The organism is Microcoleus sp. B9-D4 (genome assembly GCF_036705105.1).
Classification (GTDB): Bacteria; Cyanobacteriota; Cyanobacteriia; order Cyanobacteriales; family Microcoleaceae; genus Microcoleus.
Window position 1 is genome coordinate 1 of sequence record NZ_JAUBTS010000061.1, and the last position, 48,364, is coordinate 48,364.

Consider the following 48,364-nt stretch of genomic DNA (forward strand, 5'->3'; position numbering starts at 1 on the left):
ATCTTAAAAGCACTGGCTTAACCCTTACACCTGTTTAACTTTTAAGTTCTAGAGCGGAAGACTAGCACGCATCCTCCGGTAGGTACTTCAACACTTACCTTAAACCTAGTGGGCGAACCACTTAGACTGGTCAACTAGGCAATTTCTGTGCCCGCGCTGTCTCGGTACTCCGAGCAGCGCCGGGTGATTGACTATCCCAGCATAAAAGTTTGACTCGTTTCTGGAACAGCAGTTGTTTCACATTTCCCGCCTGCTGGAGACTTCCTCCATCTTAGAACACTCGGAAACTCCGACCTCTTTGTTACAAAAATTTACCTTACGTAGCGACAAACTGTATCCAATGATACTTGCGACCTTGGCAACATGATTATTCCGACAGAGAATCCACTTGCCGCTCGAATTAATTAATGTTATTGATGATATGTCAAGGTATAAATTGTGTATCTGCGCCCTCGACTAGCATCTCAAAAATATTTGTCGCCATCAGCGAATGCCTGTGTTTGCAATTATAGTGAAAGGTACAACAAAATGAAATGTTTTCTACATCGGGCTACACTTGCCGTCGCCGTATCTGCGATCGCAGCTACCGTGCCCAGTTCACTGGCACCGATGCGCGCACAATCCCAGCCGCTTCTGCTGAGTCAAAATGTTAATTTCAAGCCTCCCGATGTAACAGCCCCCGCCAACCGACAAGGAGGAACACATCGCGGCAACAAGCTTTGTCCAGCGGGTTTATCTATTACTCCTTTAGTACCTCCAACTAATATCGGTTTAACCCTAACGGATTCTCCCACAATTTTTGTCTATGTTCCTCAAACCTCTGCAAAAATAGAGTTTACTGTGCTCAACGACAAGGAAGAGGAAGTGGTCTACGAAAAAACATTTAAACTAGACAAATCTGGGATTGTTGGAGTTACTATTCCTGCTACCGTGGACAACAACAAATCCCTTGAAGTTGGTAAGCGATACGTGTGGTCATTTTCGCTAGTTTGCGACCCCGAAGACCGATCGGCAGATTTAGTTGTTAAAGGGTTCGTGCAGCGAATTGAACCGCAGGCAAATCTCAAGAGCGATTTGGCAAATCCCGACCCCATGACTAGGCTCAACGTTTATGCTCAAAATGGGATTTGGTACGAAACTATCGCTACTTTAGCCCAAATGCGGCGCCAGACACCGGGGGATGTGAAGCTGACAGCCAAGTGGACGCAATTATTGCAGTCCCAAGGACTGGAATCAGTTGCAGCTCAACCACTGGTTGCGCCTCTTTAAATCTCGCTATTTCTTGAAGTTTTGTCGGTCTTCCTATTGCGATGTGAAAATTGATTGACAAATTTACTTGATCGCGCCCGGAGCTAAAACTCCGGGTTAACATTAGAGATGTACTCTATAAATATTTCTACAAGTTGGTGGAAAAATGAAACGTTTTATAAATTTTACTGCACTGGTGATGACTGTATTGACGATCGCCGTTACTCTCCCCAGTTTGCTTACACCGATGCAGGCTGTGCCCGCACCAATCCTGCTGAGTCAGAATGTTAATTTCACACCTCCCGATGTAACAGCCCCCGACAACCGGCAAGGGGGGACGCATCGAGGCTGTAAGTTACGGGATGGTTTATTCATTACTCCCTTAATACCTGAAAGCAATATTGGCTTAACGCTAACAGAGTCGCCAACATTTTTTGTATATGTTTCTCAACCAGCGGCTCAAGTAGAGTTTATTTTGCTAAACGAAGATGAATCCGAAGTAGTTTACGAAACTACTTTAAAAAATGACAAAGCCGGAATTGTTGGAGTTAGCCTTTCTGAGAAAGACAAGACAAAAAATATTGAGGTTGGTAAGCGATATGTGTGGTCGTTTGCACTAGCCTGCGATCCTCTGGAGCGTTCTGGAGATTATATTGTTAAAGGATGGATGCAGCGAATTGAACCCCAGGCAAATCTCAAGAACGATTTGGCAAATCCCGACCCTATGGCTAAGGTGATGGCTTATGCTAGAAATGGGATTTGGTACGAGACTCTTGCTACTCTAGCCGAAATGCGGCGCCTCGCACCCAATGATTCGCGGCTGACGACCGAGTGGACGCAATTGTTGCAGTCCCAAGGACTAGAATCGATTGCCGCTCAACCGCTAGTTCAGTCTTTTTAATAACGACTCTTGACCAATCATTGCTGAGTGTTTGCATAGTCAATTCTTCAATTATTCAATCCAGTGACCGAAAGCAGCCAGGGTACAAGCCCCCCCTCTTTATCCTGGTACAACCCAAAAATAGTATCCGATAACCAGTCCCCGGATTCATCAGTGATATCGCTTCGTTCAATTCTCAAATTCTTCAATTATTCAATCCAAAATCCAAAATCTAAAATCTAAAATCGATTGATGGCTAATAACTTTCCGACAATTCTAGCTCTTGATTTTGACGGTGTGATTTGTGACGGACTAATCGAATATTTCCAAACTGCTTGGCGTGCCTATTGTCAAATCTGGAAACCAGTCGAAACAGTGCCCGATCCCGATTTAGCTTTGAGTTTTTACCGAGTGCGGCCCGCCATCGAAACCGGTTGGGAAATGCCGCTGCTAATCCGCGCACTACTGACAGGAATTTCCCCAGAGCAAATTTTGCTAGAGTGGCCCAATATAGTACCGTATTTGTTGACCGAAAATAATTTAAAAGCGCAGTCTGTCGGTGCTATGTTAGACGGATTGCGGGATAATTGGATTGCTGAGGATTTATCTGGGTGGCTGTCTTTGCACCGCTTTTATCCAGGGGTTGCCGATCGCTTGCACTCGTTGCAGGAGAGTTCGGTGAAAGTGGCGATCGTCACTACGAAGGAAGGCCGTTTTGTGCGGGAACTTTTGCAACTAGCAGGCGTACCAATGCCCTCGGAGTTGATTTTTGGTAAGGAATACAACAAGCCAAAACACCAAATTTTGCGGGAATTTTTGGCCGCTTCTGGCAAAGATTCGACTATTTGGTTTGTGGAAGACAGGTTAAAAACTTTGCTGTCGGTGAAGCAGCAGCCGGATTTATCTCAGGTGAGGTTATTTTTGGCTGATTGGGGTTACAATACTTTGCCAGAACGGGAATCTGTGGCTCAAAATCCACCAGTTCAATTGCTTTCTCTGTCCCAGTTTGCCGGAGATTTTGCCGATTGGCTGTCGATCGACTGTTGATGTTAGATTTGTTCACAGTGGTGATTTTTTTCGCTTTTCAGATTTAAAAAAAAATCACAAAAATTTACATTTTTTTGGTTGACTTTTGCGGCGTAGACATGGTATTTTAATATAATGGGATGGTGGCAAAAATAATATTTTTGCCACCATCCCATTATAAGATAAATATAACAGAAATTTCTCAAAAAAGCAAGCCGATCGACAAAAAAAAAAGGTTTTTTTTTAGACTATTGCAGGTACTCTTGACCTCAAAAACCTGGTTTTTTTACTATTTCTGGGGGCGCGCACGCACGAAGTGTTTTAGTTAATTAAACCGCGTCTATCACAAAAAAACCAGATTCGGAACCAAAAAATTGAAAAGTGTTTTGATAATTTATCAGCTTGAAAGCTTTCTAATATTGAGACTTAAAACCCATGCTCGATTTAACTAAAGCAGCCAAGGCAATGCAGGGAATGAGCCAACATTTGAATGTGGAAGCGGCTGCCGCTCGCCAGCGTTTGGAAGTGGCTCAGAATTTGCTGGTAAAGGCTGCTGCGGAACAGGAAAAATTGGTGGAATTGCAAGAGAATTGGCGCGATCGCACTTTATTCAATGCTGCCACGCCGATCGAGCCATTAGACGATCGCACCTACATCACCGCACCCCCCGCCTCTCACACAGTCTTTGCCACAGACGGATCGCAAATTTCCCCCAACCATCACGAAATAGCCTACTGCTACCTGCTAAACGTCGGCACAGTCATGCTACACTACGGCCAAAGTCGCCACCCAGTTTTAGACAGCGTACCCGAAGTTTTCTACAAACCCGAAGACTTGTACGGTTCGCGACAGTGGGGAATTAGAACCGAAGAATGGATGGGATACCGGCGAGCAGTTTCCGAAGCAATTGCCTTAGCAGAAATGGGCTGCAATTGGGCAAAAGTTAACGACAATAAATTGCCCGCGCCAGCTTTAGCAATGGTAGACGGTTCCCTGATTTATTGGTTTTTGGAACAGTTACCCAGCGAAGCGCGCGATCAAATTTTGCTGCCAATTTTAGAATCTTGGGACAAGTTGCGTTTAGCAGGAATTCCGCTGTTAGGATACTTAAGCGCTTCTCGCAGCAGCGAAAGCTTATCTTTTTTGCGGTTTGAAGCTTGCACACACGAAGTACCCGACTGCATGACAAATTGCCCAAACGTCGGATTTGCTGCCACAATTTCTTTCGCCGAAAAAGCACCTTGTCAAGAATTTGAACCTTTGCGCGATGCCATATTGTGGGCAACAATCCTCTCACCGGGACAAAGAAGCCCTTTATGGAAATCCCAAGCTCGAATTTTAGATTTGTACGGCCTCAATTCAGTTTATTTCTGTTACGTTCACGTTGGCACAGAAATTGCTAGAATAGAAGTGCCGGAATGGGTAGCACAAGATACAGCACAGCTAGATTTAGCATTAGGAATGATGCTGGCTCAAGTACACAAAGGCGGCGGCTATCCGGTGACGCTAGCAGAAGCTCATAATCAAGCGGTAGTCACGGGGGGCGATCGAACTCGCTTTTTCGCTTTGTTAGAGCAGCAAATGATTAAAGCAGGCTTAAAAAATGTCGGAATTTCTTATAAGGAAACACGGAAGCGCGGCAGTATTGCTTAAAGTAATAAGTAGAGTAATCTTGGACGCAGAAACCGGGTTTTTACGGAAATACTGCATTTAAGCCTTTAACAGAGAGAAAAAACCCGGTTTCTTTGGTATTGATGCGTAAGTTATGTAGAGTTAAAATCAAGTTAAAAATGTTATATGCCAATAGAACTAATTATCTTAATTGCTTCGTTACTTGTATCTTGGCTGGTGTTTAATTGGGCTTTTAAAGTATTGAAAGCCAGCATCGGGACAGCGATTGGTTTAGCAGCAATTGTGCTGACGATGCAGTTATTGTTTGGCATCGGCCCAAATCAGCTTTTCCAACATATAATTCACTTGCCGGAAACCCTGGGGAAAATGATTTCAGGCAAATGAATCAATTTTAGAGTTGCGATTTTAGATTTTAGATTCTTTTAGATACCCGACTTCTTCAAGAAGTCGGGTATCTGGGTATTCCGAGAATTTTCCCTCTTATCGATAATTCATCCGTGTATCCGTGTCAAAATCCGTGTCGTGCCTTCCTTCAGATATTAACTTCCCAGCATTTGCAAGTTGTACAAACTGGCATACAAACCTTCTAGCTGCAACAATTCTTCGTGGCTTCCCGATTCTACTAACTGCCCGCGTTTGAGCACTAAAATACGATCGACATTTCGGATAGTCGAGAGCCTGTGGGCAATAATTATCGCCGTTCTGTCCGCCATCAAACGCTCTAGAGCTTCTTGAATTAAAGCTTCCGTCCCCACATCCAAACTAGCAGTGGCCTCGTCTAGAACTAAAATACTGGGATTGCGAATAGCAGCGCGAGCAAACGCTAATAATTGCTTTTGTCCCCCCGAAAGATTGGTTCCCCGTTCCCGCAATTGCGTATCATAACCTTGAGGCAACTGTTCGATTAAACGGGCAACATTAGTCTTTTCTGCTGCTGCTTGAATTTCCTCAATCGAGTAACTTTCTCCCAGGCTGATATTGCTCTTCACGTCACCAGCAAATAGGAAGCCATCTTGGATAATCACGCCTATGTGCCTGCGTAACTCTGCTTGAGGCAAATCCCGAATATCCACATGATTAACCAGAATCCGTCCTCGGCTAGGTTCGTAAAGGCGGCACAGGAGACGGATAATCGAACTTTTGCCCGCACCAGTGGGGCCAACTAATGCTACTTTTTCGCCGGATTTGATGGTGAAATTGAGGTTTTGCAGGACATATTCGTCTTGTTTGTAAGCAAACCACACGTTGTCAAATTGGATTTCTCCCGATTCAGAATTCTGCGATGTGGCATTTTCTCCCCCCCGAAGCTTGGGGGGATTGGCGGGGGGTGATTGGGGATTGTTAGGCACTAAACGATATTCGGAACTTGCTGGATTTTGATGATTATCTGCCAATTCTCGATAGAACGGAGACAAGTTGTAAGCCGTTGCCTCTGGATGCCCAGTTATCAACAACGGTGAATAACCTGCCCTTCTTCCTTCTTCCCTCTTCCCTCTTCCTTCTTCCCTCTTCTCTCTTCCTTCTTCCTTCTTCCCGCTAGTTGGATCTTTAATTTCGATCGGTTCGTTGAGAATATCGCTAATGCGTTCGACAGCGGTAAATCCTGCTTGAATTGCAGTGAATTTCTCAGCAAATTGCCGCAGCGGATCGAAGAGACGCTGAGCAAATAAAATGAATGCCGAGAGAGTACCGAAGTTAAGATTACCGGCTAAAACTCTTTGACCACCCATCCACAAAACGGCTGCAATCGCGACTAAAGCAATCCATTCTAATGTCGCAGATACGGCGGAGTCGTAAAATATAGTTTTGTCAACTGCTTTAATGTAGCGTTTATTCGTGACGCGAAACAATTGTGAGTTGAATCTTTCGCGGCGGAATAGCTGCACTACGCCAATACCAGTCAAGTTTTCTTGCAGTTGGGCGTTGAGTTCGGAAAGTTCTTCTCTGGTATTGTAATTTGCTATGCGATATTGATACTGAAAATAAACTATGACTGCGGTAATTGGTATCATCATCAGCACCAACATTAAAGCTAGTTGCCACTGCATGGTAAACATGAAAATGGCAATTACTAAAATTGAAAATAAATCGCTGACAATGCCGATCGCCCCTGAAGAGAAAACCTCTCCCAAAGCTTCTACATCGCTGGTGAGGCGAGTCATCAGTTTACCGACAGGAGTGCGATCGAAAAATCTCACTGCTAGCGATGTGACGTGGGCGAACAAATCATTTCTAATATCTGTAGTAATTATTTGCCCTACTTTCGTGACTAAATAGCCTTGAACTGATTGCAGTGCTAATCTAAGTGTTATAGTTAGCATGAGCAAAATAGCCAAAATATTCAAGGCAGCAGATAGAGACAATCCCCGCAAGAATTCGTAGGTAGGTTCCGAGCGAATTACCGAAATTGCCTGTCCGATGAGAATGGGTTGAATTGCTCCTGAGACTGCTAGCGGTACTAATAGTGCGATCGCAATAATCAACAAGCGTTTGCTGCGGGTTGCGTAAGATGCCAACCTCATGAATAACCGCCAGTCTGTTTCCTGGCCGGATTTGTTTTTGGTATCTGCTACTGGTGAGGAAGTTGTCATCCGATTTTAGATTTTAGATTTTAGATTTTAGATTGCAGAAGCTATTATGCTGCTAAATTCGGCGGCTTTTTCTTTTTCTGAGGATATCGAGCTTTTTTTCGCTGCGCGGCTTGTAGGGCGGGCTGGCGATATCAGTTCGCTCAGCTTTTAGCAAAAAAGCTGTACAATATATCCAACTCATAATTGTAGCAAATAGAGCCAGTCAAATTAGGAAATATTCTACAGAGCCAGCAAATTATCGAACCAGACAGCGCTCAGTCACCCCTATTTATTACCACAGCGGATACCCGCTACTTGCCACTTTATGCCTTTAGACATAGAGTTGACCACGGGTTTTAGTTACTGTGTCAAATGCTGGGTTTTCAAAATGCAGTTCACTGCATTGAAGAGATTGATTTTACATTTAACCGTCGTCCCCAGGAAAGTGTATTAGACTTTTTGCTGATAAATTATGCAAGAAATAGAGACAGCCAGATTGTATCTGAGACAATTTACGCCAGACGACTTAGATGATCTGTACCGTATTTACAGTGATGCAGAAATAATGAAATACTTGAGAGGAGTTAAAACTAGAGAAGAAACAGAAATCGCCCTTCATACCATGCTCAAAAGTTGGGAAGAAAACCATTTCGGAATGTGGGCTTTAGTACATAAAATAGACCGTAAAATGATTGGTCGCTGCGGACTGGTTTTTCTGGACAAGACACCGGAAGTAGAGCTGGGCTATGCGCTAGACAAAGTTTATTGGAATCAAGGATTGGTTACAGAAGCATCTTTTGCTAGTCTAAATTATGGATTTAAAATATTAAACTTGGAGAGAATAGTTGCGATCGCCCGACCCGAAAATATCGCCTCGCAGCGGGTGATACAGAAAGTTGGCATGAAATATGAAAAAAATGCTCATTATTACGAAACTGATGTAGTATATTATTCTATCTCGCGAGAAAGTTACCAGGCAAAAGTAGTTGTGTAGGGTGCGCTAGGCGCACCTTACTGCATTTAAATTACTCACATTGCAATTTGTCATTATTTCCTGCTGACAACTACGAAGTTCTTTGCAATTGCTTGTTAACTTTTTGAATTTTCTTAGCAAAATACTCTTGTCTGTGTCCCAATTTTTTAGCCACGTCCAACCCTTTTTGATAGGCTTCTAAAGCTTTATCGTAAGCCTTCATCTCTTGATAAACTTGACCGATATTGTCATAAGTGTTCATCAATCCGTAGAAATTGTAAGCCCGCTCTTCTAACAGCAACTGCATTTGATAAATCCGCAAAGTCGGCTCCCACTGGTTTTGCGCTCGATAAAGTAATGCTAATTTATCCAAAGCTTCGCTAGCTTGGGCATACTGTTGAATGGGGACGGCTAAATTGTAGGCTTCCTGATAGTATTGAGCGGCTAAATTGATTTGACCTATGGTTTGGTAGTCACTGGCGATCGCAATTTTGAGCGGTGGTATAGCGCTGGGATTTTGCAAGTTAAGATACACTGAGGCTAGTTTTTCCCTAGCTGCGATCGCCTTTAGGGGTTGTTTCGACTGTTGGTAAACGTAGGCCAACTGTCTCAGGGTATCTACCTCAGTTGGAGGAGTTACAGGTTGCGGCGGCGCACCGTTTCCCGCAACAACAGCAGAATTTTGCACAGCAGAATTAGCAGCAAATAAAGCGCGGTTTTCCTGAATTAAAGTTGCCAATTCCTCATACACCGGAGCAGCTTTATCGTAACTCAACCAATTGATGTGAATTAGCCCGATCGCCTTCAAAATCTGACCTTCAGCCAATATATCTAGGTTTTGGCGCGCCTTTTCGAGAATTTCTTGGTAAACTTCTACAGTCGGCCCTTTAGCGCGCACCTGCTGAAAAGCCGCAGCGAAGGCGGGTAGCAACTCAGTATTAAGTGGTACTTGGGATTTGACTTCTTTTTGAATTGCTTGCAACCGTTTGGTAATAAGCTGTAGTTCGAGGTTTTTACCATTACTCCAAGCAACACTTCCCACCCGACTCAAAGCAGCAATTTCCGCCGCCGGGCCCAGATACCTCCGCAGCCGCAATTCTCGGAACCAAATTTCAAAAGCACCCGCGCCGTCTCCAGCTTGCAGTTTAGTCGCTGCTTCTAAGTTTAACTCTTCCAAAGCCGCTGTCAGTTCGTCCCGCTGAGTGCTGCTCAAAGATTCACTGGCAGGAGCTAGGGGATCGGGTGTGGTAAGTTCTAGAGGATTAGGAGAAAATTGATCGAGGGCTGGTGGATTAGTTTGGGCGCTAGCAATAGAACCAGCACACAGCCACAAAAAAAGCAAGCACCCAATTGGTACAGAACTTCTGATTCTCAAAATTTGGTTGCCACGATTCGGCATCTTTTCTGGAAACATCAAGTTTTGCATATCTACAAAACGGTATAAATTATGTCACAAAGATGGCACAAAAGCAAACTGTTCAACAAGAGCAACAAAATAAATGTCACCGCACTGAGCAATTATTGGGATTTAAAGACGCTGGGCGATCCTCTTCGTTGGCGTAGCCCCCGTAGGGGCGGGCTTCGCCAACGTATTTTACGCTTATTCAGTCTAGCCCTAATTCTCTTAACTGTTTGCACAGCTTGCGCCCCCCCTCCCGCAGTTGCAAAAGACCGCTCTTTTCCAGAATTGTCCCTAGAATTTTTGGGCGAGTACCAATTGCCAAAAATGAATTTTGAAGGAGTACCCGTCGGCGGTTTGTCAGGAATTACCTACGACCCCAAAGGTATTAGCGCAGTCACTTCCAAAGCTTATCGCTTTTACGCTCTCTCCGACGACCCCAGCGAAAACGGAGAAGCGAGATTTTACAGTCTCCGACTAGACCTCACATCAAGCGATCCAGCAAATATTCGCCTGAAAAAAGTTACCGTTGAAGGCGTTACCTCCCTCAAAAAAGCAGACGGTGAAACCTTCTCTTGGGGTTCCATCAATCCCGAAGGCATCGCCCTTTCTCCCCGCAATTCAGTATTTGTCGCCAGCGAAGGCGTTACTCATGTGGGCATCCCTCCTTTTCTCGGAGAATTTGACCTCCAAACAGGGCAAATGCGGGGAAATTTGCCGATACCAAAGCGCTATATTCCCGATGCCAGCGATGAAAAACAGCAGCAAGGAGTGGTGGACAATTTAGGTTTTGAATCTTTAACCATCGACCCAGAAACCTTTAGTCCAGGCGGTCTCGATCCGTTTCGTTTGTTCGCAGCTACGGAAGCGCCGTTAATGCAAGATTTAGACCCCGAACAGGCAAGCAAACTGCGTCTTTTACATTATATCATCGTCGATAAAACGCCGCAATTAGTCTCAGAAAATCTTTACAATCTCGACCAAGTTCCCATGACTATTTTGAACGGTTTAACAGAATTAGTAACTGTCGGTGGCGGTCAAATTCTGAGTTTAGAACGTTCTTTTGGCCTGTCGGGATACAGCGCTAGGATTTATCAAATAGCAGTTGGGGCGGCTACAGATACTTCGAGAATCCAGAGTTTTAAAGGACGAGTGGCGGTCGAACCTGTTAAGAAAAAGTTGCTGTTAGACTTAAGCGAACTCGGAATTCCCCTTTACAATTTAGAGGGAATGACCCTCGGCCCGCGCTTGCCAGATGGCAGCCAGAGTATAGTTTTGGTCAGCGATGACAATTTTGATGAAGCGCAGAAAACTCAGTTTATCTTGTTGAGTTTGAAGGGCAAAGGTTAAGTCAGAAGGGCGGGCTAGAAGCCCACCCCACCCCACAAGAAGATTTATTTTAGTAAAAAAATAATATTGCCTGTTTATGAAAACTGTAGAAGAAAATTCACTCTTTGTGGAACAGGCATCTTGCCTGTTCATAAACAGGCTAGAAGCCCACCCCACCCCACAAGAAGATTCTTTGTGAAACAGGCATCTTGCCTGTTTATCAAAACAGTACAATAAAATTCACTCTTTGTGGAACAGGCATCTTGCGGGCTAGAAGCCCACCCCACCCCACAAAAAGATTTATTGTTTGTGAAAAAGGCCCGCAAGCATGTTGAGGAAAACCGTACAATAAAATTCACTCTTTGTGGAACAGGCATCTTGCCTGTTCATAAACAAGTTAAATCAAATTTATCCAACTATAAAATACCCTAATCATGCCAACTCGTAAGACTTTACAATTACCAGAACTCGAACTTTCATACCTAGAATGGCAGCCAGAAACTGGGACAGAAAAAGTTCCGCGTTTGCTGCTGCTGCACGGTTTAGCAGATAGTGCGTGTGTCTGGAGTAGCTTGGGCGATTACTTGTCCAACCGCTATCATATTGTAGCGCCCGATATGCGCGGTCACGGAGAAAGTAGCAAACCGAAAACAGGCTATACTTTTGAAAGTGCGATCGCAGATTTAGAAGCTTTGATGGCACATCTCAACTGGCCAGACGCCCACATTTTAGGACATTCTTGGACGGGCAAACTAGCACCGATTTGGGCGAGGCAAAATCCCGATCGCTTTTGCAGTATGATTTTAGTAGACCCCATCTTCATCACCAAAATGCCCGCGGCGATGAAACTTACCCTGCCAATTGTTTACCGAAAATTAGACTGTCTCAAATGTGTGGGCCCGTTTGCGACTTTATCCCAAGCAGAAGCAGCAGCTAAACAATCGGGAGAATTCGCAGATTGGAGTGATGTGCAGCAAATGGTATTCCAACAGCAAATCGAACCAAAATCCGACGGAAATTGGGGCAGTAAATTTGCGATTGCCGCCAGAAATCAGATATTTTCAGAAGTGATGAAAGTTGCCGGTTTAACTGAAAATATTGAGATACCAACTTTGTTTGTACAGCCGGAAAAAGGCGTAAATCGCATGGCTTGGCAAATGCAGCCATACAAGAGATACTTGAAAAATCTTACTGTTGCAAAAGTACCGGGGAATCACTGGTCTTTTTTGACTCAACCGGAAACTTTTAATCAAACTGTGGCAGATTTTTTAGAGGGCACAAGACAGTGAATGTAGAAATTATCGCACATCGGGGATTTTCGGCGATCGCCCCGGAGAATACTTTAGCAGCTTTTGAACTGGCGATCGCCCGTGGATCTCATTCGATCGAATTTGACCTCCAGCTATCCGCCGACAACGTACCAGTGATTTTTCACGACGCAACATTAGATAGAATCACTGGAGTTTCTGGCAAAGTTAGGGAAAAAACTTTGTCTCAATTGCAAACACTTAATGCGGGAAAATGGTTTAGCGATGAATTTTCACAAGAAAAAATTCCTACCTTAAAAGAATCATTAGCTATCCTCCAAAATGTTGACAAATTTCTTTACTTTGATGTCAAACCTCACTGCGAGTGGTCTGATGCAGATGTCGCGGATTTTGTCAATACTTTGAAGGGCGCAGAGATCCAACATAAATGCGTTATTACTTCCTTTAACGATGGATTTCTGGAACAAGTGCGGCGGCTATCTGGCGATTTGGCGATCGGACACATTGTTGCTAATCTAGAAGCATACAAAACTCAATTTGCTCAAGCTGTGGCGCATCAGGATAATTTGATTAGCAGTCTGTATCGCGTGTTGCTGGAAAACCCGGCACTAATTCAAGAAAGCCGGAGTCAGGGAGTTGACATTGTGGCCTGGACGGTGGACGATCGAGCGGATATGCAAAAGTTAATTGATTTGGGTATAACGCGGATAGTCACTAATTGTTTGATATAATTTGTTTAACTTGATATCTTGCACCATTATTAAGAACGGGCAAGATGCCCGTTCCACAAAACTCAATATATCTTGCACCATTATCAAGAACGGGCAAGATGCCCGTTCCACAAAACTCAATTAATAAATGAATTACTTTCGCAAAAGCATCCAGGAAATGTCTGGCTATGTGCCGGGAGAACAGCCACCGCTAGGCACAAAAATTATTAAACTAAATTCTAATGAAAATCCCTATCCGCCTTCTCCCAAAGCCTTAAAAGTGCTTCAGGAAATAGACGGAGAAATGCTGCGGCGCTATCCAGATCCAACTGGCAAACTTTTCCGCATTGCTGCTAGTAAAGTTTTTGGAGTTGCTGACGATTGGATTATTGTAGGTAACGGCAGCGACGATTTATTAAACTTGATAGTTCGCGCTGTGGGCGAAGCCGGGAAACAGATTGTTTGTCCCGCCCCAACCTATGTATTGTACCGCACTTTGGCAGAAATTCAAGATGCAGAATTTGTCGAAGTTCCTTATCCCGACGACTACAAGTTACCAGTCGATTTGTTAATCGCAGCCCAGGGTGCAGTGACATTTGTAGCTTCGCCAAACAGTCCATCGGGAACAGCCATATCTGTGGCAGATTTGGAGAAACTAGCTAAAGAGTTATCGGGCATTCTTGTCATCGACGAAGCTTATGTAGATTTCGCAGAAAATAATGCTTTGAACTTGACAAAAAAGTACAGTAATGTTATAGTATTGAGGACGCTTTCCAAAGGTTATTCCCTAGCAGGATTGAGGCTGGGTTTTGGCATAGCAAATCCGGCGCTGCTGGCAGAATTAAATAAAATCAAAGACAGCTATAATGTGGATGCTTTAGCCTATGCAGTGGGGGCGGCGGCGATCGCCGATCAAGACCACAAAACAGCCAACGCCGAAAAGATTAAGGCTTCGCGAGCAAAACTAGCCGTTAGTTTCCAGGAATTAGGCTTTGAAGTTTGGCCCTCGCAAACCAACTTTTTGTTAGTTAGGCCACCAAACGGCGATGCAGAAAGAATTTATCAAACACTCAAAGTACGGGGAATATTGATTCGATACTTCAATCAGCCACGATTAGAAGACAAATTGCGGATTAGTGTAGGTACGGAGGAACAGAATCAAATCTTAGTTAAAACTTTGAAAGAAATTCTCTAAATAACGATCGCACTAAAAGTAGTTTCTAGTAATGACTTTAGTCCTCTGATTTGTAGGACTTGCATTCCTGACTACACACAGCTTGATTACGGATAATTATTAGGATTGTCAATCGCCAACCCTGCAGACTGAGCAATATTCAGCAATCGATTGTCCGCCGAAACAAAAACCAGTTGAGTATCTGGCACGGAAACGAGAGTAGATTGAAGGCGCAAAGCTGACGCTAATTGCAAAGCATCATAAGCCCGCAGCGGGTTTTGCATCACCAGTGCGCCCGCTGTTTCTATCAAAGTGCGATCGACTTCAAGAACTTCATACTGGTTGTCAAAATCCGTGCGAAAATCTTCCATAAGTTGGTCAACCTCATCGACAGATAGACTACCCTCTCGTTGACGGCGTGAAAAAGCGCTGCATACCTCCACCCAAGTAATCTGAGAAATCGCGAGAAAGTTACCTGCTGCAGGAAGAGTAATTGATTGAATCCAATTACTTCCCAATTCAGGCACATACCGTTTAACCAAAGCGCTGGTGTCTAAGAAATAGGCATTTACCACGGGCCACGATCCTCAATAACGATTTCAGAAAGAGGTTTCCCCACTCTTCCCTTGAGTTTTTCAAACAGTTCGCGCCGCTTTTGTTCTGCGGCTGCATCTAGCTTAAACTGTTTTGTTGGCAAACCCATCAATTTTCGTACATCCATCAACTTAATCGCCTTTTCGCGATCGCCCTTGAGTTCTTCCGGCGACACTTCCGCTACAATTGTGATTTGCACAGTTTCCCCATCATTCAATGACAAAGGACTCAGAGGACGAAAAATCCCATTTTCGTAGATAGCAGTAATAGTTTCTGGCATAATTAGCCTCTTAATTAAATGCTTTGACTTATTGTACTTCTTTTAATTACTTCGTTGCCACCACAGCCAAATTCCAAGCCAACCGCTTCATCAAAGGCAACCTCTTCAAAAACCCATCCAACCCTTCTAACCGAGAATATTCCGGCTTCAATCTTTCTTGTTCAATGATAATCTTTTTCCAATAACGATCCTCATTCGGATGCACTTTTTCGATTAAATAAAAGCGCAAAAAAATCCACAGCGATGTCAGCCAAAACGTATCATAAGCCGTCTCGGAAAACAAAGACTTGACAAAATTTACAATATTAATATCCAAAGGAGTTTCATCCTCCGTCCGCACCTCAGTAGCCATCCTGCGGTAAACATTAATCACCGGATTGTGCTTCATCGGGTCCCAAAAACAAGCTTTGCCGCCCGGTTTCAGCACGCGGTGCATTTCGCGAATTGCCTGGGATGGTTCCGGCAAATGGTGCAGCAAATTAGAAGCGTAAACAATATCAAAACTGTTGTCCGGGAAATCCATAGCCATTGCATTTACAGTGCAGCCCTCTATTATGACGCCGTTTTTCTCTGCCAATTTCAGAGCAACTTCTACCATGCCCTGAGAATAGTCCGCCGCCACACAATGCGCGCCTTTTTTAGCAAAGTAAACGCTGTTTTCTCCCGCGCCGCAGCCTAAATCTAAGAGGCGTTTGCCAGTAATATCGCCGATTTGTTTGAGAATAAATCTATTTTCTGGTGCTGTACAAGCTTCAAAATAATCATTGACTCGAATGCCGTCAATATCGATCGTAGATGCCCAAGCATCGTGGAATTGTCGCTCTTTTTTTAAAGTTTCGTCTTGCATATTATTGACTATTTGTTGCGTGTGTTTGATTGACGGGGATTAGTTGGCAACTTATTCGTGTCTTCTGGCTGCAAATTTTTGTATTATCGAATACGCCTGTAATAAAATTCAATCTCCAGTTTAGCCACAGGTTCTAATTCGGCTCGCGTCCACTGTTTTTTACCAGATGCTGCCAATTGATTAACTCGCCCCAAACAACCGTTGAAAATTTCTACGAATTCTGCTTCCTTCAATTCTGTGTTGCCAAGATCGTAACTGCTATTTCTCGTTTCTGGAACGCAGCCGTATTCGTGTACTATTAACTGTAGGTGTTTGTAAATAGGCTCGTTCGGTTGAATGGATATCGGCGGCCAAATTCCCTTAAGAGGTGTCGATCCGCCAAGTTCCGCGCTAAATTCTTCTTGCAGTTTTTGTATAGGTGCTAAATCTTCCTTTTTGAGAATTTGTTTTTCTACATATGTGGGTAGAACTTGACTTACTTTATATAAACACTCCGATAAAACCTGTGCGAATTCGTAGCGTGTCATCTCTATATCAGATAGAAAATAAGTTGATGAAAGATTCGGTGTGGGGGTGCAGTTGAATTGTGATGCTAGGAGTTTTAAGGTTATGTAAGGCCAGTCAGTAGGTTTGACTACTGGATTGGGGTCAGTTATCGTCACAGTCTGTCCCGCAGGTTGAGGTTCGCTTTGAGCCTTAGCTGCATCTGGCGCTCCAACTAAAGCCCAATTCAAAATTGCTGCGATCGATAACAATAAATGCACCCAAAATTTATCCATTTCCTCTCATCTCCCGGTACTTTTAAAGCAGTAGGGCGAGCAATGCCCGCCCTACAAATTAACTGAAAACTGGTAAAGAATTGACAATTTAAGACTGAGCTACTGTTGCAACTTTCGATGTCTTACCAGCAGTTGATTCCTGCTGCAATGCGCCGTAAAGGCGATTTAAAGCGCTGATGTAAGCTTCTGCGGAGGCTACTATGATGTCGGTATTTGCTGAGTGGCCGGAAAATACTTTGCCTTCGTGCCGCAAGCGAATAGTTACTTCGCCGATCGCATCTATTCCCGCTGTCACCGACTGTACAGAAAACTCTATCAACTCGTTGGGTACGTTTACCACCCGGTTAATTGCCCTGTAAACCGCATCCACTGGCCCAGTACCGATCGCAGCATCGGTCAATTCTTCACCCGCCGGATTCCGCACAGTGACAGTTGCTGTCGGCCGAGATTTGTCGCCGCAAGAAACCTGCACCAATTCTAAGCGGAAAAGTTCCGGTGCTTGGTGGACTTCGTTATTGGCGATCGCCTCTAAATCCCAATCAGTAATCTCTTTTTTCTTGTCTGCCAAATCTTTAAACTTGACAAAAGCCTTATTTAGCTCATCGTCGGCCATTTCAAAACCCAACTCTTTCAAGCGAGTGTGGAAAGCGTGGCGCCCCGACAATTTACCCAACACGATTTGATTTTCAGTTAAGCCGATCGACTCAGCGTCCATAATCTCGTATGTCCGCTTATTTTTGAGCACTCCGTCTTGGTGAATTCCCGACTCGTGAGCGAAAGCATTTGCCCCGACAATCGCCTTATTTGGCTGCACCAACATCCCCGTCAAATTGGAAACCAAGCGGGAAGTTTTGTAAATTTGGCGCGAGTCAATATTTGTCAGCGGCTCCTCAGAATCCGCAGGCCTGCCCAAGAACGGATTATAATATTGGCGCCGCACGTAAAGCGCCATTACCAACTCTTCCAGAGCCGCATTTCCCGCCCGTTCGCCAATCCCGTTAATCGTGCATTCTAACTGTCTGGCGCCATTTTTTACGGCTTCCAAAAAGTTAGCAACAGCCAATCCTAAGTCATTGTGACCGTGCACCGAAATAATTGCGCGATCGATATTCGGCACATTTTCCTTAATTCCGCGAATCAAAGCCCCAAACTCGCTCGGAGTCGTGTAGCCGACAGTATCGGGAATATTAACAGTAGTCGCACCCGCTGCGATCGCCCGTTCCAGAACCTGATACAAAAACTCCGGTTCCGATCGGCAAGCATCTTCCGGCGAAAACTCCACATCATCCACAAAAGACTTAGCGTAAGCCACCATTTCCGGCACAATTTCCAGAATCTCAGCCCGCGTCTTTTTCAACTTATGCTCCAAGTGAATATCGGACGTAGCCAGAAACGTATGAATTCGCGAATTTACGGCGGGTTTCAGAGCCTCGGCTGCTGTTTTAATATCCTCCTTTCTCGCCCTCGCTAAACCGCAAATTGTCGGCCCATTTTCTGTGCCAACCGATCGGGCTATTTTTTGGACTGCCTCGAAATCTCCCGTGCTGGTGAAAGGGAAACCCGCTTCAATCACATCCACGCCCAATCTCGCTAACTGGCGAGCGATCGTCAGCTTTTCATCCACATTCAGAGATGCACCCGGAGATTGTTCTCCGTCCCGCAAAGTCGTATCGAAAATAATAATCCGGTCTTGACTTGGTTGAGTTTTCATAGCTCTAAAAAAGTGTTTTCCTGATTTTTACTTGTCCGTTTTTCTAGATTTTTAGCCTCCAGTCAGTCGATTTTAGATTTTAGATTTTAGATTTTAGATTTAATCCACAGATGAATCTGGGAACTTGAACCTTAGTCTAAAATTTTGGGCTACTGGCGGCTCCTATCGGAAAGCAAGTATGCGTTTTTGGGCGGGAGCACCAGTCCCGTGTTTCGCGCCAATAACGAATAATTAATAACCCATAACCCATAACCCATAACTGCTGACTAATAACTACTAACTAATGACTAATGACTAATGACTAATAATCCATCTTCTCGATATGTTCCCTAATTTCATTTAGGTCTATATACCTATCTGTAGCATTTCGTAACTCTCTAGCAATCATTCCTTCGGTGGATACCACAGTAATATGAGTATTTTTCGAGCGGAGCAGCTCGATCGCCCGCTCAAAATCCCCATCCCCGCTAAACAGCACAACTTGGTCGTATTGATCCACGGTATTAAACATATCAACCACAATCTCAATGTCTAAATTAGCCTTTTGAGAATATCTGCCCGAAGCATCGTCGTAATATTCCTTAAGAATTTTAGTGCGAACCGTGTAACCTAGACTTATCAAAGCATCTCGAAATCCCCTTTGATCTTGGGGGTCTTTCAGACCCGTATACCAGAAAGCATTGATCAAGATGACATTCGGCTGCGAAGTTTTGAAATATTCGAGCACCCTGCGAGGATCAAAAAACCAACCGTTCTTTTGTTGAGCGTAGAACATATTGTTCCCGTCCACAAAAATAGAAAGGCGGTTCATTAAGTTTGTCATAGAAACTTAGACCTAATAATTGTAGAAAGAAGTTAATCTAAATATCACATTTTAGCAACATGGAGCTAACTGAGGCAATAGATTAGACTTCAGAAAACTCCATCTCCCCAGTATTTCATATTTTCGGCTCTACCGCCAGAGGGTTCTTTTAAACCTGCTTGCATTTGAGCGAGGGGCCCTCACAAACTATACGCCTACTAACTCAATACAGGCTGCCGTGTCAAGGTTAATGGCGTCTTCAAACTACCGCGCCCACCGCCCTACCGCCAAGCAGGCATACGCCCAGCGCATAGCAGTAGATTTTGCTCCCCTGATTTCATAGCGCAGACTACCTCGGCTCAAGCCTTTTTGCTTTCAAGAGCCCAGCGAGCTAACTCTGTCCGGTTGTGCAGACCTGTTTTGCCCAGCATATTGCTGACGTGGCTTTCGATAGTCCGCTGGCTGACATTCATCACGTCTGCGATCTGGCGGTTTGCCATACCCTGCGCTAGCAACTGTACCACCTTTAACTCAGTGGGAGTCAATTCGACATTGCGGCGCGCCTTAATTTTTGGGCCACTCTCCATACCGGGATTTGAGTGGCCAATCAAGCGGGAGGCTGCTTTCAGAGAAGATTCTACTTGGGCTACCAGTTCTTCTGGTTCAAAAGGCTTGACTATATAAACGTCCGCCCCAGTGCTCAAGCCTTTTACTCGGTCTGAACTTTGACCTTTTGCGGACAAGAAAAGAACCGGAATCCAGTTAGTGCGAGGGTCTTCTCTGATGTGTTTGACTAAAGTGTAGCCGTCCATTTCCGGCATCATCACATCGCAGATAATCAAGTCGGGAACTTCTTGTTCTAGTTTTTCCAGAGCGTCTCTGCCGTTTTCTGCTGTAATGACGTTGTAACCCCGAAACTCCAAGTAGTCCTTGACGAGCAAGATCAAGTTGGGGTCGTCGTCAACCAGCATCAGCCGTTTTTGCTCTCCTGAATTATTGTCCTTTGTCATGTTTATTCCCGCTAAAGTATCCCGCACGCTTCCTTGTTTTCACTTCTGTTTTTTCCGTCAGTCCCCCGCCACCCGGCTGGGGGTGGAGGACGACGATCGACTGAAGGGATGGCGGTGAGGGAAAGCGGGGCGGGTATTACCGCTTTCCAACCTATAATTGACGGCTGTTTGTGAGTGTCTTACGACCTGGAATGCAGCCCAAACCTGTAATGGACGATCGCCCTGTCAAGATCGGTCTTGATTGATTGGAGATTCCCTAACAGAGCGCAAGTTAAATATCTTTAATCTCGATCAGTTCAATTTCAGGTTAATGCCCCGGTTTTAAATTATACTTCTGATATAGAGAAATTTAAGCAGACTCCCTACTTACGTATTTAACTGTTTCTAGTGTAGTTTGGCAACCTGCTTAGTGTCGGCCACTGAGAAATTTTTGCACAAAATTTCACAGTTCCTCCGATCGATTTTTTTTACTGTACCTTTTGAGAAACACAAGGAACACGGGAAGCCGCACAAGGAAGACAAGAACCTAACTACAGTTTTATTGAGCTGTAGCACGTGCGATCGCCCGGACGCCAAACTGTCTCAAATTCTCACCCTTAACCTTAAATTTAACACTTTACCTATAACCCTGTACTTTAAACAGCGCTATACTTAAATGTTTTGCTGTGCATCAGGAGGCACAGGCAAAGGATGAGTTAAGAAAGCGTATTCTTGAACGACCTTTGAGTTGAGGAGATGTTCCTGAATAATTCTCTCAATGACGGGGGGAGTAACGTCGCGATACCACACTCCGTCTGGATAGACTACCATAATCGGGCCAGACGCGCACACTCGCAGGCAATTGGCTTTCGTGCGAAAGACGCAGGTTGGTCGAGTGGCACTTGGCTTGTCGAGCCCCAATTCTTGCAAGCGTTTTTTTAAGTAATTCCACGCCTCCAGACTGGTTTGCCGATCGCAGCACTTGGGCACGGTTTGGTCGGCACAGATAAAAATATGCCGCTCGATTTGAGGGATTCCCAGGCTTTGGACGCAAGCGCTCAAGCCTTGGCTGCAAGATTCATCGTTATTTTCAAGCATTTTATTCATTCGTCAACAGTAATTGGTTAGCGATCAAAAGTCATCATCACAGCCCCCACTCCCCCAGGGCTGTTTCATTCTCACCAAAAACATGAATTTTGACTCTGTAGGGGTAGTGCCAAGAATGCCTACCCCCCCGTGCCTACCCCGCCACAGACGACTGCACAGGCGTTTGGGACATGGGGGCAGCCACGGGGGGCGGCCCCTACAAGAGAATGAAACAGCCCTGCCCACTCCCCCCTCTCCCTCCTACTCATTCTCGGTTCGGGAACCCGTACTGACAACTAAGTTGCGATCGCCCCTGACTAAAGCTAAATTAGCACTCAGGAGTCGAGAGTGCTAATATGTCAGTTGTAAGTAGTCCGCTGTTGCTTTCATCGTGACCCCTGACGACTGACTCACGACAATCTGTAATCTGGAGATTTATTTATGGCAGCAGTATCACTGAGTGTTTCTACCGTTAAACCGTTAGGCGAGCGCGTGTTCGTGAAAGTAAGCGCTAGCGAAGAAAAAACCGCCGGCGGCATCCTTCTGCCCGACACAGCTAAGGAAAAGCCCCAAGTAGGCGAAGTCGCGGCCGTGGGCCCCGGCAAGCGCAATGACGACGGCAGCCGCACAGAAATGGAAGTCAAAGTCGGCGACAAAGTTCTGTACTCGAAGTACGCCGGCACCGACATCAAACTCGGCACAGACGAATACGTCTTGCTTGCAGAAAAAGACATTCTGGCGATCGTTAACTAATTAATTATTAGTCATCAGTCCTTAGTCATCAGTCATTAGTTTAAAGCGAACGCCGCCAAACAACTAATGACACGGGACAAATGACTAAAATCCATCATCCCCAATCCAAAATCTCAAACCCTCTCATCCCCAAAAACTATGGCTAAGCGTATCATCTACAACGAAAATGCACGTCGCGCCCTCGAACGCGGTATGGACATTTTGGCCGAAGCAGTGGCCGTAACCCTCGGCCCCAAAGGCCGTAACGTGGTTCTCGAAAAGAAATTCGGAGCTCCTCAGATCGTCAATGACGGTGTTACCATCGCCAAAGAAATCGAACTCGAAGACCACGTAGAAAATACAGGCGTTGCCCTGATCCGTCAAGCAGCTTCCAAAACCAACGACGCAGCAGGCGACGGTACCACAACTGCTACGGTTTTGGCTCACGCAATGGTCAAAGAAGGCCTGCGCAACGTAGCAGCCGGTGCAAATGCGATCGCCCTCAAACGCGGTGTTGACAAAGCAACCACGTTTTTGGTAGAAAAAATTGCCGAACACGCCAAACAAGTAGAAGATTCCAAAGCCATCGCTCAAGTCGGCTCCATCTCGGCTGGTAACGACGATGAAGTCGGTCAAATGATTGCTAACGCAATGGATAAAGTGGGCAAGGAAGGCGTGATTTCCCTTGAAGAAGGCAAATCCATGACCACCGAACTCGAAATCACCGAAGGGATGCGCTTCGACAAAGGCTACATTTCTCCCTACTTCGTCACCGACACCGAACGGATGGAAGCGATTCTCGAAGAACCCTTCATCTTGCTGACAGACAAGAAAATTGCTCTGGTACAAGATTTAGTACCTGTGCTCGAACAAGTAGCTCGTTCCGGCCGCCCGCTGTTGATCATTGCAGAAGACATTGAGAAAGAAGCTTTAGCTACCCTCGTTGTCAACAAACTGCGCGGTGTGTTGAACGTGACTGCTGTTAAAGCACCCGGTTTTGGCGATCGACGCAAAGCCATGTTAGAAGATATCGCCGTATTGACCGGCGGTCAACTAATCACCGAAGACGCCGGTTTGAAACTGGAAAACACCAAGCTCGACATGATCGGCAAAGCTCGCCGCATCACCATCACCAAAGACAGCACCACAATTGTTGCCGAAGGTAACGAAGCCGCCGTTAAGTCCCGCTGCGAACAAATTCGCCGTCAAATGGACGAAACCGAGTCTTCCTACGACAAAGAGAAGCTGCAAGAACGTTTGGCCAAATTGGCTGGCGGCGTCGCAGTGATCAAAGTCGGCGCGGCTACCGAAACAGAAATGAAGGATCGCAAACTGCGTCTTGAAGATGCGATCAACGCAACCAAAGCTGCAGTAGAAGAAGGAATTGTTCCTGGTGGCGGTACAACTTTGGCTCACCTGACTCCTCAATTGGAAGAGTGGGCTAACAGCAGCCTGAAGGGCGAAGAATTGACCGGTGCTTTGATTGTGGCACGGGCTCTGGCTGCTCCTCTGAAGCGGATTGCTGAAAATGCTGGTTTGAACGGCGCTGTGATTGCTGAGCGCGTCAAAGAAAAGCCGTTCAACGTTGGTTTCAACGCAGCGACAAATGAGTTTGTCGATATGTTTGAAGCTGGAATCGTTGACCCTGCGAAGGTGACTCGTTCTGCTCTGCAAAATGCCGCATCTATTGCTGGTATGGTGCTGACAACCGAGTGCATCGTCGTTGACAAGCCTGAACCGAAGGATGGCGCTGCTGCTGCTGGCGCTGGCGGCGGCATGGGCGGCGGCGACTTCGATTACTAAGTCGATCGTTTGATGACTAATCGCTAGTTTGATGGGGCGGGCAATAATGTCCGCCTTTTTGATAAACAAAATAGCTGTCACCAGGTGACAGCTATATTTTTTTTGGCTGACTGATATACTCAGAAGGAGCTTAGGTACTCCTACTTTAGGGAACCGCTGTATAAAAAAATTTGAGGTAATGTGTCTATGTCTAATGAAAATAAAGACAATTCTCAAAAACAGAAGCCCAAACTAATTTTGCAAAATCAACGCTTGAGAGAGTTGCAGCAACAATTAGACAAATTGAGTGAGAGTCATGGCAGCCTGCTTGAGCAAAACCAGAGAATAGAGCAAAAACTAGAGGATTTAAAGTCTCTGTTAGAAAATCGACCTGATATCATCACAAGTCAGGTCGATGAACCCAGTGATAAGCAATATGAAGATCGGCTAGTGTTTAACCGTGGTCAGAGTCGAAAAGTGCTTAGTGATGCGCTGGAAAATGTTCAAGAGCGATTGATTCTGGTATGTCCTTGGCTGACCTCTTGGGCTACTGCTGTAGTGATTGAGAAGTGCGAAGAACTCATAAAGCGACGTGTTCGGATTGATATTGGTTGGGGTAAATTGGAGGATCTGGCTAGAGATCAAATAGATACATTTTGGTATGGAGCATTGCCCAAATTGCGTCAACTCCAAAATGAACATCCTGAGTTCCTCTATTTGAAGGAATTGGGTACCCATGAAAAGTTTTTGGTGTGTGATAACAACTTTGCCATGCTGGGAAGTCATAACTTTCTCACCTCTAAGGAAAGTAGCCCAGAGTTTGAAGTGGGAATTTTGATCGAAGACACCAACACCATCCAAAAATTAATCAATCGTTTTGATGAATCTACTTTCGATAAGAGTGCGGCTCTTGATTACTTAAGTCGTGAAGGTGACACCTATGACCTTGAATATGACCTTGAAGAGCAACCAATAGAAATTGAGGTTTTGAAAAAAATTATTGAGAAGGCTGAGAAAAGGGTGGCTGAGAACAAGCAGAAAACTGTGGTTAAGCTTCCTCCTCCACAAACACCACCGGTCACTACTCTGAGAAACGAAGAGTCTATTGTGTTGCGAACTAAGTCTGAAAAAAGCGATGATTCTCCCACTAATAAGTCAACTCCGCCTCCTCTTAAATTAAATTTAAATCGGAGAACTAGAAAGAGAACTATACAGTCAGAAGTAGGCAATGATTTGGGGGCAACATCTACAGCAAGTAGTGATAAAAAGCCAGATTTTCCTGTTTATAATAAACCAAAGGAAGAGGCTGTAAAACCCCCGATAATTACGCCAAGTGGCGGACTGGGTGAAATTATAGTTCAACTGAATTGGAGTCAAGGAACTCGACCAGATGGCAGCAAAACTGCTATTGATCTTGATCTGGGTTGCTTGTATGAGCTAAAAGATGGACAAAAGGACGGTATACAAGCCCTGGGCAAATTGTTTGGTAATTTCTCTACAACTCCGTATATTCATCTGGGTGAAGATGACCGTAAGGGTGATAAAGGTGAGATTTTGCAGATAAATGGCGACAAGGTTGCTGAATTTAAGCGGATTCTAGTTTACGCTTGGATCTATCAGGGCATAGCTAAATGGTCTGAGGCTAATGGTGTTGTCAAAATCAAATTGCCAGAGGTAATTGATCAGGAAGATATCGAAGTGAAATTGGATAATTCTATTGATGGTATAGAGGTATGTGCCATTGCCTTGTTTGAGAATGTTGATGACAAGACTTTTAAAGTTAGCAAGAATGAGAAATATTTTAGAGGCCAATCAGAGATGGATAAAGATTTTAAGTGGGGCTTAGACTGGGTTGACGGCTCTAAGGAAGGTGAGAAGTGGAGATGTTAGATGTTAGATTTTAGATTTTAGATTATACTCGTTACCAGGCTCTGCCTGGGAACGCATATCCGGAGGCTCTGCCTCCATTGTCGCAGCCGAGGCAGAGCCTCTGGACATCGGTTCCCAGGCAGAACCTGGGAACCAGTTAACCAGTTATTGAAACTGATTTAGGATTGCTATATTACCTTTCAATAATTACCCCCACCATTTATGAAACTTTATCACACTCCCATTTCCGCCAACTCCCGCCGCGTGTGGATCGCCCTATTAGAAAAAAACCTCGACTTTGAATTAGTAGAAATCCACTTGGACGGCGATCACTTGCAGCCAGACTTTATCGCAATGAATCCTTTTCACCGCATCCCTGTTTTGGTGGATGATGACTTCACCGTCGTCGAGTCTCTGGCAATTCTTGACTATCTAGAAACGAAGTATCCAGAACCGGCAATGTTGCCAAAAGAACCGAAAGATTTGGCAGTTGTGAGGATGGTAGAATTGGTCACGGTTAACGAACTTGCGCCGGCACTTTACCCCCTCAGCAGTGAAAAAATGGGCTGGGGAACTCCTGAACCTCAAGTAATAGAAAAGGCTAAGGAAAAAGTCAATACTGTGCTGACTTTCTTTGAAGGTTTGTTGGACGATCGCCCTTTTTTCGCTAGCAACAGTGTCACGTTTGCCGAATGCGTTGCCGGCACCGTCGTGCCCTTGCTATCTTGGGTTGATGTGTCCCTAGACGGCTATCCTAAAATTCAAGCTTGGTGCGATCGACTAATGTCGCGCCCCTCATGGCAGCAAACTCAATTCACCGAGGCAGATTTGGCGGCTTTCGCATCTCGGAGACAAAAGTTTCTCGCACAATCTGCAGCCTCATGAACAACTCAATTGTGAAGCGATCGCTCTTTTTCCTAGCTGTTTTTACCTGCATCCAAATTCCCATCGCAGCAATGGGGCAGCCCGCCGCCCGATCAAACTACGAAGCAATTAACGCTAAACAGTTCCTTGCCAGTCGCAAAATTACCGTCTCCAAACCCAAAGATATCGCCGCAAAACTCTTTATTTTCGGTGAAGAATCTGAAGGCCGAAAAAGCGAGCAAATTTCGGTTGAATATCCCACGCGAGAAACAGCAGTAATTGTACATACAGTCATCGGTTTAGCTGACGATTCTCTTGGTGCAATGCGAGACCGCATTGAGTTCAGCATCAGGCAAAATAAGTGGGAAATTGTCTGGCTTGGCCGACAATCGAAGTGTAAACCAAATCGCGGACACCAAGATTGGGCAAGCGGCCTCTGTAGTTAGAAAGGTCGATCTGCTTTTTGCTTAAATTCTTTCACCCCGGATGCGTTGTGAGGAACCAAGCTAGGACTTGATGCAACCGACGAAAAACATAGACCTAGAAAGATTCGCTACCGCTGCTTCCCGACAGAAATAAGTTATTCATGCGTAAGTCCAGGAAGCACTCTGGGCTGGGCTTTGTTCGCTTGCTGCGCGACAATCTTAAAACTATTTTCGGTGTCGATCGCTCTTTTAGTCAAAAAGAGCGATCGAACTCAGAAGTTTACTTGCACATGATCAAATTTCCCGCCGAGATGAATCCTGCCACAGGGGCTGAAATCTCAACCCAATTGCGGTTTTCTCCATTCTTATCTTTCACTAACTGGAAATTCGGTACCAGCGTTACTTGACCGTTAGCCGGTACACCGCCTTTAACAGCAGAAGTCTTTGAAGGCTCGGTGCGGATAGCTAGACCCCTCGGCGCTACGCGAGGTTCTACTTGGCGGCAGAGACTTACTGGGCCGGTTGCAGGTGCGGGCGCAGGTGCGGGTGCTGGTGCTGGTGCTGGTGCTGGTGCTGGTGCTGGCGCTGGTGCTGGTGCTGGTGCTGGTGCTGGCGCTGGTGCGGGTGCTGGTGCTGGTGCTGGCGCTGGTGCTGGTGCTGGTGCTGGTGCTGGCGCTGGTGCGGGTGCTGGTGCGGGTGCTGGCGCTGGTGCGGGTGCTGGCGCTGGTGCGGGTGCTGGTGCTGGTGCAGGAGTTTGACTAATTGTGCACGAACCTAAATTACTTTCGTCGTTGGGATAGCCGCTAGCTACATACCCTGTGACGGGAGCGGTAATTTGAATCCAGAGGCGACCGTCGGAGGCTTTAACAGAAGTAGCGCCTTGGGACAGTGTTACCTGAGTGTTAAGTCCTACCCCGCCAACTCTAGGGGATTTGGGGTCTGGGTTCTGGCGAACGGTCAAACCTTCTTTGGGAGTGACTTTACGGCAAAGGTTGCCAGCCTGGGCTATTTGAAACGTGGCGCTATCTTCAAAGGAAATATTTTCCGCATCTTGACTGACGGTGGATGTTGATGGGGCGGCAACACCGATGGCATTCGCCTGCAAACTTCCGGCTACGATCGCGATCGCGCCCAGCACTGCAGCGGGCTTATTCCAGCAATTCAAGTTTTTCATCCGTTCAAATCCTCACTTAACCACAATCATTATCTTAATTGCAGGTCAATATAGCAAAAAAATCGATTTGTCTTCCACAAAAAAGCTTTATATAACTTTTTTATGACCGCAAGTCAAGTTTAATTTATATATTTTAATGTTTGGTGAGTTGAGCGAAGACAAATAAAGCTGCTACGCCGATAAATGACTCATTATGGCAGAGCGGGGGAGGGAGAAGGCCAGAGTGTCTGAGTCGGGGAATGGCAGAGGGGAAAAGTCAACAGTTAACTGTTTAAATGCGGGACAGTTTACTAGGACTGCAAGTCATTTGTTGTGTTCGTTAAACCATTTAGCTGTCAGTTGTTGCAGTTGAGTAATATGGGGCTACATTTCATGTGAATTCTTGGCAGATTCGAGAGCGAGATTGTGGTTGAGATGCTCCAATATTCAGATTGACAGGCGATGGGCGCGATCGACCCCATCGTCGTAGTGGGCTGGCACAAGCCGGATACAGTTCTTCGATCGCGCTCACATAACTCCACTGTCGATCGTACCTTACTTAAACAGGACTTACGCACTCAAGGGCGTTAAATCAAGGGTTTGAGATTGCTTCACTACTTTATCTTCCGACACAAAATCGTAGTACGTGCGTCCACAACTATTAAAATTGTGGCAAACAGCGCCAATCGCTAGCATTGACGCGATGGCTGGGGTCAATTTGATAAAATCTTCCAAAACGGAAACTTATCGGCTTGAGGCACAGTTGTGTTTTTGTGGCTAAAGCCACCCCGCCATCGGCGACAGTTGCTGTAGCTGTTTGCAAACGGTTTTGTTCCTGTGGAGACAACCAGCACAAAACCTCCGAACAAAAGCAGCCCGCTCAAATCAGAAACCAAATAGTTGCGCTAATTCTGATTTAATTATATTGCTATAGCAACCGCACTCGATGTTTATGAGGTTTTCAATTGCTGAAACTAATGCGGCATATTCCTTTGGAATGGGAGCCTATTAATGATAGGAAAAATTTTTTTTTCGCAGGGCGATCGGGATGATGTTACGCACAATGATAGTCAAAGCCCAATTAATCTCCTCCCTTGTTCCTGCTTTCCCAAATAACTAAACCCTTCTCTCTTCCAGAGTTAAAGCTTTCTTCCTTCTGCTATATAATGACCAAAGCGTTAAATATTTTTCCAGTGACAAAAACTACTAACAAAAAAAACGGCAAATCCTCTAAATATCCCTTTGACGGTCTATCTTTAGACGATCGCAATCCCGACTTCATTCAGTTTTGGCTGCCATTCTGGGAATGGCTGTACCGCTACTATTTTCGCGTAGAAAGCGACGGCTGGCACCACGTCCCCGCGAGCGGAAAAATGCTCGTTGTCGGTTCTCACAACGGGGGACTTGCCGCTCCTGATATGTTTATGTTCCTATACGAATGGTTCCGCAGGTACGGCACGGAACGCTTGGCCTATGGATTGATGCACCCCACGGTTTGGGAAGTTTCTCCTGATGTTGCTAGCATGGCGGTTCAGTGTGGTGCTCTCAAGGCGCATCCGAAAATGGCGATCGCAGCTTTGCGAAAAAATGCCCCAGTTCTCGTCTATCCGGGCGGCGCCCAAGATGTTTTTCGCCCCCACCACTTGCGCGATCGAATCTACTTTGCTGGACGCAAGGGATTTATCAAATTAGCATTGCGAGAAGAAGTGCCAATTGTACCGATTGTATCGCACGGTGCCCACGATACTTTGATAGTTTTGGCAGATTTGTACGAACAAGTTAAGCAATTGCATGAATGGGGGATGCCGTGGTTGTTGGGCATCGATCCGGTGGTATTTCCGGTATATTTGGGATTGCCTTGGGGATTGAGTATTGGGCCTTTGCCGAACTTGCCTTTACCCGTGCAAATTCGGACTCGCGTCTGCGAACCTATTGTATTTGAGAGGTACGGTTCGGAGGCGGCGCGCGATCGCGATTATGTTGATGCTTGTTTCGATCGAGTTACCGCCCAAATGCAAGAACAATTAGATTGTTTGACTGGCAAGTGACAATTGCACAACTCTATATTATTCTCTGCTGCAGAAACCGATTTTTTTTACGACAATATAGCGTGAAGCGCGAGGGATATGGGAAAAAACCCGGTTTCTTGACTCCTGTGGGTAAGTCGTGACTGCAAACATTTTTTGAAATAAATCAAATGATTTATTTCAAAAACCCACAAGTGCGGTACTAAATCGGATTTTACCCATCTTAATTACGTGAAATACCAGAAAACCGCAGTCGCCAAAGTGATCCTTTTTATCATGCAGGTTGTAGCGGACATCATATCAAGTTAAATCAACGCAGATGAATAGGATTTCATCTGCCTTTATCTTCGTTACTCGGCGGGGAAAAAATAGAATTGGCAAAACTAACCTGATTCTGTATAAACTCTCGATCTTAATTTTGCCTGCTACCGAACAGTGACTAATTGCCCGATCGCCTTAACCGCAATACTGGGATGAAAAAGTACCGCCGGCGACTCAATCATGTGCAGAACTTCCAAAAAAGCTTGACAAACTTTAGCATCATCGACAAGCGCTTTTAACACCAACTCCATGTACTCAATAATCAGCCGCGTGATCAAATTTGGTTTAGCACCTGTACTTCCCCGATAGCGGGAATCCTGACTGATGGCAAACGTCCAAGGAATAGTGTGTAATTTTGCTAGTTTTTGTTGAAATTGTCGCACAAAGCCTGTTAAATCGCCTTCTGGATACCGCTCTCTTTGCTTTTGCAGGCATTCATCTAGCATCTGAGCATCTAGTGCAGCAACCGTCATTCCCTGTCCGTATATCGGGTTAAAAGCGCAAACTGCATGACCGATAACTGCCAAATTTTCAGGATAACGGGAGAGGCGATCGTAGTGGCGCAAACGGTTTTCTGTACCTCGATAACTATAAACAGGGGTTATTGCTTCTGCGTCTTTAATTGCATCATAAATTGTCGGGGTTGGCAAAGTGCGGGCAAATTCTAGAAAACCTGCTTCGTCTGCGGGAGGATAATCGCGATCGCCCCCGATGAGAAGCGCCAGCCAGCGATTGCCTTCGATCGGAAAAATTGCACCGCCACGGGTGCGAAATGGCGGTGCGGTTGACACAAATACTGGCGCAGTGTTTGACAATTTACCGCTGCCTTCATAGATGCGACTGGCATAGCCCACAAAAGCATTGATAGCGGTTTCTTGTGGAGGTTCATAGCCCAAACTTTTCAACCATTGAGGTGTTTTGGAAACTTTGCCTGCAGCATCGACTACCAAATCTGCATTCAAATTCTCTGCATGGATGTTACCAGGGTTTTGACGATCGCGAAAACGCACCGACACGCCAGCAACTTCCGTGCGTGAGGCATTCGCCAGCAACCCCGTTACTGTGCATCCTTCGAGGAAATGCACGTTCATTCTTTCAGCCAAGCGACGGCGAATTTGCCAATCAAGTAAATCCCGACTGAACATAATTAAATCATTGAGATCCGGGCTAGATTGCGGGGCCCAACCCGCCGGACTAAACCACCCGATCGACTTCGGATTTAACCTAGGAGCACCAGCAGCTACCAGTTCGTTTTCCAAGCCGGGAAAAAACTCTTCTAGGATCATTTTTCCCCGATTAAAAAGGATGTGAAGATGACGAGATTGAGGAATACCGGGGCGAGGTGCGGGTTTTTCTGGAAAAAAATCTCGTTCAACAATACTTACTCGGTCAAAGTGTTTTGCTAATACTCTAGAGGCCAACAGTCCTGCTAAACTGCCGCCAATAATAATTGCATGACTTTCTCGCTGCACTATCGAATTCCTTGAAAGCTAATTTGCTATGGCATTGGTAGATGAATTGTGAACAATTTGTCTGGGCTTCTGTACCAACTCTTAATATCGATCGACCACAGATTCTCCTCTGCGATTATTTTAATCAGACTTACATACCACAAATATCCCTAAAGTGACAGCCAGCCACAGACATATTTCTACACTTCCGACTGTAGGGGGATGCTTTAGCTCGTCAATAAGGCGATGCTTGCCATTGGGGGCATGAGTCTAAAACTATACATTGGTTAACTCGCGCCAATGAGCGCGCGCACCCACTCCTTAACGAGGAATATACTATGTATCAAAATTTGCCAATAAATCCACAACTGTATAACATCGGGTTCTGGCTGGCTCAAGTGCCAGTAGAGCAGACTACTACAAACACAGCAGAAGACGCAGCACTCCTTTATTCCGGGCCGCAATTTTTTATCGCCTTGATAGCTGGAGTGGTACTCGCCTGCGCTTTCCAACTCTTGCTAACAAATTTATCAGTAGCAGCCGGCCTTTCGTACATGGGACAATCCCACGACGACGGCCACCACTCGGATAGCGGGAGCTCCCCAGTCCGCCACATCGGCCGAAAAGTAGGCACTTGGACGCTAATTACCGTCACCATCGCCCTATTCTTTGCTTGCTTGCTTGCAGTAAAGCTCAGCTTGATTAGCAGTCCCGGTTTAGGTGCGATCGTCGGTTTAGTCGTCTGGGCCACCTATTTCTCAATGCTTGTCTGGGTGAGTTCCACCACCGTCGGTTCCTTGATTGGTTCGGTCGTCAACACCGCGACATCAGGCTTTCAAGCCATTGTCGGCACCGCAGCCTCGGCTATCGGTGCCAAAGCAGCTAGCAACCAAGTAGTCGCCACAGCCAAAGCAGCAGCAGCAGCAGTGGGCCACGAACTCGGTAGCGCGATCGACCCCACAAGCTTGCGAGAAAACGTCGAAGATTACCTCCAAAGCCTCAAACCGCCGGAATTAGACATCAAAGGGATGCGTAGCGAGTTTGAAAAATTGCTCAACGATCCGCAACTAAAAACCATTGCAGCCGAAAATTTGCCGAATCTCGATCGGCAAACTCTCGTAGATTTAGTAAGTTCGCGATCGGACTTATCAAAACGCGACGTAAACCGGATTGTAGACCAACTTCAAGATGCTTGGAAACAAGTAGGAAAACAAGGGCAGCCATCAGACGGCATCGCCCAATTAGTAGACTATCTCAAATCTGCCAAATCAGGAGATCTGGTCTCAGATAAATTGGCAAGTCGGGTAGAAAAAGCCCTCAGCAATCTGGGCGGTCAAAATTCTGGACAAAGCCCGACCATGATGTCCCAAGCAACGACAATGGCAGTCAATGCTTTAATGGGAATAGTATTGGGTCGCACAGATATTTCTGACTTGGATCTTGAAAAAGTAGTCGGTCAGCTCAAAGAAGCTAAAGACAAAGTTACCCAGCAAACTGATAAAATTACCGCTCAAGTCAAAGGCGAACCCGTAACTTATAGCCCAATTCGTGCCGACGTAGAAAACTACCTACTCAACACTTATTCGTGGCAGATGAACCCCCAAGCCATCGAGCGCGAATTTCGGGACGTTCTCTACGATCCTACAGCCGATCCGGGAACTGTGCGCCGCGAATTAGAAAAACTCAAACAGTCTAATTTTGCCGAAATCCTCGCTAGTAGAGGTGTTTTTACCCAAGACAAAATTAAAGAAATTTCCCAGGAATTAGAAGCAATTAGACAGCGAGTTTTACAAACCGTGATCTTTGCCGAGGAGCAAGAAAAATCTCGCGATTTGCAGTGGCGGGTAGAAACTTATTTGAAGCTGACGCCGAAAGAAGAATTGACAGCAGCAGGTATCGGGAGCGATTTCAAAAAAATCTTAGAGGATTCCGATGCTAGTTACGAACAGTTGCGCGCGAGGCTTTCTCCTTACACCCGCGACAGTTTTGTGCAAATTCTCAGAGGCCGCGAAAACTTCGGATTTCAGGAAGTAGAACAGATTGTTCAAGAGTTGGAAAGGACGCGAGATGTAGTTTTAGCAGATGCTAAAGGTTTGCAAGAAGCAGCGCAAGCCCGACTAGACAACCAATGGCAAAGAGTGCAAGAATACTTGAAGTCTACGGGCAAAGAAGAACTCAATCCCGAAGGCATCAAGCGCGATTTGAAAACGCTGCTGGACAACCCGGAAGCAGGAATGTGGGCGTTGAGAGCTAGAGCTTCTAGGTTCGATCGCCAAACTTTGGTAAAATTGCTATCTCAGCGGAAAGACCTCAGCGAAGACCAAGTAAATCAGCTTCTCGACAGTGCCGAAGAAACTTGGCACGGCGCGCTGCATGCGCCGCAAAAGTTAGCCGAAAAAGCTAAGGATCAGTACGACCAAACCACAACCGCCCTTGCAGATTACCTTCGCAATACTGGCAAATCAGAACTCAATCCTGAAGGGATTAAGCGGGATTTGACAAAACTGCTGGAAAATCCCAAAGAAGGAGCTTTAGCGCTGCGCGGCCGTCTGTCTCAAGTCGATCGCGATACTTTGGTAAAACTGCTTTCTCAAAGACAAGATTTGAGCGAGGAACAAGTCAATCAAATTATCGACCAAGTGCAGGAAACTCTCGGCTCGATTGTGAAAGCGCCGCGCCGTTTGGCAAAACGTGTGCAAAGCCAAGTGCAGGATTTTCAGAGTGTTTTAGAAGATTATTTGCGTAATACGGGCAAGGATGAGTTAAATCCCGAAGCCATCAAGCGCGACTTGCAACTGCTGCTGCATGACCCGAAAGTCGGCGCTTACAGTTTGGGTGAGCGCTTGTCGCACATCGATCGTGCTACAGTTGTTTCTCTGCTGTCTCAGCGGCCGGATATTTCTGAAGCAGAAGCCAATCGCATTGTCGATGGCATTTTGTCGGTGCGCGATGAGTTCGCACTGCAAATTCAGAAAATACAGGAGGGTATTCAGTCGGTAATTGACGGGATTCTCGGAAAAATTCGGGATTACCTCAATTCGCTCGATCGCCCTGAACTCAACTACGAAGGCATTACGCGGGACGTGCGGAAGTTATTTGACGATCCGCAAGCCGGATTTGACGCTTTGCGCGATCGGCTGGGTCATTTCAACCGCGATACTTTAGTAGCACTAATGAGTTCTCGCGAGGACATTTCCGAAGCAGATGCCAACCGCTTGATCGACCAAATTGAAAGAAGCCGCAACACCGTCTTGCAAAGAGCAGAACGCTTGCAGCAAGAGGCGCAGCTTCGCCTCGAGAGTATCAAACTGCAAGCCGAAAAACAAGCCGAAGAAACCCGGAAAGCAGCAGAAGTTGCCTCTTGGTGGCTGTTTTTCACGGCTCTTTCCTCGGCGGCTGCAGCAGCCGGCGCAGGTGCTTTAGCCGTCATCCGATAAAAAAGACTCAAGTTGCGATCGGATTGCAGATAGTGCCTGATATGAGTTTATACTGATATCAGGCACTAATGTTAGTAAAGGATTCGATCGGAGAGTGGGAACGGGTGTATTTAACTTTTTGGTACTGTTTAAGGTTATTGGTAAGCCCGCTCCTATTGGTTTTTTGAAGATGGTAAACGCTGTGATTTTATACATCTTAATTAGCAGTTTTGATTCATTCAAAATAGAAAAGTGAAAAGCCGATTTTTTTGAGTGTTGTATATTTTATGGGCAGATGTAAGAAATAAAAAGTCGCCGGATATTCCTTGCCTCTGCTATGACAATTTTTGAACGCGGTTCCAGCTTCTCGGCTGGATAGGCTTTTAGGCTTATTCCACTACTCCTGCAAGGATTGCTATAGAAGGACAAAAATCAAAACAGCTATGGGAATGAGAACCTTTTGGTAGGGCAAACTCGGCGCGCCCGGACGCTCTCTCCTCAATATTTTTTAGGTACAATAATAGTGAGGCTTCTCAACCCAGCACGCCTTTTCTCCCAACCGCCAGCCTCCCTGGCTGCGTCAGTATCAAACGCGAACTGTTTTGAGTTCGATCGGCGGTTTATTTTGAAGAGGCAGATCGTCAGGTTATAACTTGTAGGTCATAGGTTGTGCATAATAGGGAACTAAAGCTGTGAAAATACTACACTGACTGTGGGGGGCAACATACCGGATACCTTGGAACTACCAAGGGCTTTGCTTTCGTCAGCCCAGAACAGTCCCAACACGCAGGCCCTGCGCGATCCAATGCTAAACAACCTACGTCTCAAACCTCTCCTGGCTAGTTGCCTAGTAGCACCGTGAGGAGGGCGACGCCATGCAACTCCGAAAAAAAACACTATTAATCATCGGTGCAGCGCTGATCAGCCTGATTGTGGTTCTCTATGCCACTGCATCAACTATTTTGCTGCATGATTTTCACAACCTGGAGGCACAGTACGTCCGCCAGGATGTCGCACGGGCTTTGGACGCATTAGATGATGACTTGTCAAATTTAGACACCAGCGCCCAAGATTACGCCGAGTGGGACGATACTTACTCTTTCGTCGAAACACGGAACGAAAATTTTGTCAAGTCAAATTTCGTCGATTCGACATTTATTTACTTGAGACTAAACTTATTGGTACTGCTGGACTCCAACGGTAAGACGATTTTCAGCAAAGGTTTCGACCTGAAATCGCAAACCGAAATCCCGATTCCCGAAAGCTTAAAACAGCACTTGACCGAGGCACTAATAGACTCATCGACAGTCGAGGGCGATCGCCCCGCCGCCAAAACAGGCGTCCTCACCCTGCCAGAAGCCAGGCTGCTGATTGCCGCCAAGCCCATCTTCAACAGCAACGCCCAAGGCCCATCGCGGGGGACGCTAATCTTGGGACGCTACCTCGACAGCAGCGAAATCGGTTTGCTTTCAGAACTGACTCACCTGTCAGTGGATTTTAGATTGCCGAGTTTAGATTTTAAAGTGGGAGCCGCGAACTACTCCGGGCACAGCGCCAAGGCGATGGCTCGATCGAGGCAGGAGTTGGAAAATGTCAAACTCAAAATTTCCAACCTCAAATCAGTAGAAATTTTAGTCGAGCCACTCAGCGACACCTTAGTCGCAGGATACGCCCTGATTCGCGACATCCACGGCAACCTAGCGTTGCTGCTGCGAGTAGAGACAGATCGCATCATCTACGGCCAAGGTCAGGCTACCTTGGAGCTGTTTACCTTATCAATACTGGCAGTAGGTTTAATATTTAGCGCCATCACCCTGCTGTTGCTAGAAAGATTAGTCTTGGCGAGATTGGCGGCCTTGAGCACCAGCGTCAGCAACATCGCAGCCAACGGCGACCCAAGCTTGAGAGTTCCTATGGCCGGAGCAGATGAACTCGCAAGCTTGGCCGACGCCATCAACCGAATGCTAGAAGCATTGGGCAATTCTCAAGTCGAACGTAATGAAAGCGAAGACCGCTATCGGTTGATGGCCGAAAATTCAACCGACATGATCACCAGACACGACCCCACAGGCGTGTTTGTTTACGTCTCGCCCGCCAGCAGGGCTTTGCTGGGATACGAACCTTCGGAACTCATCGGCCGCGTCCCCAAGGATTATTTTCACCCCGACGATTTAGAAACCATTGCCAAAGCTCACTGGAAAGTCCTGGCACTCCCAGTTACTTACACCGTTAGCTACCGCATCCGCCGCAAAGACGGCAAATACATTTGGTTTGAAACCACCGGCCGCACGATCAGCGATCCCCAAACCGGCGAAGTCCAAGAAATTATCGGCATTTCCCGCGACATCAGCGTGCGGAAGCAAACAGAACAAGAACTGCGAGAAAGCGAAGCTGCAATCAAAGCTTTGTACCAAGTGACTTCGGCTCCCCGTACAGACCCGCTCAACCACCTCTCTACCTTTGATTTGCGCCTCCAAGAACTGCTGGGAATGGGATGTCGGCATTTAGGCCTGTCGGTGGGAATTTTGTCCTGCATTCAAGGCGACAACTATCAAATAATGGCTGTTGAGTGTCCCGACGGGTCGATCGTCAAAGACCAAATCTACGATCTGGAAAAAACTTTCTGCGTCGCTACGTCAATGGCAAAAGAACCGATCTACTTTGAGTCGGTGAGATTTTCGGGTTTTTCCTTTAACCTTGACGATCGAGCTTTCCCCATTGAAGCTTACATGGGCATTCCCGTCACGGTGGGAGGTGAAGTTTACGGCACTCTGTGCTTCTTTTCTCCGACTTCTGTGACAGAACCGTTCCGAGCTGTAGACAGAGAGTTGGTGAAACTGATGGCTCAGTGGGTGGGAAGCGAACTAGAACGCCAGCAAACAGACGTAGATTTGGCAAAAGCTCGCGATCAAGCACTGGCGGCTACTAGAGCCAAAAGCGAATTTTTAGCCACCATGAGCCACGAAATTCGCACTCCGATGAATGGAGTCATTGGCATGACCGGTTTGCTGCTGGATACGCCCTTAACTCGCGAACAGCGCGATTTTGTAGAAACTATCCGCAGCAGCGGCGATGCCTTGCTGACGCTGATCAACGATATTCTAGATTTCTCGAAAATTGAGTCGGGCAAATTGGACTTGGAGGAACATCCGTTTGACCTCCGCACTTGCATTGAGGAATCTCTAGACTTGGTAGCTGCTAAGGCGGCAGAAAAAAAACTGGAAGTGGGTTACTTGATCGATCGTACAGTACCGGCAACGGCGATCGGCGATAGCACCCGCTTGAGGCAAATTTTAATCAACTTGCTCAGTAATGCGGTTAAATTTACCGACGCTGGAGAAGTGGTGGTTTCGGTGACTGCCAAAAAGATTTCAGTGCCGGCGGCTAACGCTAAAGAACCGCCATTAATTGCTGGCGAACCGGTAGTAATTAACCCAGCATACGAAATACATTTTGCGGTCAAAGATACCGGTATCGGCATTCCGAGCGATCGCATGGATCGGCTATTTAAATCTTTCAGCCAAGTTGATTCTTCAACGAGCCGGCAGTATGGCGGTACCGGATTGGGTTTGGCAATTAGCAAGCGTTTGGCCGAAATGATGGGCGGCCGGATGTGGGTGGAAAGTATGGGTGGTGTCGCGGGTAATCCTCCTGCCGATTTTAGATCGTCGGCAGTTTTTGATTTGGGATGGGCAGAATCTTGCGAAATTGCCGAAAAATATGGCTCTGGCAAATCTGTACTCAGCAACAAGCCGATCGCCCAAAATACGAAATCTGTTGGCTCTACTTTTTATTTTAGTACGATCGTTTCTGGCTGCAAGAATTCCTTACCACTTAACTTGAGCAATTCTCAACCAGAATTAGCTGGCAAGCGAGTCTTAATTGTCGATGACAATGCTACCAACCGCAGAATTTTGACTCTCCAAGCCCAGTCTTGGGGAATGGTGGCTAGGGCTTCAGCTTCGGCTCGTTTGGCTTTAGATTGGCTGGCTGCTAAAGAGATGTTTGACTTGGCAGTTTTGGATATGCAAATGCCGGAAATGGACGGGTTAGCTTTAGCGGCGCAAATTCGCCGATATCCTGATTGCGAAAAGTTGCCGTTAGTGATGCTAACTTCGATCGGCAGGCAAGAAATTAACCCCCCTTCTATGGAGATGGATTTTGCTGCTTTTTTGAGTAAACCCATCAAACAATCTCAGCTTTACAATGTTTTAATCAATATTTTTGGAGAACAGACAACTGAATTTAAAGGGCAGCGCACTACCGGGTCTTTCTTGCAAACCATACCCGTGCTGGCGGAGAAATTACCCCTGCGGATTCTGTTGGCTGACGATCATTTGGTGAATCAGAAGGTGGCTTTGCAAATTTTACAGCGGATGGGGTATCGCGCGGATGTGGCGGGAAACGGTATCGAAGTGCTCGAAGCTTTGCGCCGGCAGCCTTACGATGTGGTGCTGATGGATGTGCAAATGCCGGAAATGGACGGACTGGAAACTACCCGCCACATCCGCGAGCAATTTTCAGCAGATTTAACTTTAGAAAATGACACGGGAGAATCAGAAGTTTCCGCAACTGATGAGCAATCTAATAATCTAGACTGGACTAAAAATCCCACGGGAGAATCAGAAGTTTCCGCAACTGATGAGCAATATAATAATCGAAAATCGAAAATCGAAAATCGAAAATCGACTGAGGAATCTAACAATCGATTTTCGAAAATCGAAAATCGAAAATCGACTGAGGAATCTAACAATCGATTTTCGAAAATCGAAAATCGAAAATCGACGAGGCCTTGGATTGTGGCGATGACGGCAAATGCGATGCAGGGCGATCGCGAAGAGTGTATGGCTGCAGGGATGGACGACTATTTGAGCAAGCCGATCGCAATTGACCAGTTGGTGCGAGCTTTGATCGCGTGTAAATCTCGATCGAACTCTGCATTCGATCGTTTGCAGCCGATTGTTTGTTTGGATGCCCCGGCGGAACAGATCGAAGGAACGAGTGAATTACAAGTGCGATCGAATGTGGCTGTTGCGGGAAATTCACAACAGACAATTCCCAATTCGCCGGCAGTCGTCGATGGTGGTGCATCAAATCTCGATCGGGCTTTGTCAGAGAGGCACGATTCCCTGAGTGCCAAGATTATAGAGGGACTGCGAGAAGTGGAAGCTTTGGACGAGGCGATCGAGATTTACCTCGAAACAGCTCCCGAACTGCTGCGAGGCATCTCTATGGCTCTGTGCAACGCCGATCCGCTGGCTTTGCGGCGATCGGCTCATTCTTTAAAGTCGATTAGCGGTACTCTCGGTGCTTTTCGCTTGTTTGAGCTGTGCGAGGAACTCGAAATCATGGGCCGCATCGGCACAAATGCTAACCAGTCTTTACCCGATCCGGCCTGCGCGCTTTTAGAACAGGTTGAGGCGGAGTATCAAAGAGTTGAAACGGCGTTAAAAATAGAAATGCAGTCTGTTGATTGTTAGCGGTTCTAGCAATCCTAAATCATTTGTGTAATTCTTGTAGGGGCAAACCCCCCGTGGTTGCCCTCATGAGGCCGCAGGGCTGTTTCATTCGACTTAGGGGCCGTGCCAAGAGTGCCGGATCTCTTGGTCTGACCTGCAGATCGAATCGTCTAAGTCGGGGGTAGGCACTCTTGGCACTACAAGAGTCAAAATTCATGTTTTTAGTGAGAATGAAACAGCCCTGACCCTAATGAGGGGACTGTTAACTATCAACTTACTTCCGAGTTACCAAAACCCAATCGTCCGCTGTTTTGACAACCTCAGCATTTTGCAAACCTAAATGTTTTAAAACTGGTTTTTCTAACAGAAAATAAGGTTGAGGAAGAGATTGCCATTTCTGTTTGAGCGTCGGCGCGTCGGCGACAATAACTTGGCGTTGACTGTAAAAATTCAGCGATGGACGGCCCAAGCGGTGAGAAGTAAACACCTGTTGACCGGCCGGAGTTCCTGTGCGGACAATTTCGGAGATCGGCTTAACCGGATAATCCTCCGCCAGTTCCCAAACCCAGTTATCTGAAGCCACCAATACCAACAGCGTCAGGTAAGTTCCCCAAATTAAAACTAATATAAACTGCCGGTCTTTGCGGTGCAGCAACACGGCCGCCAGTGTCATTGTCAAAGCTACAAACATCAGCATTAACTGCAAATCTAGCTGGGGAGGCACAATGTATTTCCCAATTTGCACTAAGCCACTGAAGTAAATGCAGCCGACAACACCAACTACACCCAACACTGCCAAAATCGCGGGATGAGGCAACAAAGAAATAGCATCAAAACGTTCTTCTGCTTCCTCTTTGACCGGCTCTGGCGGCAGCCACAGTTGCTCCCAAACTTCAGCGAGATAACTGCCAACGGCAAGAGCAAAAGCTGGATAAATTGGCAAAACATACCACGGCAATTTAGTAGTCATCACAGAAATAGCCAGCAGATATACTCCAGTCCAAACCAATACTAATTTTGGGCCGGGAAAACTGCGATTTTCCCAACTCAGACGCAGCCCTTGTAGCCAAAATAACTGCCAGGGCCAAGCTAATTTTAAAATTTCTAAAAGATAATACCAGGGCGGGCCTTTGTGACTGCTCACAGGTTCGGAAATGCGTCGGAAAGATTCGTTAACTAAATTAGCGTGGATGAAATATTGGCCGTAGTGCAGCCATTGGGCAAAATACCAAGCAGCTACTGGGAATGTTCCGATCGCCAATCCGCCCCAAAGATACCCAGAAGTGAGGAGTCGCGGGGTATCCCAAACCAAAAAAATACAGCCCATCCCAGCCAGCAGCAGCCCCAACATCACGCCCTTAGTCAGGCAAATGAGTCCGAACCCAATCCCTGCCCCCAAAGCGTAGCGCAAGTCGCGGCGCGATCGTAGCAAACACCACATCGCCGCCAGCAAAAAACACAAAACCGCCCCATCCAACATCGCCAAACGTCCATGCCGCACCACCGGTAACAGCGTCAGATAAACGAGGGCAGAAAAAATGGCGATCAAACGCAGAGGAAACAACTCCCTGCCAATGGCGTAAAGCAGGGGCACTGAAGCCGCTGTCAGCATCGCTGGTACTAACCTCGCCGTCAATTCGCTGACACCGCCGACGGCAAAACACAGCCCGATTAGCCAGTGTACCAGCGGCGGTTTGTTGAAATAAGGCATTGAGTCGATCGTCGGATACAGCCAATTTAAGTTGCCTCGCCAAATTTCGCGACTTACCTGCGCTGCAATGCCTTCATCCCAATCCCGCAAAGCCACGCCGCCCAGATTCAGCCCGAAAATCAGCACTGCAGCCAACAGAAAAGCCAGCATCCACAGTTTGTCTGTAAAGCGCTCATTCCAGCGGTTTTTCGGTTTGCGGCCCAGGAATGGAAAGATTTCTGACATAAGTTAAGAGAGTTTTGAGCATCCCAAACTGAAGGTAAACTTAGACAGCAGTTATTTGCGACAAAGAAAATACCATGAACTTGCCTGTAATTATAGATATTATCATCGGCTTAGTGTTTATCTACCTGACTTTAAGCTTGCTAGCTTCGGAAATTCAGGAACTGATTGCTACTGTTTGGCAGTGGCGGGCGGAACATTTAAAGAAGTCGATCGAAGTGCTGATTTCTGGAGGCAGCGAAGGTGCGAAAGATCCCCTGCAATTTAAGCGAGTCGGACAGTTAGCTCATTCGATTTACGCCAATCCGATTATCAAAGATTTGAATCAGGGAGCGAAAGGGCTGTTATCAGAGGGATTCCGCTCTGTTACGCACCGCCTGGGGGATTTTTACCACGGAGTTACGGGTACTAAAAATGTTTTCGGCAATAAATCCAGTGGGCCTTCTTATATTCCAGCCGAGTGTTTTTCTGCTAGCCTTTTGGAGACTTTAAAGGTTTCTAGTTTGCTCAGCTCTATCTCTAAAACCCGATTGGAAAGATTTAAAGATTTACAATTAGCACAAATTCAACAGATTGGAGAAAATCTGAGTTTACAGGATGCTACTAAACCGATTATTGAACAAGAATTTAGGTGGCTGACTGCTGAGTTAAATCGAGTGGTTGAAGATTATAAACACAATTTAGCAAGTTTGAACAACAGCTTAGATCGAATGTCGGAAAAGCTAGGATTTTATATTAAGGATTCTCAGGTTTATCTACCAGAAACCGAGCTAGCCGGGAGAGAATTTCAGAGGCAGATGGCATTTGTCAAGGCTCGTTTTGACAGCAAAATTGAGCGAGTGGCGCTGCTAGGGCAACTACAACCGAGTTTCAGTAATCTGTTAAATACTGTTAAAAAAAGTCAAGATTCGGTAGCAGAAATTATGGAGCTAAAAGAGGAGAGTCCGATTTATCAACAAATTCAAGAAACCTTGGACAGTATGCCAGAATCTTTGAAACGCAGCCTTTATATTTTAGCGCAGCGCGCTGAAAAAGGTGGCGGAGATACTCAAGAGCAGTTGCAGCGGTTTCAGAAAGAAATTGAAATTTGGTTTGACCAATCGATGGAGCGTGCTTCTGGTGTTTACAAGCGGAATGCTAGAGGGGTGGCGATTTTGCTCGGAACTGCGATCGCTGTTGCTGCTAATGCTGATAGCATTAATATTATTAATCGGTTGTCGAAGGATTCGATGTTGCGATCGACTGTTAATTTGTACGCTGAGCAGTTGGTGGCAAATAATGCTAAGACTAAATCAAATAATTTAACCAGTCTGACAAAAGTTCAACAGGATGTCGATCGAGCTTTGGATCAGGTAGCTCTGCCTTTTGGGTGGAGCGAACAGAACAGCTTAGAACGAGATAAGCAGGGGAATTTATTGTGGCCGGCTTTGATTGCAAAATTGTTTGGTTGGATATTGAGCGGTGTAGCTATTTCTATGGGGGCTGCTTTTTGGTTTGAGGCGCTCAACAAGATTATTAATATTCGCAATGCAGGGAAAAAACCGCCATCTTCCACAGAATCTTGATCGGTACAGTTGCGAGGCCAATCTACTAAGTGTCATACCCTTTTAAATTTTAGATTTTAGATGGCCGAATGACTGAAGACTATCGAGGTTTGAAGCATGGGCTTATATCATGTCCGGTCGTGCGACCGCGATTGTTGTAGGGGCGGGTTCACGAACAATACCTGCCAATAATTGACAATCTCAAAAACCCGCCCCGACCAGGATATTATGGTTAATCGCTCGGACATGATATTACAGTTGGATTCTTTTTTGAAAGTGGGATCACGGATAGGATACCGGATCGATCGGTAATTGCGCGTTTGCCGGAAGTAAGGGAAAACACGCAGAATATAAATTCCGTGCGATCGCGGATGGCAGTGCAGCAGAAATAGGGCAAACTGATAGATAGGTGAAATAAGAATGAGCGAAATAAACAAGGTCGCTGGCAGTTTCAGAAGCTCTGATTCCAAGGCTGTATCTACCGCTAAACTCACTTTTGGAGGACGGAATATGTTGACTTCTTTAAGGGAAACGACTCGCGCCTCGGAATACGCAAATCCCCCATCCAAAAGCTTTGTAGTCAAGGACTTCAGCATCAATGAAGGTGGATATTTTGTTTCCAGAATTTTGGCTGGTGAATCGGACTGCATCGAGAAAATTACCTCGGCACTTCAAAAATATGCCTCTATCCTTAGAGAGATTGACAAAGTTGGCTCGACTTGTGATGGCCTATCGGGCAAACTGCAATTAGGCTTGGTTATCCTCAGTTCAGATTACGTGGAACCATACAAAAGTCAATTGTCAAAATCGCATAGTTCTCTGACTCAAAACAGCGGACTTGGTTGGTGTTATGCCGATCTAGATAGTGATACACTCAGCAACTGCGGTGGGCGCGATCGACTGTTTGCTAATTAAGGAGAGTGATTTAATGGAGGGTATGGAACGTACCGAGGGCAACTGGGCCCGAATACAATTGTAATTAGGGAGGAAGGCGCGATCGCAATCAACGATTTCGATCTGACTAAATCAGCAATCATATCAACTCCCGCTGAATAATTTGAATCACGTTTGTAGTGAGGTGGGTAGTCCTCACAGTGTCGGTAGCCTCCCATAAGTCAATTGATTTCCCGCGATGGGTTCCACTTAATATCATACCGTTTTGACTGTTAGTAAATGCGACCAAACATCCTGGTAATCAGTATTTGGGTGTATCGCAAATCTAGCAACTTCAAACCATATAGAATTCTTCAAAATCTACATAATTCAGTTTTCCCTTGGATGAAATACAGCTAGGGAAACTCTAGTGCATTGTGCCTCTACGTAAAATCTCACACTCAAATAAAAACTACTAAATATAAGAGGAGTTATTCGGGGGTGAATTACCTCCACTATTTCCGCCTCCCTCACCTCAGCCTACTATTAGCAAAATAAGGTCAAAAAAAATTGGATAATAGAACCTAGATTGATTTCAAGATTCCCGATTAATATTGCGATCTATTCCCATAGATAGAGGCTCAATTTTCCATTTGACTCAAGAGGCAAAAGGCAAATGCCGAGCAAAATAACTCACTAAAAATTTTTTTAAAATGACCCCATTTCCCAATTGGGTGTTAAGATATAATGGAATAAGCCTGATGAGATAACTCCGGGGTGTATCTACTAATAATGCCCTTAATGGAGTCTCCAATATGAGTTCTACATTCGCTCAAGTTAACTCACAATCTGCTTTTGAAAAAATGCCAGTGCGCTCCTTAGTCTTCATTGACTCCGGCGTGAAAGATTACGAGTCAATTGCAGCGGGAGTGCTGCCGGGACAGCAGGTAGTAATACTCGATCGCACCAAAAACGGCATCGAACAAATCACCTCCGAGATGGAAAAATACGCCTCTACTGAGGGGGCGATAGACTCGGTTCACATTATTTCTCACGGCAGTTCAGGCAGCCTACAATTAGGCAATACCTCTCTGGGTTCAGATAACATAGAGCAATACAAAAGCCAGTTGGAAAAGTGGCAAACTTCACTAGCCCCAGAAGCAGACATCATGGTGTACGGCTGCGATGTAGCAAGCGGTACAGGTGCTAATTTCGTTGATCGATTCAGTCAATTAACCGGGGCTGACTTTGCGGCATCCACCAACATAACCGGCCGTAGCGGCGACTGGAATTTAGAATTTGCTAAGGGTCAAATTGAATCTCCCTTAGCCTTGCAGCCAGAGGCTATGGCAAGTTACCAAGGTGATTTAGCTACGATCGTAGTAGCTAACAATAGCGATAGCGGGCCGGGTTCATTAAGGGCTGCGATCGCCAGCGCTGTTGCCGGCGATATCATTACCTTCGCTCCAGGTTTAGCCAGCCAAACCATTACCCTCACCAGCGGTCAACTCGATATTCCCGTTGGCAAAAACATCACCATTGACGGCGCCGCCGCACCCGGTTTAACCATCAGTGGCAACAACGCATCCCGCGCGTTTTTTGTCAACGCCAACGTTGCGACTGCTACTAATTTTGTGGTCAAAAACCTCATTATTACTAACGGCAAAACTACCGATCGAGGTGGCGCGATCGGCACAACCGACGAAGTAAACCTCACAGTAGAAAACGTTCAGTTCAACAACAACGTCGCCGATAAAGGTGGTGGCGCAATTTTCGGTAATTTCAACAATACCCTGACTGTTACCAACAGTAAATTCACTGGCAACGTAGCCACCGCAGCTAACGATGAACGCGGTGCAGGTGCGATCGGCTTTTTGAGTTTCAAAACTATTACAGTCACCAACAGCGACTTCACCAACAACAAAGGAATTAACGGCGGGGCAATTAACAGCCTTCAAGGTAAGCTGACAATTGACAACTCCCGATTCATCGGCAACGACACCACAGCAGCTACTTTCGCCACAGGGCAGGCCAATTCTTTCTTAAGGGGTTTCGGCGGCGCACTTTATACCGATCGAGCCAGCAATCCCAGCGAAGCTTCCGGCACCATTAAGATCACCAAAAGTGTATTTCAAGACAACAAAGGGCGAGGCGAAGGCGGAGCAGCTTATCTGTTTACCGGCACCCAAGATAGCGTAAGTATTGCAGACAGCACCTTCCAAAACAACGAAATTCTGTCGCTAGCCGGTGGCAACAAGGGAGTTGGAGGCGGGTTGGTGAACTTGAGCAACGGCCTCAACAAAGGACTTACGGTTTCCAACACCACCTTTGCTGGCAACAAAGCCCCCGGTCAAGGTGGCGCAATGTGGATCATGGATGCGCCTACCACCGTTACCAACAGCACCTTTTCAGGCAACCAAGTTACTGGGACTACCGACTTTTACGGCAATGTCGGCGGTGCAATGGCTCTTTATGCCCCCACAACGATCGTCAACACCACCATTGCCGATAATTCAGCCCGTTGGGTGGGCGGAGGCATCTCGGCGGCGTCGGGAAAGCCTGTCAGCGTCAAGAACACGATTTTTTCTAACAACACGGCGGGGAACGAGTTTGGCATTCAGCAGCACACCAGCAGCGAACTAACTGACCAAGGTGGCAATTTTCAGTGGCCTGTCAAAAAAACCCCTAACTTCAACGATTACAATGCCACGGCAAGTATTACGATCGCAGACCCCTTACTTGGCCCTTTGCAAAACCTCAACGGCGCTTTAGTCAGGCCGCTGCTGACAGGAAGTCCGGCAATTGATAAAGGGATTGCCACCGGCGCACCCGCGAAGGATCAGCGCGGCGTGACTCGCCCTCAAGATGGGGACAGCATTCCAGGTGCGATCGTGGACAGTGGCTCTTTTGAATTGGGAGGTAGTGTCGTCCCGGTGCCAACTCCGACGCCCGCGCCAACTCCAACGCCCGCGCCAACTCCGACTCCAACTCCGACGCCCGCGCCAACTCCAACGCCCGCGCCAACTCCGACTCCAACTCCGACGCCCGCGCCAACTCCGACGCCCGCGCCAACTCCGACTCCAACTCCGACGCCCGCGCCAACTCCGACGCCGGCGCCAACTCCGACGCCCGCGCCAACTCCCACTCCAACTCCGACGCCGGCGCCAACTCCGACGCCGACAACTGGTACTCCCACACCGACGCCAGTCACGCCGACG

The 48,364-nt window shown here is 46.3% G+C and carries 36 protein-coding genes; 22 read left to right on the forward strand and 14 right to left on the reverse strand.

What is annotated here, in order from left to right; genetic code table 11:
* The first annotated feature begins 528 nt into the window (after positions 1 to 528).
* The 5 genes from QUB24_RS26620 (at position 529) to QUB24_RS26640 (ending at position 5,170) form a co-directional block, all read left to right on the forward strand.
* Positions 529 to 1,269 carry a DUF928 domain-containing protein gene (locus QUB24_RS26620; protein ID WP_333156619.1) on the forward strand — a complete coding sequence of 247 codons (741 nt, stop codon included), beginning with the start codon at positions 529 to 531 and terminating at the stop codon, positions 1,267 to 1,269.
* A gap of 145 nt (positions 1,270 to 1,414) precedes the next feature.
* Positions 1,415 to 2,149: a DUF928 domain-containing protein gene (locus QUB24_RS26625; RefSeq protein ID WP_333156620.1), complete on the forward strand. Its 735-nt coding sequence runs from the start codon at positions 1,415 to 1,417 to the stop codon at positions 2,147 to 2,149.
* Positions 2,150 to 2,380: 231 nt separating this feature from the next.
* Positions 2,381 to 3,175, forward strand: coding sequence for an HAD family hydrolase (locus QUB24_RS26630; protein WP_333156649.1), 795 nt, complete (start codon positions 2,381 to 2,383; stop codon positions 3,173 to 3,175).
* A gap of 414 nt (positions 3,176 to 3,589) precedes the next feature.
* The gene (locus tag QUB24_RS26635; protein ID WP_333156621.1) at positions 3,590 to 4,807 is read left to right on the forward strand and encodes a DNA double-strand break repair nuclease NurA; all 1,218 of its coding nucleotides are present in this window, start codon (positions 3,590 to 3,592) and stop codon (positions 4,805 to 4,807) included.
* A gap of 144 nt (positions 4,808 to 4,951) precedes the next feature.
* The gene (locus QUB24_RS26640) at positions 4,952 to 5,170 is read left to right on the forward strand and encodes a hypothetical protein (protein WP_006633087.1); all 219 of its coding nucleotides are present in this window, start codon (positions 4,952 to 4,954) and stop codon (positions 5,168 to 5,170) included.
* Between the two features lie 155 nt (positions 5,171 to 5,325).
* On the opposite strand, the gene QUB24_RS26645 is transcribed toward QUB24_RS26640, so the two are convergent.
* Positions 5,326 to 7,377 carry an ABC transporter ATP-binding protein gene (locus QUB24_RS26645; protein WP_333156622.1) on the reverse strand — a complete coding sequence of 684 codons (2,052 nt, stop codon included), beginning with the start codon at positions 7,375 to 7,377 and terminating at the stop codon, positions 5,326 to 5,328.
* Between the two features lie 451 nt (positions 7,378 to 7,828).
* On the opposite strand from QUB24_RS26645, the gene QUB24_RS26650 reads away from it, so the two are divergent.
* Positions 7,829 to 8,350: a GNAT family N-acetyltransferase gene (locus tag QUB24_RS26650; protein ID WP_333156623.1), complete on the forward strand. Its 522-nt coding sequence runs from the start codon at positions 7,829 to 7,831 to the stop codon at positions 8,348 to 8,350.
* Between the two features lie 70 nt (positions 8,351 to 8,420).
* Here the strand turns inward: QUB24_RS26650 and QUB24_RS26655 are convergent, their stop codons facing one another.
* Complete coding sequence (locus tag QUB24_RS26655; protein WP_333156624.1) at positions 8,421 to 9,755, reverse strand: tetratricopeptide repeat protein; 1,335 nt, start codon at positions 9,753 to 9,755, stop codon at positions 8,421 to 8,423.
* Positions 9,756 to 9,776: 21 nt separating this feature from the next.
* Here QUB24_RS26655 and QUB24_RS26660 point away from each other — a divergent pair, with 21 nt between their 5' ends.
* From QUB24_RS26660 to hisC, 4 genes are all read left to right on the forward strand, one after another.
* The gene (locus QUB24_RS26660; protein WP_333156625.1) at positions 9,777 to 11,078 is read left to right on the forward strand and encodes an esterase-like activity of phytase family protein; all 1,302 of its coding nucleotides are present in this window, start codon (positions 9,777 to 9,779) and stop codon (positions 11,076 to 11,078) included.
* 413 nt (positions 11,079 to 11,491) lie between these two features.
* Entirely contained in the window at positions 11,492 to 12,346 is an 855-nt protein-coding gene (locus QUB24_RS26665; RefSeq protein ID WP_333156626.1) for an alpha/beta hydrolase, read from the forward strand.
* Positions 12,343 to 13,056, forward strand: coding sequence for a glycerophosphodiester phosphodiesterase family protein (locus QUB24_RS26670; protein WP_333156627.1), 714 nt, complete (start codon positions 12,343 to 12,345; stop codon positions 13,054 to 13,056). Before QUB24_RS26665 ends, QUB24_RS26670 begins: the two co-directional genes overlap by 4 nt.
* 127 nt (positions 13,057 to 13,183) lie before the next feature.
* Positions 13,184 to 14,230 carry a histidinol-phosphate transaminase gene (gene hisC, locus QUB24_RS26675; RefSeq protein ID WP_333156628.1) on the forward strand — a complete coding sequence of 349 codons (1,047 nt, stop codon included), beginning with the start codon at positions 13,184 to 13,186 and terminating at the stop codon, positions 14,228 to 14,230.
* An 86-nt stretch (positions 14,231 to 14,316) separates the two neighbouring features.
* On the opposite strand, the gene QUB24_RS26680 is transcribed toward hisC, so the two are convergent.
* The 8 genes from QUB24_RS26680 to QUB24_RS26715 all read right to left on the reverse strand — a co-directional run bounded on the left by QUB24_RS26680 (position 14,317) and on the right by QUB24_RS26715 (position 21,309).
* A complete protein-coding gene (locus QUB24_RS26680; protein ID WP_333156629.1) occupies positions 14,317 to 14,784 on the reverse strand; it encodes a type II toxin-antitoxin system VapC family toxin in 468 nt (155 codons plus the stop codon).
* Complete coding sequence (locus QUB24_RS26685; RefSeq protein ID WP_333156630.1) at positions 14,778 to 15,083, reverse strand: antitoxin family protein; 306 nt, start codon at positions 15,081 to 15,083, stop codon at positions 14,778 to 14,780. Before QUB24_RS26685 ends, QUB24_RS26680 begins: the two co-directional genes overlap by 7 nt.
* A gap of 46 nt (positions 15,084 to 15,129) precedes the next feature.
* Positions 15,130 to 15,930 carry a class I SAM-dependent methyltransferase gene (locus QUB24_RS26690; RefSeq protein WP_333156631.1) on the reverse strand — a complete coding sequence of 267 codons (801 nt, stop codon included), beginning with the start codon at positions 15,928 to 15,930 and terminating at the stop codon, positions 15,130 to 15,132.
* Between the two features lie 83 nt (positions 15,931 to 16,013).
* Positions 16,014 to 16,709: a hypothetical protein gene (locus tag QUB24_RS26695; protein ID WP_333156632.1), complete on the reverse strand. Its 696-nt coding sequence runs from the start codon at positions 16,707 to 16,709 to the stop codon at positions 16,014 to 16,016.
* An 88-nt stretch (positions 16,710 to 16,797) separates the two neighbouring features.
* On the reverse strand, positions 16,798 to 18,420 hold the full coding sequence (locus tag QUB24_RS26700) for a 2-isopropylmalate synthase (protein WP_333156633.1): 1,623 nt from the start codon (positions 18,418 to 18,420) through the stop codon (positions 16,798 to 16,800).
* A 301-nt stretch (positions 18,421 to 18,721) separates the two neighbouring features.
* Positions 18,722 to 19,243 (reverse strand): LabA-like NYN domain-containing protein, encoded by a 522-nt coding sequence (locus QUB24_RS26705; protein WP_006633075.1) that lies wholly within the window; start codon positions 19,241 to 19,243, stop codon positions 18,722 to 18,724.
* Positions 19,244 to 19,581: 338 nt separating this feature from the next.
* Positions 19,582 to 20,232 carry a response regulator transcription factor gene (locus tag QUB24_RS26710; protein ID WP_333156634.1) on the reverse strand — a complete coding sequence of 217 codons (651 nt, stop codon included), beginning with the start codon at positions 20,230 to 20,232 and terminating at the stop codon, positions 19,582 to 19,584.
* 651 nt (positions 20,233 to 20,883) lie between these two features.
* Positions 20,884 to 21,309 (reverse strand): ferredoxin, encoded by a 426-nt coding sequence (locus QUB24_RS26715; RefSeq protein ID WP_333156650.1) that lies wholly within the window; start codon positions 21,307 to 21,309, stop codon positions 20,884 to 20,886.
* Positions 21,310 to 21,400: 91 nt separating this feature from the next.
* Here QUB24_RS26715 and QUB24_RS26720 point away from each other — a divergent pair, with 91 nt between their 5' ends.
* The 6 genes from QUB24_RS26720 to QUB24_RS26745 all read left to right on the forward strand — a co-directional run bounded on the left by QUB24_RS26720 (position 21,401) and on the right by QUB24_RS26745 (position 26,990).
* A complete protein-coding gene (locus tag QUB24_RS26720; RefSeq protein WP_333156635.1) occupies positions 21,401 to 21,652 on the forward strand; it encodes a hypothetical protein in 252 nt (83 codons plus the stop codon).
* Positions 21,653 to 21,738: 86 nt separating this feature from the next.
* Positions 21,739 to 22,050: a co-chaperone GroES gene (groES, locus tag QUB24_RS26725; RefSeq protein ID WP_006633072.1), complete on the forward strand. Its 312-nt coding sequence runs from the start codon at positions 21,739 to 21,741 to the stop codon at positions 22,048 to 22,050.
* Between the two features lie 138 nt (positions 22,051 to 22,188).
* Positions 22,189 to 23,832, forward strand: coding sequence for a chaperonin GroEL (groL, locus tag QUB24_RS26730; protein WP_015174510.1), 1,644 nt, complete (start codon positions 22,189 to 22,191; stop codon positions 23,830 to 23,832).
* 186 nt (positions 23,833 to 24,018) lie between these two features.
* The gene (locus QUB24_RS26735; RefSeq protein ID WP_333156636.1) at positions 24,019 to 25,701 is read left to right on the forward strand and encodes a phospholipase D-like domain-containing protein; all 1,683 of its coding nucleotides are present in this window, start codon (positions 24,019 to 24,021) and stop codon (positions 25,699 to 25,701) included.
* A 201-nt stretch (positions 25,702 to 25,902) separates the two neighbouring features.
* Entirely contained in the window at positions 25,903 to 26,565 is a 663-nt protein-coding gene (locus QUB24_RS26740) for a glutathione S-transferase family protein (RefSeq protein WP_333156637.1), read from the forward strand.
* The gene (locus tag QUB24_RS26745) at positions 26,562 to 26,990 is read left to right on the forward strand and encodes a hypothetical protein (RefSeq protein WP_333156638.1); all 429 of its coding nucleotides are present in this window, start codon (positions 26,562 to 26,564) and stop codon (positions 26,988 to 26,990) included. The genes QUB24_RS26740 and QUB24_RS26745 overlap by 4 nt, the downstream gene beginning before the upstream one ends.
* Before the next feature lie 259 nt (positions 26,991 to 27,249).
* Here the strand turns inward: QUB24_RS26745 and QUB24_RS26750 are convergent, their stop codons facing one another.
* Together QUB24_RS26750 and QUB24_RS26755 are read right to left on the reverse strand one after the other, a co-directional pair.
* Positions 27,250 to 28,143 (reverse strand): SH3 domain-containing protein, encoded by an 894-nt coding sequence (locus tag QUB24_RS26750; protein ID WP_333156639.1) that lies wholly within the window; start codon positions 28,141 to 28,143, stop codon positions 27,250 to 27,252.
* Between the two features lie 640 nt (positions 28,144 to 28,783).
* On the reverse strand, positions 28,784 to 28,969 hold the full coding sequence (locus QUB24_RS26755; RefSeq protein ID WP_333156640.1) for a hypothetical protein: 186 nt from the start codon (positions 28,967 to 28,969) through the stop codon (positions 28,784 to 28,786).
* A 319-nt stretch (positions 28,970 to 29,288) separates the two neighbouring features.
* On the opposite strand from QUB24_RS26755, the gene QUB24_RS26760 reads away from it, so the two are divergent.
* A complete protein-coding gene (locus QUB24_RS26760) occupies positions 29,289 to 30,170 on the forward strand; it encodes a lysophospholipid acyltransferase family protein (protein ID WP_333156641.1) in 882 nt (293 codons plus the stop codon).
* Positions 30,171 to 30,574: 404 nt separating this feature from the next.
* On the opposite strand, the gene QUB24_RS26765 is transcribed toward QUB24_RS26760, so the two are convergent.
* Positions 30,575 to 31,942 (reverse strand): 2-polyprenyl-6-methoxyphenol hydroxylase-like oxidoreductase, encoded by a 1,368-nt coding sequence (locus QUB24_RS26765; RefSeq protein WP_333156642.1) that lies wholly within the window; start codon positions 31,940 to 31,942, stop codon positions 30,575 to 30,577.
* A gap of 317 nt (positions 31,943 to 32,259) precedes the next feature.
* Here QUB24_RS26765 and QUB24_RS26770 point away from each other — a divergent pair, with 317 nt between their 5' ends.
* Positions 32,260 to 35,358 (forward strand): MFS transporter, encoded by a 3,099-nt coding sequence (locus QUB24_RS26770; protein WP_333156643.1) that lies wholly within the window; start codon positions 32,260 to 32,262, stop codon positions 35,356 to 35,358.
* A gap of 854 nt (positions 35,359 to 36,212) precedes the next feature.
* A complete protein-coding gene (locus QUB24_RS26775) occupies positions 36,213 to 40,817 on the forward strand; it encodes a response regulator (RefSeq protein ID WP_333156644.1) in 4,605 nt (1,534 codons plus the stop codon).
* 253 nt (positions 40,818 to 41,070) lie between these two features.
* On the opposite strand, the gene QUB24_RS26780 is transcribed toward QUB24_RS26775, so the two are convergent.
* The gene (locus QUB24_RS26780; RefSeq protein WP_333156645.1) at positions 41,071 to 42,732 is read right to left on the reverse strand and encodes a glycosyltransferase family 39 protein; all 1,662 of its coding nucleotides are present in this window, start codon (positions 42,730 to 42,732) and stop codon (positions 41,071 to 41,073) included.
* Positions 42,733 to 42,806: 74 nt separating this feature from the next.
* Between QUB24_RS26780 and QUB24_RS26785 the strand changes: the two genes are divergently transcribed.
* The 3 genes from QUB24_RS26785 to QUB24_RS26795 all read left to right on the forward strand — a co-directional run.
* Positions 42,807 to 44,294, forward strand: a complete 1,488-nt coding sequence (locus tag QUB24_RS26785) for a hypothetical protein (RefSeq protein WP_333156646.1) — start codon at positions 42,807 to 42,809, stop codon at positions 44,292 to 44,294.
* Positions 44,295 to 44,783: 489 nt separating this feature from the next.
* Positions 44,784 to 45,188 carry a DUF4347 domain-containing protein gene (locus QUB24_RS26790; RefSeq protein WP_333156647.1) on the forward strand — a complete coding sequence of 135 codons (405 nt, stop codon included), beginning with the start codon at positions 44,784 to 44,786 and terminating at the stop codon, positions 45,186 to 45,188.
* A gap of 773 nt (positions 45,189 to 45,961) precedes the next feature.
* Positions 45,962 to 48,364 (forward strand): DUF4347 domain-containing protein (locus QUB24_RS26795; protein ID WP_333156648.1); only part of this gene is annotated, 2,403 nt, incomplete at its 3' end.

Excerpts from the sequence above, each read along its gene's own strand:
- QUB24_RS26620 (WP_333156619.1), top strand. The coding sequence starts at position 529 with ATGAAATGTTTTCTACATCGGGCTACACTTGCCGTCGCCGTATCTGCG.
- QUB24_RS26625 (WP_333156620.1), top strand. The coding sequence starts at position 1,415 with ATGAAACGTTTTATAAATTTTACTGCACTGGTGATGACTGTATTGACG.
- QUB24_RS26630 (WP_333156649.1), top strand. The coding sequence starts at position 2,381 with ATGGCTAATAACTTTCCGACAATTCTAGCTCTTGATTTTGACGGTGTG.
- QUB24_RS26635 (WP_333156621.1), top strand. The coding sequence starts at position 3,590 with ATGCTCGATTTAACTAAAGCAGCCAAGGCAATGCAGGGAATGAGCCAA.
- QUB24_RS26640 (WP_006633087.1), top strand. The coding sequence starts at position 4,952 with ATGCCAATAGAACTAATTATCTTAATTGCTTCGTTACTTGTATCTTGG.
- QUB24_RS26645 (WP_333156622.1), bottom strand. The coding sequence starts at position 7,377 with ATGACAACTTCCTCACCAGTAGCAGATACCAAAAACAAATCCGGCCAG.
- QUB24_RS26650 (WP_333156623.1), top strand. The coding sequence starts at position 7,829 with ATGCAAGAAATAGAGACAGCCAGATTGTATCTGAGACAATTTACGCCA.
- QUB24_RS26655 (WP_333156624.1), bottom strand. The coding sequence starts at position 9,755 with ATGCAAAACTTGATGTTTCCAGAAAAGATGCCGAATCGTGGCAACCAA.
- QUB24_RS26660 (WP_333156625.1), top strand. The coding sequence starts at position 9,777 with ATGTCACAAAGATGGCACAAAAGCAAACTGTTCAACAAGAGCAACAAA.
- QUB24_RS26665 (WP_333156626.1), top strand. The coding sequence starts at position 11,492 with ATGCCAACTCGTAAGACTTTACAATTACCAGAACTCGAACTTTCATAC.
- hisC (WP_333156628.1), top strand. The coding sequence starts at position 13,184 with ATGAATTACTTTCGCAAAAGCATCCAGGAAATGTCTGGCTATGTGCCG.
- QUB24_RS26685 (WP_333156630.1), bottom strand. The coding sequence starts at position 15,083 with ATGCCAGAAACTATTACTGCTATCTACGAAAATGGGATTTTTCGTCCT.
- QUB24_RS26690 (WP_333156631.1), bottom strand. The coding sequence starts at position 15,930 with ATGCAAGACGAAACTTTAAAAAAAGAGCGACAATTCCACGATGCTTGG.
- QUB24_RS26695 (WP_333156632.1), bottom strand. The coding sequence starts at position 16,709 with ATGGATAAATTTTGGGTGCATTTATTGTTATCGATCGCAGCAATTTTG.
- QUB24_RS26700 (WP_333156633.1), bottom strand. The coding sequence starts at position 18,420 with ATGAAAACTCAACCAAGTCAAGACCGGATTATTATTTTCGATACGACT.
- QUB24_RS26705 (WP_006633075.1), bottom strand. The coding sequence starts at position 19,243 with ATGACAAACTTAATGAACCGCCTTTCTATTTTTGTGGACGGGAACAAT.
- QUB24_RS26710 (WP_333156634.1), bottom strand. The coding sequence starts at position 20,232 with ATGACAAAGGACAATAATTCAGGAGAGCAAAAACGGCTGATGCTGGTT.
- QUB24_RS26715 (WP_333156650.1), bottom strand. The coding sequence starts at position 21,309 with ATGCTTGAAAATAACGATGAATCTTGCAGCCAAGGCTTGAGCGCTTGC.
- QUB24_RS26720 (WP_333156635.1), top strand. The coding sequence starts at position 21,401 with ATGAATTTTGACTCTGTAGGGGTAGTGCCAAGAATGCCTACCCCCCCG.
- groES (WP_006633072.1), top strand. The coding sequence starts at position 21,739 with ATGGCAGCAGTATCACTGAGTGTTTCTACCGTTAAACCGTTAGGCGAG.
- groL (WP_015174510.1), top strand. The coding sequence starts at position 22,189 with ATGGCTAAGCGTATCATCTACAACGAAAATGCACGTCGCGCCCTCGAA.
- QUB24_RS26735 (WP_333156636.1), top strand. The coding sequence starts at position 24,019 with ATGTCTAATGAAAATAAAGACAATTCTCAAAAACAGAAGCCCAAACTA.
- QUB24_RS26740 (WP_333156637.1), top strand. The coding sequence starts at position 25,903 with ATGAAACTTTATCACACTCCCATTTCCGCCAACTCCCGCCGCGTGTGG.
- QUB24_RS26745 (WP_333156638.1), top strand. The coding sequence starts at position 26,562 with ATGAACAACTCAATTGTGAAGCGATCGCTCTTTTTCCTAGCTGTTTTT.
- QUB24_RS26750 (WP_333156639.1), bottom strand. The coding sequence starts at position 28,143 with ATGAAAAACTTGAATTGCTGGAATAAGCCCGCTGCAGTGCTGGGCGCG.
- QUB24_RS26760 (WP_333156641.1), top strand. The coding sequence starts at position 29,289 with ATGACCAAAGCGTTAAATATTTTTCCAGTGACAAAAACTACTAACAAA.
- QUB24_RS26770 (WP_333156643.1), top strand. The coding sequence starts at position 32,260 with ATGTATCAAAATTTGCCAATAAATCCACAACTGTATAACATCGGGTTC.
- QUB24_RS26775 (WP_333156644.1), top strand. The coding sequence starts at position 36,213 with ATGCAACTCCGAAAAAAAACACTATTAATCATCGGTGCAGCGCTGATC.
- QUB24_RS26780 (WP_333156645.1), bottom strand. The coding sequence starts at position 42,732 with ATGTCAGAAATCTTTCCATTCCTGGGCCGCAAACCGAAAAACCGCTGG.
- QUB24_RS26785 (WP_333156646.1), top strand. The coding sequence starts at position 42,807 with ATGAACTTGCCTGTAATTATAGATATTATCATCGGCTTAGTGTTTATC.
- QUB24_RS26790 (WP_333156647.1), top strand. The coding sequence starts at position 44,784 with ATGTTGACTTCTTTAAGGGAAACGACTCGCGCCTCGGAATACGCAAAT.